Source organism: Marinobacter daepoensis DSM 16072 (assembly GCF_000421165.1).
Lineage (GTDB): Bacteria > Pseudomonadota > Gammaproteobacteria > Pseudomonadales > Oleiphilaceae > Marinobacter > Marinobacter daepoensis.
In genome coordinates, this window is record NZ_ATWI01000014.1 from 1 (window position 1) to 57,671 (window position 57,671).

At 54.5% G+C, this 57,671-nt stretch carries 53 protein-coding genes and 3 tRNA genes (1 of these 56 running past the window's edge); 12 read left to right on the forward strand and 44 right to left on the reverse strand.

The features are described 5' to 3' along the window. The 17 genes from K325_RS0116325 to K325_RS18140 form a co-directional block, all read right to left on the reverse strand. Positions 1 to 1,281: transposase (locus K325_RS0116325; protein WP_029655330.1), on the reverse strand; the 1,281-nt coding region annotated here is incomplete at its 3' end. Between the two features lie 166 nt (positions 1,282 to 1,447). Beyond that, the gene (locus K325_RS18135) at positions 1,448 to 1,732 is read right to left on the reverse strand and encodes a DUF7684 family protein (RefSeq protein WP_156836618.1); all 285 of its coding nucleotides are present in this window, start codon (positions 1,730 to 1,732) and stop codon (positions 1,448 to 1,450) included. A gap of 81 nt (positions 1,733 to 1,813) precedes the next feature. Beyond that, positions 1,814 to 2,137, reverse strand: a complete 324-nt coding sequence (locus K325_RS18480; protein WP_211218170.1) for a CPCC family cysteine-rich protein — start codon at positions 2,135 to 2,137, stop codon at positions 1,814 to 1,816. Positions 2,138 to 2,621: 484 nt separating this feature from the next. Next, positions 2,622 to 3,026 (reverse strand): DUF1801 domain-containing protein, encoded by a 405-nt coding sequence (locus tag K325_RS0116335; RefSeq protein WP_029655331.1) that lies wholly within the window; start codon positions 3,024 to 3,026, stop codon positions 2,622 to 2,624. A gap of 86 nt (positions 3,027 to 3,112) precedes the next feature. Beyond that, complete coding sequence (locus tag K325_RS0116340) at positions 3,113 to 4,246, reverse strand: hypothetical protein (protein WP_029655332.1); 1,134 nt, start codon at positions 4,244 to 4,246, stop codon at positions 3,113 to 3,115. A gap of 48 nt (positions 4,247 to 4,294) precedes the next feature. Continuing rightward, positions 4,295 to 5,152 carry an IS3 family transposase gene (locus K325_RS0116345; protein ID WP_029655333.1) on the reverse strand — a complete coding sequence of 286 codons (858 nt, stop codon included), beginning with the start codon at positions 5,150 to 5,152 and terminating at the stop codon, positions 4,295 to 4,297. Beyond that, positions 5,149 to 5,457: a transposase gene (locus K325_RS0116350; protein WP_029655334.1), complete on the reverse strand. Its 309-nt coding sequence runs from the start codon at positions 5,455 to 5,457 to the stop codon at positions 5,149 to 5,151. The genes K325_RS0116345 and K325_RS0116350 overlap by 4 nt, the downstream gene beginning before the upstream one ends. A 620-nt stretch (positions 5,458 to 6,077) precedes the next feature. Next, positions 6,078 to 6,623: a hypothetical protein gene (locus K325_RS0116355; RefSeq protein ID WP_029655335.1), complete on the reverse strand. Its 546-nt coding sequence runs from the start codon at positions 6,621 to 6,623 to the stop codon at positions 6,078 to 6,080. 81 nt (positions 6,624 to 6,704) lie between these two features. Further along, positions 6,705 to 7,124, reverse strand: a complete 420-nt coding sequence (locus tag K325_RS18940) for a GFA family protein (RefSeq protein WP_029655336.1) — start codon at positions 7,122 to 7,124, stop codon at positions 6,705 to 6,707. 105 nt (positions 7,125 to 7,229) lie between these two features. Next, the gene (locus K325_RS0116365; RefSeq protein ID WP_029655337.1) at positions 7,230 to 7,628 is read right to left on the reverse strand and encodes a GFA family protein; all 399 of its coding nucleotides are present in this window, start codon (positions 7,626 to 7,628) and stop codon (positions 7,230 to 7,232) included. 589 nt (positions 7,629 to 8,217) lie between these two features. Continuing rightward, complete coding sequence (locus K325_RS0116370; RefSeq protein ID WP_029655338.1) at positions 8,218 to 8,913, reverse strand: porin family protein; 696 nt, start codon at positions 8,911 to 8,913, stop codon at positions 8,218 to 8,220. Between the two features lie 105 nt (positions 8,914 to 9,018). Further along, positions 9,019 to 9,378: a hypothetical protein gene (locus K325_RS0116375; protein ID WP_029655339.1), complete on the reverse strand. Its 360-nt coding sequence runs from the start codon at positions 9,376 to 9,378 to the stop codon at positions 9,019 to 9,021. 125 nt (positions 9,379 to 9,503) lie between these two features. Beyond that, positions 9,504 to 9,935, reverse strand: coding sequence for an acetyltransferase (locus tag K325_RS0116380; RefSeq protein WP_029655340.1), 432 nt, complete (start codon positions 9,933 to 9,935; stop codon positions 9,504 to 9,506). A 1,055-nt stretch (positions 9,936 to 10,990) separates the two neighbouring features. Beyond that, positions 10,991 to 11,578, reverse strand: a complete 588-nt coding sequence (locus tag K325_RS0116390; protein WP_029655342.1) for a hypothetical protein — start codon at positions 11,576 to 11,578, stop codon at positions 10,991 to 10,993. 118 nt (positions 11,579 to 11,696) lie between these two features. Next, positions 11,697 to 12,710 carry a hypothetical protein gene (locus tag K325_RS0116395; RefSeq protein WP_420835453.1) on the reverse strand — a complete coding sequence of 338 codons (1,014 nt, stop codon included), beginning with the start codon at positions 12,708 to 12,710 and terminating at the stop codon, positions 11,697 to 11,699. Positions 12,711 to 12,814: 104 nt separating this feature from the next. After that, positions 12,815 to 13,132 (reverse strand): antibiotic biosynthesis monooxygenase family protein, encoded by a 318-nt coding sequence (locus K325_RS0116400; protein ID WP_029655344.1) that lies wholly within the window; start codon positions 13,130 to 13,132, stop codon positions 12,815 to 12,817. Between the two features lie 125 nt (positions 13,133 to 13,257). Beyond that, positions 13,258 to 13,713, reverse strand: coding sequence for a hypothetical protein (locus K325_RS18140; protein WP_156836620.1), 456 nt, complete (start codon positions 13,711 to 13,713; stop codon positions 13,258 to 13,260). A 167-nt stretch (positions 13,714 to 13,880) separates the two neighbouring features. Here K325_RS18140 and K325_RS0116410 point away from each other — a divergent pair, with 167 nt between their 5' ends. Next, positions 13,881 to 14,924, forward strand: coding sequence for an IS110 family RNA-guided transposase (locus K325_RS0116410; protein ID WP_029655346.1), 1,044 nt, complete (start codon positions 13,881 to 13,883; stop codon positions 14,922 to 14,924). A 463-nt stretch (positions 14,925 to 15,387) separates the two neighbouring features. On the opposite strand, the gene K325_RS0116415 is transcribed toward K325_RS0116410, so the two are convergent. From K325_RS0116415 to K325_RS0116445, 8 genes are all read right to left on the reverse strand, one after another. Beyond that, positions 15,388 to 15,858: a GNAT family N-acetyltransferase gene (locus K325_RS0116415; RefSeq protein ID WP_051146689.1), complete on the reverse strand. Its 471-nt coding sequence runs from the start codon at positions 15,856 to 15,858 to the stop codon at positions 15,388 to 15,390. 72 nt (positions 15,859 to 15,930) lie between these two features. Then, complete coding sequence (locus K325_RS0116420) at positions 15,931 to 16,809, reverse strand: hypothetical protein (RefSeq protein WP_029655348.1); 879 nt, start codon at positions 16,807 to 16,809, stop codon at positions 15,931 to 15,933. A 99-nt stretch (positions 16,810 to 16,908) separates the two neighbouring features. Next, on the reverse strand, positions 16,909 to 17,808 hold the full coding sequence (locus tag K325_RS18305; protein WP_169441823.1) for a TIR domain-containing protein: 900 nt from the start codon (positions 17,806 to 17,808) through the stop codon (positions 16,909 to 16,911). 61 nt (positions 17,809 to 17,869) lie between these two features. Then, positions 17,870 to 18,355 carry a GNAT family N-acetyltransferase gene (locus K325_RS0116430; protein WP_051146691.1) on the reverse strand — a complete coding sequence of 162 codons (486 nt, stop codon included), beginning with the start codon at positions 18,353 to 18,355 and terminating at the stop codon, positions 17,870 to 17,872. Between the two features lie 136 nt (positions 18,356 to 18,491). After that, entirely contained in the window at positions 18,492 to 18,875 is a 384-nt protein-coding gene (locus tag K325_RS18625; protein ID WP_156836621.1) for a Rap1a/Tai family immunity protein, read from the reverse strand. Positions 18,876 to 18,950: 75 nt separating this feature from the next. After that, the gene (locus K325_RS0116435) at positions 18,951 to 19,286 is read right to left on the reverse strand and encodes a hypothetical protein (RefSeq protein ID WP_029655351.1); all 336 of its coding nucleotides are present in this window, start codon (positions 19,284 to 19,286) and stop codon (positions 18,951 to 18,953) included. Positions 19,287 to 20,542: 1,256 nt separating this feature from the next. Continuing rightward, positions 20,543 to 21,043, reverse strand: coding sequence for a pyridoxamine 5'-phosphate oxidase family protein (locus K325_RS0116440; protein ID WP_029655352.1), 501 nt, complete (start codon positions 21,041 to 21,043; stop codon positions 20,543 to 20,545). A 534-nt stretch (positions 21,044 to 21,577) separates the two neighbouring features. Further along, a complete protein-coding gene (locus K325_RS0116445; protein ID WP_029655353.1) occupies positions 21,578 to 22,042 on the reverse strand; it encodes a hypothetical protein in 465 nt (154 codons plus the stop codon). A 368-nt stretch (positions 22,043 to 22,410) separates the two neighbouring features. Here K325_RS0116445 and K325_RS0116450 point away from each other — a divergent pair, with 368 nt between their 5' ends. Further along, positions 22,411 to 23,397: an integron integrase gene (locus tag K325_RS0116450; protein ID WP_029655354.1), complete on the forward strand. Its 987-nt coding sequence runs from the start codon at positions 22,411 to 22,413 to the stop codon at positions 23,395 to 23,397. Here the strand turns inward: K325_RS0116450 and K325_RS0116455 are convergent. After that, the gene (locus tag K325_RS0116455) at positions 23,394 to 23,729 is read right to left on the reverse strand and encodes a 4a-hydroxytetrahydrobiopterin dehydratase (RefSeq protein WP_029655355.1); all 336 of its coding nucleotides are present in this window, start codon (positions 23,727 to 23,729) and stop codon (positions 23,394 to 23,396) included. The two genes, K325_RS0116450 and K325_RS0116455, sit on opposite strands and share 4 nt — an antisense overlap. Before the next feature lie 122 nt (positions 23,730 to 23,851). On the opposite strand from K325_RS0116455, the gene imuA reads away from it, so the two are divergent. The 3 genes from imuA to K325_RS0116470 are packed head-to-tail and all read left to right on the forward strand — an operon-like array spanning position 23,852 to position 29,088. Then, positions 23,852 to 24,544, forward strand: coding sequence for a translesion DNA synthesis-associated protein ImuA (gene imuA, locus K325_RS0116460; protein WP_029655356.1), 693 nt, complete (start codon positions 23,852 to 23,854; stop codon positions 24,542 to 24,544). Between the two features lie 3 nt (positions 24,545 to 24,547). Continuing rightward, positions 24,548 to 25,969, forward strand: coding sequence for a Y-family DNA polymerase (locus tag K325_RS0116465; RefSeq protein ID WP_029655357.1), 1,422 nt, complete (start codon positions 24,548 to 24,550; stop codon positions 25,967 to 25,969). Then, positions 25,969 to 29,088, forward strand: a complete 3,120-nt coding sequence (locus K325_RS0116470; RefSeq protein WP_029655358.1) for an error-prone DNA polymerase — start codon at positions 25,969 to 25,971, stop codon at positions 29,086 to 29,088. The genes K325_RS0116465 and K325_RS0116470 overlap by 1 nt, the downstream gene beginning before the upstream one ends. 58 nt (positions 29,089 to 29,146) lie before the next feature. On the opposite strand, the gene K325_RS0116475 is transcribed toward K325_RS0116470, so the two are convergent. The 4 genes from K325_RS0116475 to dbpA all read right to left on the reverse strand — a co-directional run bounded on the left by K325_RS0116475 (position 29,147) and on the right by dbpA (position 34,175). After that, the gene (locus K325_RS0116475; RefSeq protein WP_029655359.1) at positions 29,147 to 30,481 is read right to left on the reverse strand and encodes a sodium ion-translocating decarboxylase subunit beta; all 1,335 of its coding nucleotides are present in this window, start codon (positions 30,479 to 30,481) and stop codon (positions 29,147 to 29,149) included. A 13-nt stretch (positions 30,482 to 30,494) separates the two neighbouring features. Continuing rightward, positions 30,495 to 32,282, reverse strand: a complete 1,788-nt coding sequence (oadA, locus tag K325_RS0116480; protein ID WP_029655360.1) for a sodium-extruding oxaloacetate decarboxylase subunit alpha — start codon at positions 32,280 to 32,282, stop codon at positions 30,495 to 30,497. A gap of 43 nt (positions 32,283 to 32,325) precedes the next feature. Then, positions 32,326 to 32,577, reverse strand: a complete 252-nt coding sequence (locus tag K325_RS0116485) for an OadG family protein (RefSeq protein ID WP_029655361.1) — start codon at positions 32,575 to 32,577, stop codon at positions 32,326 to 32,328. Between the two features lie 224 nt (positions 32,578 to 32,801). Next, a complete protein-coding gene (gene dbpA, locus K325_RS0116490; RefSeq protein WP_029655362.1) occupies positions 32,802 to 34,175 on the reverse strand; it encodes an ATP-dependent RNA helicase DbpA in 1,374 nt (457 codons plus the stop codon). Positions 34,176 to 34,279: 104 nt separating this feature from the next. Here dbpA and K325_RS0116495 point away from each other — a divergent pair, with 104 nt between their 5' ends. Further along, positions 34,280 to 34,816 carry a DUF2058 domain-containing protein gene (locus K325_RS0116495; protein WP_029655363.1) on the forward strand — a complete coding sequence of 179 codons (537 nt, stop codon included), beginning with the start codon at positions 34,280 to 34,282 and terminating at the stop codon, positions 34,814 to 34,816. Here the strand turns inward: K325_RS0116495 and K325_RS0116500 are convergent. From K325_RS0116500 to alaS, 9 genes are all read right to left on the reverse strand, one after another. Next, positions 34,806 to 37,907, reverse strand: coding sequence for a molybdopterin dinucleotide binding domain-containing protein (locus K325_RS0116500; RefSeq protein ID WP_029655364.1), 3,102 nt, complete (start codon positions 37,905 to 37,907; stop codon positions 34,806 to 34,808). The two genes, K325_RS0116495 and K325_RS0116500, sit on opposite strands and share 11 nt — an antisense overlap. A gap of 22 nt (positions 37,908 to 37,929) precedes the next feature. Continuing rightward, on the reverse strand, positions 37,930 to 39,039 hold the full coding sequence (nrfD, locus tag K325_RS0116505; protein WP_036193737.1) for an NrfD/PsrC family molybdoenzyme membrane anchor subunit: 1,110 nt from the start codon (positions 39,037 to 39,039) through the stop codon (positions 37,930 to 37,932). Beyond that, positions 39,020 to 39,799: a sulfate reduction electron transfer complex DsrMKJOP subunit DsrO gene (gene dsrO / locus K325_RS0116510; RefSeq protein ID WP_029655366.1), complete on the reverse strand. Its 780-nt coding sequence runs from the start codon at positions 39,797 to 39,799 to the stop codon at positions 39,020 to 39,022. Before dsrO ends, nrfD begins: the two co-directional genes overlap by 20 nt. A 221-nt stretch (positions 39,800 to 40,020) precedes the next feature. After that, positions 40,021 to 40,097 (reverse strand) — tRNA-Arg (locus tag K325_RS0116515). A 21-nt stretch (positions 40,098 to 40,118) separates the two neighbouring features. Continuing rightward, positions 40,119 to 40,195 (reverse strand) — tRNA-Arg (locus tag K325_RS0116520). 55 nt (positions 40,196 to 40,250) lie between these two features. Next, positions 40,251 to 40,340: transfer RNA gene (locus K325_RS0116525), tRNA-Ser, on the reverse strand. Between the two features lie 125 nt (positions 40,341 to 40,465). Then, positions 40,466 to 40,663 (reverse strand): carbon storage regulator CsrA, encoded by a 198-nt coding sequence (gene csrA / locus K325_RS0116530; protein ID WP_029655367.1) that lies wholly within the window; start codon positions 40,661 to 40,663, stop codon positions 40,466 to 40,468. Between the two features lie 173 nt (positions 40,664 to 40,836). After that, the gene (locus tag K325_RS0116535; protein WP_029655368.1) at positions 40,837 to 42,075 is read right to left on the reverse strand and encodes an aspartate kinase; all 1,239 of its coding nucleotides are present in this window, start codon (positions 42,073 to 42,075) and stop codon (positions 40,837 to 40,839) included. Positions 42,076 to 42,178: 103 nt separating this feature from the next. After that, positions 42,179 to 44,809, reverse strand: a complete 2,631-nt coding sequence (alaS, locus tag K325_RS0116540; RefSeq protein ID WP_029655369.1) for an alanine--tRNA ligase — start codon at positions 44,807 to 44,809, stop codon at positions 42,179 to 42,181. A gap of 159 nt (positions 44,810 to 44,968) precedes the next feature. On the opposite strand from alaS, the gene K325_RS0116545 reads away from it, so the two are divergent. Then, positions 44,969 to 45,505 (forward strand): RDD family protein, encoded by a 537-nt coding sequence (locus K325_RS0116545; RefSeq protein WP_029655370.1) that lies wholly within the window; start codon positions 44,969 to 44,971, stop codon positions 45,503 to 45,505. Between the two features lie 8 nt (positions 45,506 to 45,513). Here K325_RS0116545 and lptG read toward each other — a convergent pair whose 3' ends face one another. Both lptG and lptF read right to left on the reverse strand, forming a co-directional pair. Then, positions 45,514 to 46,575 carry an LPS export ABC transporter permease LptG gene (lptG, locus tag K325_RS0116550; RefSeq protein WP_029655371.1) on the reverse strand — a complete coding sequence of 354 codons (1,062 nt, stop codon included), beginning with the start codon at positions 46,573 to 46,575 and terminating at the stop codon, positions 45,514 to 45,516. After that, positions 46,568 to 47,671, reverse strand: coding sequence for an LPS export ABC transporter permease LptF (gene lptF / locus K325_RS0116555; RefSeq protein WP_029655372.1), 1,104 nt, complete (start codon positions 47,669 to 47,671; stop codon positions 46,568 to 46,570). Before lptF ends, lptG begins: the two co-directional genes overlap by 8 nt. A gap of 225 nt (positions 47,672 to 47,896) precedes the next feature. Here lptF and K325_RS0116560 point away from each other — a divergent pair, with 225 nt between their 5' ends. The 5 genes from K325_RS0116560 to K325_RS0116580 all read left to right on the forward strand — a co-directional run bounded on the left by K325_RS0116560 (position 47,897) and on the right by K325_RS0116580 (position 54,311). Further along, positions 47,897 to 49,387, forward strand: coding sequence for a leucyl aminopeptidase (locus K325_RS0116560; protein ID WP_029655373.1), 1,491 nt, complete (start codon positions 47,897 to 47,899; stop codon positions 49,385 to 49,387). Beyond that, the gene (locus tag K325_RS0116565; protein ID WP_029655374.1) at positions 49,377 to 49,877 is read left to right on the forward strand and encodes a DNA polymerase III subunit chi; all 501 of its coding nucleotides are present in this window, start codon (positions 49,377 to 49,379) and stop codon (positions 49,875 to 49,877) included. Before K325_RS0116560 ends, K325_RS0116565 begins: the two co-directional genes overlap by 11 nt. 97 nt (positions 49,878 to 49,974) lie before the next feature. After that, positions 49,975 to 52,839, forward strand: a complete 2,865-nt coding sequence (locus tag K325_RS0116570; RefSeq protein WP_029655375.1) for a valine--tRNA ligase — start codon at positions 49,975 to 49,977, stop codon at positions 52,837 to 52,839. A gap of 4 nt (positions 52,840 to 52,843) precedes the next feature. Beyond that, positions 52,844 to 53,797 carry a ketopantoate reductase family protein gene (locus K325_RS0116575; RefSeq protein WP_051146692.1) on the forward strand — a complete coding sequence of 318 codons (954 nt, stop codon included), beginning with the start codon at positions 52,844 to 52,846 and terminating at the stop codon, positions 53,795 to 53,797. Continuing rightward, complete coding sequence (locus tag K325_RS0116580) at positions 53,754 to 54,311, forward strand: cob(I)yrinic acid a,c-diamide adenosyltransferase (protein ID WP_029655377.1); 558 nt, start codon at positions 53,754 to 53,756, stop codon at positions 54,309 to 54,311. Before K325_RS0116575 ends, K325_RS0116580 begins: the two co-directional genes overlap by 44 nt. Before the next feature lie 28 nt (positions 54,312 to 54,339). Here K325_RS0116580 and K325_RS0116585 read toward each other — a convergent pair whose 3' ends face one another. The 3 genes from K325_RS0116585 to ampD all read right to left on the reverse strand — a co-directional run. Beyond that, complete coding sequence (locus K325_RS0116585) at positions 54,340 to 56,370, reverse strand: methyl-accepting chemotaxis protein (protein ID WP_029655378.1); 2,031 nt, start codon at positions 56,368 to 56,370, stop codon at positions 54,340 to 54,342. 113 nt (positions 56,371 to 56,483) lie between these two features. Continuing rightward, the gene (locus tag K325_RS0116590) at positions 56,484 to 57,371 is read right to left on the reverse strand and encodes a regulatory signaling modulator protein AmpE (protein ID WP_029655379.1); all 888 of its coding nucleotides are present in this window, start codon (positions 57,369 to 57,371) and stop codon (positions 56,484 to 56,486) included. A 10-nt stretch (positions 57,372 to 57,381) separates the two neighbouring features. Then, positions 57,382 to 57,671, reverse strand: the 3' portion of a protein-coding gene (ampD, locus tag K325_RS0116595; RefSeq protein ID WP_029655380.1) for a 1,6-anhydro-N-acetylmuramyl-L-alanine amidase AmpD. The gene runs 262 nt beyond the window's last position; 290 of the gene's 552 nt are visible here — the last part of the coding sequence; the start codon falls outside the window, past its right edge; the stop codon is at positions 57,382 to 57,384.

Consider the following 57,671-nt stretch of genomic DNA (forward strand, 5'->3'; position numbering starts at 1 on the left):
GTCTGGATTGTGCATGCACAGGTGCTTCTTCGGGCAGTGACGGCATTGCAGCAAACGACCCTGGAAGTAAGCTCGGCCCTGGCCGTTTTGGTCTGCCCGGGTGCCTTCGAATTTCAGGCTTTGGCCCGCTGGGCAGATACAGGTCAGTTTCACCGGATCGAACTGGAATTCACTGGCCGGAATGATCTCTTTCCAGCCCGTGCTGGTCTGGCTCTGATGGCGTTTGCCATACTTGTCTTTCTGGTTCTGGAACTTCGGGTCACGGCTGCGGAATTTGTTGTCCGGCACATAGCCATTAATCTGCCGTTCGTGCAGGTATTTCATGTTGGCTTCGTTGGCGAAGCCGGTGTCGGCCGTAACGATGGTACCTTGCTGGTAGATGTTGTCGGAGATACCCAGCTTCTTAAAGCGGGCTTCCACGTTCTCCAGCACCGGTTGCAGGGTGTGGTGTTCCTGGCCTTCGCCGAAGGCCTGGGCATCGATGATGATCTGATGTTTTTTGTCCACCGTGGCCACGCCGTTATAGCCTTGGATCGTGCCCTTGCTGGTGGTCATCTTGGCGCTTTCGTTATCGGTGATGTTGCTCTTCACTTCCTTGTTCCGTTTCCCCCGGCCCATCCTTGGGCGGTTCGTCTTTAGGAAGCGGTCGACTTTTTTTGCGGCCTCATCCAGGGACAAGATGGTTTTGGCTCGTCGGATATCCCGGTCCAGTTCGGCTTCGGTCTCCGCCTCGTCCCGTTCGTAATGAGCCTTGAGGTGATAGCGAACCAGGCGTCGCAGCTTGGCGCGCTTCTCTTCCAGTTCCTTGAAGGTACCGGACCATTCTTTGGCGGCGTTCGAGGACATCTTGCAGCCGTCGATGGCGAAGAGTTCGTTGCCCAAGAGGCCCTGCTCATGACACACCAGCAACACTTGCTCGAACAACTCTTCGATCTCATCCGAGTGACTACTGACGAACTTGGCCAAGGTGGTGAAGTGCGGAACCGTATCGCAGGACAGAGCCTTGAAGATGATGTTGGTCTCGCAGCACCACTGCATCTCTCGGCTGGAGGTGATGCCCTTGGAGTAAGCAAACAGGATGATCTTGAGCAGAATGGCCGGATCGTAGGCCTGCCGACCGGTGTCTTCGTTGCGGTACTTGGGGTGAAAGACCGACAGGTCCAGCTTATGCTCGATCAGATAGTGGACCGCGTGTTCAAAGGTGCCAGGCTGGAGCTGTTCCTGGTAGTTAATCACGACCATGGCATCCTGGTCGTAGTTATAATGCTTGAAGCGGGGCATCTGACCACTCCTTGTCCGTTTGCCTGATCCTATCAAAACTCCGAAAGATTTCGGGGTTTTTCTACAGCCTCAACGCCAAAATTCAGCGGCGGCCTTTACGTAGCGAAGCGAAGAAAAGGCCGTCCGGTGGAGGGCCTTCAGGCCCGGAACGAACTGGAATGACTTGTTAAATGCGTACAACGTGCACTCCCGAACTACCTGAGATGGCGAACATTTTTGCAAACTCAATTACTTCGTTCTCAGTTTCGCCCGGATGACTCGTTGTCGTGATATATCGTGGGTCACTGCCATCGCCGACGGCGACCTCATCCATGGCTTCTTCCCAGAGCTCGCAATCCACACCTACCACGCAAAACAGCTCGTACCCCTCATCCAGAACGGAGCGCAAAAGGTCATCATGTTCCTGGTGATAACCAGTGTCGGATACGAGTACGAGCTTTCTATTCTTCATGGCATTTAACGCTTGCAGCATGCGCGCCCAAGGAATGGAGCCGAAGGCGCAATGTAATGGGCGTCGCTGTGCCTGCATTGGTTATGCATCTTTCACATTCCCCCGAGGGTCAACGACGAAATTTACTTTGTCACGTTTCAGATGGCCGCTCTTGGTAGGGCGTTCAAGCAACTGCCAACTTTCATCTTTTAGGTAATCTTCACTTTCGGGTACTTCGGCTAAAAATGCATGCTGCGCCTCTCGCAAACTTGTGCCATTTGCACCGCCCACGTAGTCTGGATCTGAGCTCTGTACACCGTCATCTTCCCATCCGCATAACTCACAAATTTCGTAAGTGCCTCCAGACGGCTCCTCCAGAGTTTTGTAACCACAGCACCTGCACGTGTATTTCAATTGACCATCCATAGCGCATAACGCGAAGGTAACCGGCGCCGGAGCGCAGCGGAGGGAACCAAAAGCGATACGCTTTTGGCGTCCGGTTGACCGCCTGGTTAGTGGCCGGTCACCACCAAGGTCTCCCTCGGCACCCAACGCTGAATGCCCTCTCCCGAACAGCTTGCACCACCTCAACGGATGGCGAAAGGAACCAGAGCGCAAACCGCACCAACCCGCTTACCATTTGAACTGGACAGCCCCGAGACTGGGGCTCGCCGTGAATAACTATGCTGCGGGTGATGTTGGCAACCAACCCCGACAGCCACTTTTCCGGCCTTGGCCATCACCAACACAGGCGGCGTTGCAGCCAAGCCCGATGCCAAGGCCTTTGCACTGAGCCCGCCAAAAATGGAGACGGCCTGGGCCATTAACGCCCGCCATAAACGGCGCGAGTAACGAGCGTCCGGCGACCGCTGGGAGCGAATTTAATGGCTTTGTTACGTGGTGCTAGACCCTATGCTCCAAGCAGCGGTAGATGCTTCACGCTATGGTACTTCAAAGCCAACTGAATGCAGTGACTTAAAGGCCCACTCCCAACAGGAGTATTTAAAGGTATAACTATTGCCCTTTTCCCCTCAAACGCGAATTCTTCGGCGTATATCTCCCGAAAGGTTTCAACCAAGGTAGTCTGGCAATGAAAAAACACCTTTATAACGCCCGGATCTTTAGGCTTCCAGTCCATACGAATTGTGCTGCCACCACTAACAAGATAGCTGGCTTCGCCCCATTTAAGAGTTTCTTCTACCGCACCCAGTTCATTTTCCTTGGCCACCGAAAAGATGAGGCTACGAACGGCTTCCAGCTGCCTCTGGGCCTCTAACGGGTAGCTTGAAAATTTAGATTGAATTTCAGTCTGCACACAGCCTCCCTGACTTTGACACGTAACGCTGCGCTCACCGGTAAATTTGGAGCGAAGCGAGAAATTTATCCGTGTGAAGCGCTTTGTTAACCATTATCAATGCCTAAGACATCAAATAAAAAGGATTCTAGATTTTTGTTATAGCCATGGTATGGATCTCTAGATTTTTCTGGATCTAGACTTAGAAGCTGAACGCTAAGTATCGCTATATCTGCAAAATCTTGCATGATTTTCTCTGGATCTGGGTCACCATGCAGCGCGCTATTCATAGCTTCTATCAAGCGATCAGTCTCTTTGCCCAGTCTCAACAAATCATCACTATTTGTGACTGAGGCATCAATAAAGGCTATCAGTCTATTTTTGTACTCGGATTTACCAACCTTTCTTCCTTTAAATAGGTCTTTTTGTGGTGGAAAAAGAACGTTAGCCATTTTCTCAAAAAACCTACGTCCGGATAATCCCACATGAGCATAATCTTCTTCATTTACAGCTCTGTTAGCTGCACGAACAGCTGCGCCCAGTGTATCGAATAATTTGGGATTCAAATCTTCAAGGAGCATTGCCAGCTCTGAAGCTTCGTTCTCTTCCTCCTGAAGGTACGGGGATATGGCTTTCTTAAATTCAAATACTTGCTTGAAATGCTCTGGAGTATCGAAATCGTCGAATATAGTTTGTCTAGCCCCGTTATCTTCCCATTCGACCTCTTTAAACCCAAGGCTTTTTAAAGCATCGATTTCTGAGTGATCTTTTCCATCTTCTTCGTTCATCGTATAGAAGATTTTTGTAGAGTCGCCGAGCAGTCTATATTGAGAACCTATAAGATTTCGGTAGAACACCAAATGGAGAGGGAATGCTAACTCGACACCATGCATTCCTAGATAGGCACTATTAGTTTTCAAGGCTTCATGAAGTCGATTTGCAATAGAAGTGGTGATATTCTCAATTACCCACACAAATATTGTTTTCTGAAAATAGGTGTCACGAATTCTTTTCACATCTAATTTTTGAAATTTATGTGAAAAGTAAATTTTCTCTGAAAGCTCAACATAATGAGGCTTGTCATTAGCTTTTGAGAATGTCAGCACGTCACCTATGTACACTTTCATGTGGCGACCGCTTTCTTGCAGAACATTGGTTCCTAGTATTTCGTTCCGAATGGGTACTCCATAAAACCCATTGTATTTGGGATCATCTGAATCGAACAAGAATGCTACGTGCACAAAACTTTCCTTGTATGGTGGTCCTACCCACGAAAAATAGACACCCGGTTACGCGCATTTGCGCTCGTATTCCACCGGGCTGAGATAGCCCAAAGCGGAGTGTCTTCTCTTCCGGTTATAAAACACTTCGATGTACTCGAAGATAGCGGATTTGGCCGCAGTGATCGAATCGAAACACTCGGCGTAGATCAGCTCCACCTTCAGCCGACTGAAAAACGATTCCATCGGCGCGTTATCCCAACAGTTCCCCTTGCGGCTCATGCTCGGCACACAGTCCTTTGAGCGCAGGTAATCCTGGTAGCCGGTGGCGCGGTACTGCACTCCCCGATCCGAATGCACAATCAGCCCTGGAGTCACCTCTCGGCGGCCATAGGCCATGCTCAGGGCATCGGTGATCAACGTTTCGGTCATACTCATGTCCAGTGACCACCCGACGATGTAGCGAGAGTGCAGGTCCATCACGGTGGCCAGATACAGCCAGCGGTCTTTCACCCAGATATAGGTGATGTCGGTGGTCCACTTCTGGTTCGGCCGCTCAGCGGCGAACTGACGCCACAACAGGTTGTCTGCGACGTTGGTCATTGCCTCTGATGCGCCGCTGTATTTGAACGCCTTGCCATTACGCGCACGAATAGCCTTTTCGCGCATGATCCCAGCCACATAGTTCACCGAACAGGGTGTGCCACTTGCGGTTAACTCCTTGGCGATGCGTAGGGCACCGTATCGCGCCTTGAAGCTCTCGTAGGTCTCCATAATGGCCGCCTCCGTTTCAGCCCGGCGTTGCTCCCGGAGACTGACCGGCCGCTGTTTCCAGCGATAATAGCCACTGGCTGACACGCCCATCACCCGACACATCAGGCGCACTGCGTAGCACTGACAGAATTGCTCAATCAGCGCGTACTTCACTCTTGGGACTTCGCGAAGTACGCAGACACCTTTTTTAAAAATTCGTTTTCCTTCTTCAGGGTGTCGTTCTCACGCCGGAGTTTGCGCATGGCTTCGCTCTCGGCTTTGGAATAATCGACCCCGTCAACACTGTTGAACTGCTTGTCAGACAGGCGAGTGAACTGGCGCCGCCAGTTGTAGATCTGACCCGGATGGATGCCCAACTCACGGGCAACCGACGCAGCGGTATTACCAGGTTGATCGGATCTGCGAACGGCTTCCCGACGGAACTCTTCGGTATAGGCCTGGGTCTTCTTGCGGCTCATGGAGCACCTCCGTGCTAGGGGCTACCCTAACTATAGAAGGTGTCTACTGTTCGTGGGTAACTCGGCAACTTAACGCTTGCAGCATGCGCGCCTACGGAATGGAGCCGAAGGCGCAATGTAGGAGGCGTCGCCGTGCCTGCACTGGTTAGTTTTATTTCCCATGCCTCGGCATAACCTCAATGCTGCCCCACTGAAACTGCTTGTAGATTGTATAGGGTAGAACCAATGTATCTGCGACTGCACACGCCATCGAGTCAAGCACGTACCCACCAATTTCGAATGAATTATAGATGGATCCGTTCGACCGTGATGCAAACAGAGCAAAGCATGCGTTGTGTGCCAATCCGCTGTAGACACGAGGCAACGAGCTGCAATTTGTTTTGCTGTTCCAGTAGCCATCCGATATCGCGCCATTTTCTGTGACACTGACGGTCTTAGTGGTAGCGCACCCACTGCATGCTAAGACCAGCAGGATGATTACCGCTTTAACTTCCTTGATCAAAGGGGCCCCCTCCCTAGGTTGAGCCTGCGGCGTTGTAAAACCTAACGCTTTTGTTTAGCGGCGCCCCGATAGGGGCGTCCGGCGGAGGCCAGCGGCCGGAGCGTACTACAACAACTGGTTATGGTTCGTCCGCCCCCACCAAGCCTTCTACCATGTTGTCATGCTGAATATCTTTTACCTGCATACCGAAAAAAGCCGCCAGAGGCGCGACAACGATCAGAAGAGCCAAAGCTTGGGTGCCTTCCAAAAACCCCATTAAGATGATCGAAGTAAGAGCAATCACGGCCATGGCGTAGGCAAGCACCTTCATAAGAATCTTATTAACCTTACGCACCCATGCTTTCTCAAACATACCGTTGTATCTGAATCGCCCGTCTACGTGAGTTACTACTCCTGGCGTTTTTCTGAGTGCGTACACAATCTTGGAGCTCCTACTATCACCACAGATTGCCTCAATATCTTCAAAATTCATTCTCAATCCGTGTAGCAGATAAAATAGCTCCCCAGCTGAGTGCCTCTTGTTCTGCGCAATAGAGTCATCCAACTGAAGCAACAGATCAGCCCTAGCTTTCTTGCTCTGTGATATTTTGAATTGATAGACAGCTACAGCTCCCATAATTGAAGCAATACCTGCCAACACATTGAAGATGTTGAAACTTTCCAAATCTACTCCTTTATACCATAACGCTTTTGTTTAGCGGCGCCCCGACAGGGGCGTCCGGTGTAGGCCGTCGGCCGAAACGAACTACAACAACTTGTTAAGTGAGTCCAAGCTCGCAGGCCCACCATCAAGGCGAACACACTCGGTAGATGCTTGCTCCCAAGTGGCAGCGGATTTCGTATGGAGATGGACGGAAACCTTCGATGCGACCGGTTCATCAAGCAAACCGGCAGGAATCCAAACCATTCCGCTGTCTCTCAGGCTGTTGGGAACCGGACTCCCGCACTCTGAACAAAAATCGCTTCGGAAACCGCTGGGCTTTTTGTAAGACTTGATACCACTTTCACCTGACACCCAACGAAAGGCGGTGCCCTGCACAAAAGTCGCGGCATTAGCTGCCGCTCCAGTGGCTTTGCGGCACAACGTACAGTGACATTGATAGAGGTTGCGAATCTCCTCTTCAATTTCGAACCTCACGTTTCCGCAGAGACATTCACCTTTCATCGATCATTCCTTTGACACTTAACGCCGCCAGCATGCGCGGCTTTGTAGTGGAGGCGAAGCCGTAACGAAAAAGGCGTCGCCGTGCCTGGCCTTGTTATCACTGCCTCAGGCGTTCTCGGCAAACTGAGGCAAATCATCCGTAATCTCGAACCATGGCGCTTTGCTGCCTACGAATACATGGCGGTCCGCGCGTACGCCTGGATCAGTATCGAGCGTGCCCAATGGCATAGCATAGATTTCCGGTTTCAAATCAAACTTTGTGTAAATGCTTGAACCGCAGTTTGCGCAAAAGACCTTGAACTCTCCCGGCGAAGACTCGTAAGTTTTGAGCAAATCTTCACCTCTGACCGTCCGCCAGTCATCCACTCGGACCTTTGCACAGGTTCGGAATGCAGCTGCATGAAGCTTTCGGCACATAGAGCAGTGGCAGTTGTAAACGTCGCTAAGATTGCCAGCGACCTCGTATTGGACGCCGCCGCAAAGGCAGCTACCGGATTGAATCATTGACTCACCTCCCTGTGTGATAACGCCAATATTCAGCGGCGGCCTTTACGTAGCGAAGCGGAGAAAAGGCCGTCCGGTGGAGGCCCATTAGGGCCGTAACGAACTGGAATGGCTGGTTAGTTTTATTTCCCATGCCTCGGCATAACCTCAATGCTGCCCCACTGAAACTGCTTGTAAATTGTATAGGGTAGAACCAATGTATCTGCGACTGCACACGCCATCGAGTCAAGCACGTACCCGCCAATTTCGAATGAATTATAGATGGATCCGTTCGACCGTGATGCAAACAGAGCAAAGCATGCGTTGTGTGCCAATCCGCTGTAGACACGAGGCAACGAGCTGCAATTTGTTTTGCTGTTCCAGTAGCCATCCGATATCGCGCCATTTTCTGTGACACTGACTGTCTTAGTGGTAGCGCACCCACTGCATGCTAAGACCAGCAGGATGATTACCGCTTTAACTTCCTTGATCAAAGGGGCCCCTCCCTAGGTTGAGCCTGCGGCGTTGTAAAACCTAACGCAATGCGCAGCGGCCGGTTTGTGGAGCAGCAGCGGAACAAACCGGTCCAACTGACGCTACTGGTTATAAATCACCGAAACTCGCGGTCACGCACTTTTAGTGAAACCGTATTGCCAAAAAAATAGGCAAGTTTTAAAGATACCGTGTCATCACCTGGAGAGCGGGAGTAACTGAAACCCAAACTTGCGCTGTTATCAAGCCACGGGGGCTGGTACTCAATACTAGCGCCATATAGGTCGGCTGCGTCCATTCCTGATCCAGAGAGACCCATTCTTGTATTCTCAGAAAGGTAGCCCGCAATGCTGACAGTCCAGAGGTCGAAATTTTCTGTGTCGCCGGATCTATATGCTTGCCGAGAAACGCCTATATTAAATTCATTGATGTAGTATTGAGCGAAAGCTGAGTAAGCGTTTTGATTCAAGGAGTCGTTTTTAATAGGTACATCAAATCGACTGTGGGTTCGGGAATATCCTGCTCCCAATTTTCCTATATCAAAGCTGCGAACGAAAAGATCAATGCCTGCCGTCACTCGTTCTGAATCGACACGTGCTCCTTCACCATCGCTATACCCAAGTACAGCGGAAACGTCGGATGCTAAATAGTCGCCTAACTCAAACCTATAGCTCCCGTTCGCATCAAAAGCCTTGGAGCTATCGCTGTCACTGTAGCCAATTCCGGCTTCGAAATTAGAATCGCGAACACCTCCGACGTCACTGCCGTTTGCCAGGGCCGGCACAAGACAGAACAAAAATAACGACTTCCTCAATTTAAACTCCTTTTTGATTTATAACGCCGCAATAACCGAGCGGAGCATTGCGTGGTAAAGTGAGCGAAGCGAACCACGCAATGCGGAGTCCGGTTGATTGCTTTGTTAAATTTCATACGCCTGCAACTTTAGTTCGGTTTCTGATAGCACTAACGGAAAATTAGCCTTTGACTGTAAATAATCGTTTAACTCCGATATAGGCTGCTCAACTTTTGGTAATGGACGCTTTGGATCTTGGTGCAGACTGTCGCAATATTTTGATATGGAAACATACTCAATTATTTTATATTCGAGTGGCAGCCACCGGCCATCGGAAAAACGCTCCTCTAGCAGGTCATTCTCTTCAGGCAGACCAATCTTTTCAAAAATACGGTCATCGTCAATAAACTTCCAGTTTGACCTAATTATGTTGTAGTCGCTATTGCCCACGAAAGTAAAGAACTTACGCCACTTCGCATTACTCATGTTGCATGCGCTGATTCGGTCAATCCTTCTTTGAAGCCTATCTCGCATCTCGATTACTCAAAAATTTAACGCTATCCATCAGCCGCACCGCTTTGCAGTGTCGGCTGAATGGACTTGTTAAATTTTTATAGCACCATATGCAGCAACGGATAAGGCTTACCCTGCCCATCTATTGGTGATCGACCTGTCACTTTAAAGCCAATATGCTGGTAAAAACCTAGCGCCTGTTCATTCTGCTCGTTTACATCAACCTTTGATGCTCCCTGCTCTTTGATAGCATGGGCCGCTAACATGGCACCAATGCCTTTGCCACGTGCATCAGGTGAGATGAACAACATCTCAATATTACCGTCATGTACTCCGCAGAATCCCTGAATTTCACCGTTATCGTTTTTAACGCACCTTAAATCAACTGAGTCAAAATACTGTTCCAGAATTAACGGCTTTAACTCCTGTAGATCATCTTCAGACAGAAAATCATGCGTTGCTCTGACCGACGCTTCCCAGACTTCTATCAGCTGAAGGTGATCTGCTTTTTCTACGATCTCAATATTCATCACTAAACCCGATTGAAAATTTAACGCCAGCTAGCATGCGCGCCTGCGGAATGGAGGCGAAGCCGCAATGTAGTAGGCGTCGCGTGACTGGCCTTGTTATAACTCATGGTAATCAAGCCGAACTCTCAACAACTCGCTCACTCTTTGTAAATCGGTGAGTATCTGAATGGACCCTTGGAGTTTCCCTTGATGCTGTGATGTCTCTTTGACCATCTCATATGAGATGCCGTTTAGGATTCGACAACTTTCGATTATCGACGTTTGACTTGGCAAGCCGAGCACTTTGGCGAAAGCCGAGTAAAAAGGGATAGACTGGCTTTTCGATAAAATTGTCGAGATCAAAACCTTGAGTTCATTCTGGAGCTCAAGTGACGCGTTGGCTTTTGTGATTTTGGCTCTGTACCTCAGGCAAAATGCGGATAAATTACCTAGGCTTTCCTTAAAGGAGACTATCGGCTCAAGCACCAGCTTCAGAATAAACTGACCCAAGACGAAAACTGAAACACCGATCAGTATTGTGAAGAAAACTGAGTCTTGCAACGAACTCTCCTTGAGTTATAACGCTGAGCCCAGCGGCGGCCCGACAGGGGCGTCCGGCGGCCATCGGCCGCGTACTGCGGCGACTGGTTAGTGCGAGGTTTTGATAAGGCCTAATCCCTGGCACTGACCGTGACGGCCTACTGAGCGAAAATACACCGACACAAGCCGATGCACCTTGATATAAAACACCGCAAAACAAAGCGGCGAATGAACCAGAACTCAGCGGACAAAAATCCCGGATGAGTTCTCGGCGGACGGCCCCACAACGGAAATACCACCCGATACTACCAACGCCCGCATTCGCTGGGGCTGCCAAATACGAGACGACCTTTAACGGCCTTGGTGCTTAGCCAACCGCGCGGGCCTGGCACCCACTTACGCCACCAAGGCCTCGGCACAACGCAACCCCAAAATGACCGAGGCCCCGGCAATAACGCCAGCCAGCATGCGCGGTTTTGTAGTGGAGGCGAAGCCGCAACGAAAAAGACGTCGCCGTGCCTGGCCTTGTTAAAAAATCAGCGGCTACCGTTGTAGGCTACCGGTTCTTTATTGAGACCAATATCGGCCCTCATGGCATTGGTCAAACGCAGCGCAGAATTCCTGACTGTTTCCCAATTAGTTTGTTTACCGTCATAAATTAGGGCTAGCAAGAGGTCAACGAACGCATCGTTTGCATCCATCACAGACTGTGGCGCCAACATCGCAAGGTATCCGTAGATGCGCAGCCTGTCGTTTTCGAATACCTCTTTTTCTTCAGTAGACAGCTCGCCCCTCTCTCCGATAACTAAAAGCTCGATTTTTGCCAGAATGGGAACGATCGTATCGAGTGCAGCGCGATATATCGCGAGCTTATCGTTGTGTTCACGCAAATGGGTCTGCTTGAATATTTCAAATTCACTCGACATTTCAGTCAACTGCTTATCGTTCTGAGCTTTTAAAGAAGCTCGTAAAGCTTCTAAATCCCGCTCGTGCTTGTGGCGCTCGTTGTCCATCAGTCTGGTGGCCCAAACCTTTCCGAGCCAACTGGAAAGCCCAACAACGATCACACCTGCGCCACCAAGTGAGCCCAGAATTGCAGCTGATATTCCGAGGTACTGCTCCATTATTTCCTCTGATTTTTAACGCCCGGCACACCGGCCCAGATGCGGCGTGCCCATATGTGGTAAAAGCGCAGCGACCACATATTGGTGCGCCGTAGCTGGGTCCGCGTGCTGCCGATTGTTAAGAGGCATTTGTACGCTCCGCTTCCGCCAATTTTTTCAATGCAAAATTGCCCCTTTCAGACACAGGTTGACACTTATCCGAAGCGAACTTGACAGCAAATTCCATCGCTAGAGGGCCGAGATTGTCGAGTTCTCGTATCACGATCTCTGCCGAAACTCGTCTAACGATAGATGAGCGATCATCAGAGGATTTTCTAAGCAAGTTTAGCAGGTCGATATTGGTGACCAATTTTCTCTCAGCAACGATAGGCTTCAGCCTGCCTTCACAATATCGCTTATCGGTCCACTCCCACTTTCGACCTTCCATCCAAACAATACGGCCTTCAAACAAGCTACGATATGCTTTCGCTCGAACCGATGGCTGTACCGCAAGACTCGCGATCTTTTCAATGTTTCCGTCAAGAATCGGTGTACGACCAAGCTGTGAAAAAAGTGATGGCATAGGCCCAGAAGCCGAAGAAACTAGCTTATGAAGAAGCGAATCTGCTATTTTCTTTTCACATATTATTTGAAATAGAACTTCTTTATCCTTTTGCTCAATTCGCCCCCACGAGTTCCAACTGGAAAGCGCAATACATAGCGCTTCAACTACGAATTTAGGATCTGTCGTTTTTGCCACCTCAAGAAGCTTTTCTCTTGCTGCTTCCCGGACCTGCGGAACCCAATCATTAAGTCTTCTAACTGCAAGCGAAAAGAAGAATGTATTCGGCGCAGCCTCTGATAGAGCTCGAAGAGATTTCTCCCTCCTGTAACCATCCCAGCTAATAAGGTCGAGCCAAGTCATCATGTCCTTGGGTTTTGACCATACTTTCCAACTTGGAGGCGCGGACTCTCTCAGTGCTGAAGCGAACTCAGATCGTATAAAACGCTCCCAATAATCAAAACTACAAAGAGGCAGCTTATTCGTCACTTCGATTAAAGCAGACATATCAGCTACGACCTTACTCCCCGAATTTATCGAGTTAGCGAAGTCTCTTACTGCTGATGCTACTTTTTCGTCAATATTCTTCAACTGTGGCACCTGCTATTCGAGCCTCTTAACGCCAATGATAAGCGGCGCCCGACTAGGGCGTCCGGTGGACGGCCGCCAGGCCGGGAACGTACTTAATTGAATGGTTAAATGCCGTACTCACGCTCCACCTTCCCAATGCGAACCCGAAAGCTGGAGTACCATTTTTGGTGACCAAGTCTCTGAGCGTCTCGGTGCTCTGCGTTCTCTTTCCAATTGGTGATGGACTCCAGGCTCTCCCAGTAGGAAACAGTGATACCTAAATCCTCGCGCACCGACTCCATACCCAAGAAGCCCGGTTGGCTTGCAGCCAACTCGACCATGCGGTCTGCCATTGCCCCGTAGCCATTGTCGCCCTCGGTGCGATGGCTACTAAAAATGACCGCGTAATACGGCGGCTCAGGAGTTTTGGCTATCTCTGACATAGATCCCTCTAGCATTTAACGCCAATGTTCAGCGGCGGCCTTTGCGTAGCGAAGCGGAGAAAAGGCCGTCCGGTGGAGGCCCATTGGGGCCGTAACGAACTGCAACTAATTGTTATACATTCACTTTATTTGAACGTACAGCGATTTGGTAATTCATTTTTAATAGAGCCAGGGATGTCACTGTCAAAAACCAAGTAACCATTTCCTTTGGAAAAAACTTCAATTTTAATGTTTTTTCTACCGCCACCGATGTAGTACTCCCCCCAACTTGGCCATTTCTTGAAAACACGCCCTGTAAAGTATAATTTTTCTTCTTCTCCAAGAATTTCCATTGGGCTAGTAATTTTTTCTGACAATAAGAAACCATTGATACCATTTTCAACCAAGAAAGGAGTATCAGCGCTGTCATCATTGACACCGCCTATAGACCAAACATATGCTCGACTGTTATGCAATTCTTTAAAAAAATTCTTCACTTCTTGGTTGAAAGCTGGAAAGCAGTCTGCTTCTATTTCTTGGTCACTCAACATCGCAGAACAGCCTGCTAAAAATAATAGAGGTAGAACACTATATAGTTTCACCTTAAAGCCATCCCTGGATATCGCCCGGCTCACGCGCCGGTTTGGAGCCGCAAAGCGGCGGAAAATCGGTCGCCGTGCAGCCGATTGATACTGATTGAGCCTTCTCCCCAGCCCAGCGGTTGCCCGCTAAGCTGGAAGGCGACCAAGCACTACAAGGGAGAAGACTCATGAATTTTTACCATAGCACCCACCGCCATTATTGTGGAATCGATCTGCACGCCCGTAGCCTTTATGTCTGCATCCTCGACCAACAGGGCGAAGTGCTGCTACACAAGGAAATCAAGGCCCATCCGGAGCCCTTACTGGCCCTGCTCGAACCCTTTCGCGATGACCTCGTGGTGGGTGTTGAATGCATGCACTGCTGGTACTGGATCTCCGATCTGTGTGAAGAACACGGCATCAACTTTATCCTCGGGCATGCGCTGTACATGAAGGCCATCCACGGAGGCAAAACCAAGAACGACCGCATCGATTCATTCAAGATCGCCATGCTCATGCGCGGTGGCAATTTCCCATTGGCCTACGTCTATCCCAAGGAAATGCGGGCCACCCGCGACTTGCTGCGCCGACGCACCCGCATCGTCCAGCACGGGGCCATGCTCAAGGCCCACGCGGTGAACACTCTGGGCCAGTACAATCTTCCGCCCAGCAAAGCCAACCTCAATAACCCTAGCGGCCGGTCACAACTCACTGCTGCTTTTAGCGATCCAGACGTTCAACGCAACATTGATCTGGACCTGACCATCGTCGACTGTTATCAGCACGAACTCAAAAAGCTCGAATGGCATCTGGAACAACAAGCCAAACAGCATGACGCAGCGTCACTCCACGTACTCAAAACTATTCCCGGAGTGGGGCGCATTCTGGCGCTGACCATTCTGTACGAAATCGGTGACATTCAGCGGTTTGAGTCGGTTCAGAAGTTCGCTTCCTACGCTCGATTGGTGAAGTGCAAAGCCGAATCCGCTGGCAAGGTCTACGGCACCCAGGGCAACAAAATCGGCAACGCCCATCTGAAGTGGGCGTTCTCAGAAGCCGCCGTGCTGTTTATCCGCAACAACGACAGAGCCAAGCGCTACGTTGAAAAACTCCAGAAGCGGATGAACAAACCCAAGGCCCTCTCCGCCCTGGCGCACAAGCTGGGCCGGGCGGTGTACTTCATGCTCAAAGACAAAAGGGTGTTCGATGAACAACGGTTCCTGAAAGGTTAGTCACGCCATGGGCTGAGCAAGACGTCTAACTGGATCAGAAAGGATGACACCGAAGACTGCAAGTCCGCTGACTGGTACCCGATACCGAAGCGGTTTTCTGTCACCGTTGTTGAAGCCAGAGCGACTTGATTAGCCAGCCCGTGGGCGTGCCTTAATACCATGAGCCAGTGCGCTTACACCGGTCCTGAGCCTGAAACTAACTGGAGCCATGCAGCCCGTCGTTTGAATAGCGCCAGTGACCGGTTAACCGATGAATGTCTGGTGCCCCTGACCCACCGAAGGAACGACCGGTCAGGCTGTGGTCCAAAGCCGCGTAAGAGAGCCCCTATATGTGTTTGCTGTAAGTGCCTGACAGCTCGACGAGACTAGCGAAGAAGGCGTTCTCGCTCATGGGTTTAGGTTGGCCGCTGGCGCGGCCCAAAAAATGACTATTGCCTATTGATTCCGAGAAGGCTCATATGTGTTAGGAGATTTTATACTCCATGAATACGGCTTCCGGGTGTGGGTTGAATCGGTAAGGCTCAATTTCCTTAAAGCCGTAATCGCTGTAAAGCCGCAATGCCTTATCAAGCTCACGAATACTGTCTAGCCGCACCGACCCATAACCCAATTCCTTTGCTCGGCCAAGGAACGCTTCGGTCAGTGCCTTGCCCACACCCATGCCATGGTAGTCCGGAAGAACATACATCCGCTTCATCTCAGCAACGCCCGGCTCAAACTCTCTAAGACCGACGGCACCAACATGAATATCCCTCAGCTTGGCGAGCAAGAGTGCACCGTTGGGTGGACCGTACATCGTTGGCAGCGAAGCCAACTCGCTGGAAAAACCTTGGAACTCTAAATCCAGCCCCAGAAACTCAGCATACGCACAAATCAACCGGCCACCTGCATCAAACTGCTCAGTGGTCTCGGCCACCTCAATGTTTATAGACATCCCTATCTCCTAACGCCTGGGCTAAGCCGCCGGTTGGAGCGCCAGCGCAAACCGGTCGGCTTGAGCCCTTGGTTATCTGAAAATTTTTGCACCGAACCTCTGATAATCGTGCATTAAAGCTTTGAACTGCTTTGAATTTGCAGCTTTTTCCGGATGCTCTGCAATAAAATCTTCGAATTTTTTGAGATCTTTTTCAGGTATTTGCCGGTGCGCCAAAATCATTTCTTCGGCCTTTTCAAAAACATAACTATGAAAGCCGTCAGGCCAACGGTATGACCTAGGGATGAGCTTTCCTTCTTTGAGTGCGATTCTGCTGGCCCTCAACTTATTCAATTGTTTGGCCTTCACGACACCGAGAATGATAAAGGATGGGATTTTTGTATAAATGTACAAGTCGGTTGAATTACCAACGATATCCATCGCCATTCCCCTAAGGAAGTAACGATTGATTCCTGTAGGCAATTCATTGCTGTCCGTCGACTCTATTTCTTGGAGATGGAAAACATGCTGTTCGTATTGTTCTAGATTTTCGGTTTTCCCGAGAATAAATCTTCTCAGGTGGTCTTGGGCCGCGTCTAGTTGCTCGTAATACTCAACCGGTTTGTCTCGATCAGGGTTCTTATGGCGAATTAAGGTCAATGTCCGCCACGAGAGTGACGCGCAAAACTTCGCAAACCATGGGCCGTAAGAGGCGGTTGAATGTCCCTGATCCGCAAAGGGATAGAATATTTTATTGGCGAACTCCCTTTCCCAATTTGATAGAAGTCCTTCGCACTGCCCACATAGCCAATATTCCTTGGCTGTATCCTGTGCTCTTTTTTCTAGTTCATTGTGTTCTCTGAAATAACCGGTAATCGAAGTCTTTTTGAGCCATTTCCCAACAAACTTAGGAATGAAATGGCTCTCCTTCAATTTTTCCTGTTGCCCACATAGTCTGCACGTACCGATCATTCAGAACACTCACAGATAACGCCATTGTTTAGCGGCGCCCTGACAGGGGCGTCCGGTGGAGGCCGCAGGCCGGAACGAACTACAACAACTTGTTAGGGATCAATCGTATGACTCCGAGCCTTCTTGCAGCATCTCAATTGATGATTCCATAAACCATTCTGAATCTCCCCAGCCTCCGAGATTGCACCTGAAGGCCTTTGCCTTATAACCGTTATCCAACAACCACTGAACAAAGCTCTGCCCACGAGGTGTCAGAACGACTTGAAAGCTGAGATTCTGAGAAACGATGTCAGCTTCGAGTAATTTTTCGCACAGATCATTGACAGAAAACCGACCGTTGCCGATATGGCGGTTCGGAAACTCTATTGCGTACCAGTGCCTACCCATACGCAAGGAATGCCCTTTTTCTCGAATTAGAAACTTTCCAGACAGAGCTAACTGAATCAGGAAGTTGTCCGCGATAATGCCTAAAAGATCAGCGATGATCCGAAACTGAGTATGTTCATCGATCAGTCCGACTTGGCCTACCTTTGTTCTTATCCCAAGCTCTATGGCTTTTTTCTCGATCTGCGTTGATGCAGCACCGAGGGCGGCAGACAAGTTTCCGTCGGAATGTGGTTGATAAGTAGCGGGGGTAATTCCAGCCAGATCAGATGGCAGCTTCAGGCCAGCGGTTCGGTCGTAAACCAAGAAGCTTCGCTCGCGACCCAAAGTACCAATGCACATTCCAAGTTCAAGCAACACGTTATCTCTTGGGGCGGCTTGCTCACGATCACGCGAGACAATGAGATCATCGGGAGTTACAACTAGAATTGCGAAGTCGACTTGATCGAGTTTCTTGGACAAATCTTCGAGCGTACCCCCTCCCAGCCCGAACACTCCTTGATGCCAAATTGTCACTTCACAAGCGTGGTCCAAGTTGACCTGAAGGGCTTTCGCACAGGGCAACCCCTCGACCGACGAGCCAATAAAAATTGAAAGACGGTCAGATCTACTCATATTGATACCTAACGCTGAGCGAAGCGGCGGCCCGTCAGGGACGTCCGACTTACGCGGCTTGTTAAGCATTGCTCTCCAAAACATGGTTCTGAAGATCAAATGCATAGAATTTAGTGTCGGGCGTTGGGTTGAAAAAATATGGCTCAATTTCCCGGAAGCCCATTAGCTCGTACAGTTCTTGAGCTTTTTTCGTGGGAGGCACAGCATCTAGGACAACTCGGGTATAACCCAAACCTTTCAACTTAACCAATAAGTTGTCCATTAGCCGGCGCCCAAGCCCGTTACCCTGATATTGGCGCCGAACGTACAGGCGCTTCACCTCTGCGGTGTGCTCATCCAACTGCCGAAACCCAACCCCACCGGCCACCCGAGATTGCACAATGGCAAATGTATATTGGCCGTTTGGAAGCGAGAATAATGACTCGAGTGAAGCCATCTCTCCCTCAAAATCCTGATAAGAAAGATCGATACTCAGCCAATTCGCATACTCGAGAATGAGCGCTCTCAACTCTTCACTATCCGAGGGAAAGATCACATCCCTGATCATGACCATCTATTCCTTGTTTTCGATTACTGCTTAACGCCAGCGCACAACGGCACCCTTGGAATGGAGGCGCAAGCCGCAATGGAAAGGGTGTCCGGCGGCCATCGGCCGCGAATTGCTGCGCCTTGTTAAAAGCTTGTTACTTGCAAGGAAAAGCTTCACTGAATGCATTAATTGTGAGAATCACCCTGACTAAATGTAAATCGGCAGGATGACTATTTAGATAATGTACTAATACCCGAACTTTTTGCACAAGTGGAACGTTATCAGGGATACAAAAGAACCCCTCATTTTTTCCACCAGAAACAACTGCGTGGACAGTATTTAGATCGGATACTCCTGTGACATACCCGACACACGCTGCTCCAGCAAAACCGTCTGAAGCATCACCTTTTCCTTCCAACAGTTGAAGGTACTTTGAGCAACTACTCAAAAGAGCATTTCCATCTTCAAGAGCGCTACTGGCTTTAGCCGGTGCACAGAATGCGACAGTCAATATCAAAAACACCAGAAATCGATGCATTATTTTCCCTTTTAACGCCAGTGGTAATGGGCGCCAACGGAGCGGAGCGTAGTTGGCGTCCCGTTGACCACCTTGTTATGCCTCAGTCCGAATAAATTTTTCATAGCACTCGCAGCAGAGCCAAGTGCGACCTTCTATGGTATAGCCTTCACCAGACTCAGGATCATCTGCCTCGTGCAATGACCACCAACATATTTCGCAATGGTCGTGATTCCAACCATCCTCAACAAGCTTTGTATATTCAGGACGATAGCTTTGGCCGACGTACTCTGACGTTTTACCTTTGGATACGAGAGCGGCTCTTGGCAGCCACTTCCGCTTTACCCATACCTGCGCCCGAGCCCATTCTATTTGCTCGCCAATATCAGAGATTTTCCACTCATCACCATGGATGGATACATACTCTTCCATGTTTTCACCGGGCATAACGCCGAAGCACAGCGGCGACCTTGGAGTGACGACGAAGGAGCCACGTAAAGGGCGTCCGGCGGCCACCCGGCCGCGTACTGCTGCGCCTGGTTATGTGTTTAGTACTCTGTGTTAATAGTGACCACCACATTGGATGGTATGCTGAGTGAAGCCTTATAGCGTGACCGCTCCCACTCCGTTGGGATACAAGCCTCAGGATCGGATAGCTCTATCACGATGGGAAGCGCCTGATTTCTCAGAGAAACTATATTTCTGTTCGCGCCACCAAACTCTCCCCAAAAGACGACCATTCCCCCAGAAGAGGTCCGGCACTTCAACCAACAGGTTTCCTTCTCAGCAGACGAGCTATCTTCCACAATTTCAGTCAGCACTAATTCCATTTGGGCTCACCTATACATAACGCCAACAGCAGGGGCGCGACGAAAGGAGCGTCCCTTGCCTGTACTTGTTATGTATTTTGAAATTGCCGCCGCGATTCGCGACGGAATCGGTGAATACGAATTCGCCTTTTTAGACTTTGGTGATCGTAGTACATATTAGTTAACGGCACTCCATAACCAATTACCACTGTTGCTATTTTGACGTATGGCCAGGTGGTATTGGCAAAGAATAGGTCTATACCCCAAATTAACAACCAAACTACGCTGACTAATATTGCCAAGACAGTGAACAGGTTTTTCAACAACGTGGCTTTCCAGATTGCACCTGATCGGATCGAATCCTGAAATAGTCTACGCAGCAACTTGGTCATGGCTTCCTATGCATAACGCTGAGCCCAGCGGCGGCCCGATAGGGGCGTCCGGCGGCCACCGGCCGCGTACTGCGGCGACTGGTTAGTGCGAGGCTTTGAGAACGCCAAATCCCTGGCACTGACCATGACGGCCTACTGAGCAAAACACACCGACATACGCCGATGCACCTTGATAAAAAACACCGCAAAACAAAGCGGCCAATGAACCAGAACTCAGCGCCCAAAATCCCGGATGAGTTCCCGGCGGACGGCCCCACAACGGAAATACCATCCAATACTACCAACGCCCGCATTCGCTGGGGCTGCCAAATACGAGGCCACCTTTAACGGCCTTGGTGCTTAGCCAACCGCGCGGGCCTGGCACCCACTTACGCCACCAAGGCCTGGGCACAACGCAACCCCAAAATGACCGAGGCCCCGGCAATAACGCCGGTGGTAATGGGCGCCAACGGAGCGCAGCGTAGTTGGCGTCCCGTTGACCACTTGGTTATGCATGTTCCGGCCACATCCCATCCATCATCACTGGGTAGGTGATTGGCTTGTAGTGGGTAAATTCAATGTCTCGAACGTGGGTGAAGTCACTCCAGAGCAACCTCGCCCCTTTCATCCACTGTGATGGCTTAACCCGTTTTTCTATCTTCTCAATTTCTTCGGGCGTGGCTTCACGCATTCGTCCGACCTTGCCGTAAAGTCTCACGCCCGGCGGAGCAACGAAACGGCCTTTGAGCAGAGACCTTAGCCAAAAGAATCGACCGGCGTTGACTGCCATAATGCAAACATTCGGGTTCTGATCGATGTTTTTACCCAAAGCCTCGGCGTAGTGATCAAAAAAGTACCCGCTTTGATCATTACGAAGGAAAACAGTGCCAACTGGCGTGATGTGGGGTGTGCCGTCGGGGTTAACCGTTGCGATCGAGCAGTAAACCGTCGAAGCCTGACCTTGCTCTAAAACTGACTTTACCTTCTTCCAATCATCCTTGATGTTCATAGTTTCTCCATTTGTGCATAACGCTGAGCCCAGCGGCGGCCCGATAGGGGCGTCCGGCGGCCATCGGCCGCGTACTGCGGCGACTGGTTAGTGCGAGGTTTTGAGAACGCCAAATCCCTGGCACTGACCGTGACGGCCTACTGAGCAAAATACACCGACATACGCCGATGCACCTTGATAAAAACCACCGCAAAACGCAGCGGCGAATGAACCAGAACTCAGCGGCAAAATATCCCGAATGAGTTCCCGGCGGACGGTCCCATAACGGGGAAACCCACCAATACTACCAGCGCCAGCATTCGCTAGGGCTTCCAAATGCGAGGCAACCTTTAACGGCCTTGGTGCTTAGCCAACCGCGCGGGCCTGGCACCCACTTACGCCACCAAGGCCTGGGCACAACGCAACCCCAAAATGACCGAGGCCCCGGCAATAACGCAAAGCTTAGCGGCGCCCTTGTAATGGAGGCGAAGCCGCAATGAAAAGGGCGTCCGGCGGCCGCAGGCCGCGTACTACAGCGACTTGTTACATGTTGGGCTACAAAATACCAACAGCGCCGGCAATGCACCCGAAAATAAAACTGAAAAATGACAGATAGCCAAATACATACGGAACTTTCGAGTTACCGACCTTTTCTTCGTCGGCTTTAAGCAATTGCTGCCAATCAATACCGTCCTCGTAGTATGAATTGACAAGCCTTTTGTAATTTTCAAATAGCCCTTCGTGGTGGTGGACTATGTAGACGCGATAAAAACCTACGAATAAGAGTCCTGTGAAAAAGCAAATCAAGGCAACCTTCGCGGACCAAGGCGCGACTCCGTTCTGTGCGACAGAGCCAAGATACGCCAGTACCGCGACTGCACCGCCCGCATTAGTAGTGAAAAGGTAGCGTATCGCGGAGTCACCAGATTCTTTCGATAGGTGGTATAACTGAGACCAGCGACCTTCTATATGCTGACCTCTAATCCTCCGTAGCTGTCTCTCTGCTTCTTCCGGTGTCATGTCAACTCTTCACATGTAACAGCTAATTATACGAACGCGTTCGTATAACACCCATTCGTATAATTCCAAAAAATCCAACCCGGAAACTCATTAATTTAAACCAAAAATCAATAAGTTAACAAAACCACCACGGCTACCGCCGGAGTTATACGCCCTTGTTTGAGCTACTCCTGCCCGAAAACCCGGGCGTATAACTCCGCCCGGCTCTTTATCCCTTTTCAAACTTATCAGAACGTTAGCAATATTTCCGCCTGGTTTCCCGGAGTTTTGCGAACGCGTTCGTATAACTCCGCTTCCGCATGAAGAATTGACAACCACAAAAATCAGAATACTGTATACTTATACAGCCGCCAAAAAGGAGTCAGGATATGGATATCCGCAGCCCTATTTCCCCGCAATCCACACGTTTTCTTGACCAGCTCAAGAACTTCATCCGGTTACGAGGTCTCGCTTACAAAACTGAGAAAACCTATGTTTTCTGGATCAAGCGGTTTATCCGTTTTCACGGTCGAAAACATCCAAAATCCATGGGTACACCGGAAGTAGAAGCGTTTTTATCGCACCTGGTTTTGCAGGCCAATGTCAGTGTGGGTACGCAACGAGTGGCGCTAAACTCGCTGATTTTTCTGTATCGGGAGTTTCTTGGCACACCACTGGAGAACCTCGAATACGAAGCTGCCAGAAAGCCCAAGCGGCTTCCGGTGGTGTTCAGTCCAGACGAAGCCAAGCGAGTGCTTGAGAACATGAATGGCGAGTACCAACTGGTGGCCATGCTGCTTTACGGCGCGGGCCTCAGAATCAGCGAGGCGCTGCGATTGCGGGTCAAGGATATTGATTTCGCGATGCAGCAGCTGATTGTCCGCGAAGGCAAAGGCGGTAAAGACAGAATCACTCTGCTGCCGGATCGTCTGATAGAGCGTTTGCAAAGCCAGATTCAAACCACCCTTCTGCAACATCAGGTGGATTTGGCCAAAGGCCTCGGGTCGGTGTATATGCCAGCTGCCCTGGACAAGAAATACCCCAGTGCCAGCCAGGAGCCGGATTGGCAGTATATATTCCCAGCCCCGGACCTTTCGATTGATCCCCGCTCGGGTATACGAAGGCGACATCACCTGATGGATAGAACGGTTCAAAAGCACATTAAGGTCGCTGTTCGCGCGGCAGGTATTCAGAAACCTGCAGGTAGCCACACCTTCCGGCACAGTTTTGCCACCAGGCTTCTGGAAGCGGGCTACGATTTGCGCACCATTCAGAAATTACTCGGGCACTCAGATGTTCGTACCACCGAGATCTACACACATGTGGTTCGCAAAGGCGGCTTTGGGGTTCGCAGCCCGGTTGACGAAGCGTTTTAGTAAAGCTCGTCGGTTCTGGCCGCCATGATGAAATCGTTTTTGTGCAAACCACCAATCTTATGGGTCCACCAACGCACCGTGGCTTTGCCCCATTCCAGCAAAATGGCCGGATGATGCCCTTCAGCCTCAGCCAGGTCAGCGACTTTGTTCGTGAACGCCTGGGCCTGTACAAAATTTTTGAAAGTAAAGACCCGCTGCAGTTGCTCTTCACCATCCCGGACAACCAATTGCCAGTCAGGCACCTCCGGCATTAACTGTTGCTTTTCAGGCTCCGTGAGTTTCGGAGCCTCTGCACTGCAGGCGCGGCAGCGCTGCTGGCCAAGTTCCGACATAGCATCCTCCACATTTTGCGGGCCTCCTCCCATCCTGGGCGCCTGACGGCGGTTTATCAACCTGAAGTTGAAATCGTCACCTTTTCAGAATACTGTATACATAAACAGTATTCGGAGATTTCATGACCAAATCACTGAACCACCTGCTTCAGGATGCCCGCATCTGGCAGGGCCACAAACCCCGAAAACACACCTCTCCGGCGGAACACACAGGGTATCAGGTACTGGATAACCAGCTTGGTGGTCTCGGGTGGCCCAAGGGCGCGTTAAGTGAGTGCCTGCTGGATCACCACGGTATAGGCGAGCTGCATCTGGCTTTACCTCTCATGCGAAACCTTGCCCGGCAAGGAAAAACCATTTTCTGGCTGAATCCGCCCCATATGCCCTATGCTCCGGCCCTTGCAAGCGCTGGGGTCCCTACTGATCAACTGGTTCTCATACAGGCGAAGGATTCGGCCGATTTTCTGTGGACGTTGGAAAACTGCCTTCGCTCACCGGTTACCGGGCTCGTCATGGCCTGGCCAGGGCAACTCGCCAGCCGTGATATTCGGCGCCTGCAGCTGGCTTCGGAGGCGGGTAACAACGTCTGCATCCTGTTCCGGAAGCGCCAGCAGGCGGATCAGTCTTCTCCGGCGGCGCTGCGGATGGAGCTGGCTCCTGGTACGTGCCTGGATCTGAACGTCCACATTCTCAAGCGCCGTGGTAGCTGGCCAGGGCAACGTTGCACAATTGCACTGGCGCACAGAGCTGGCACCCAGGCGGCGGAGTCCACCCAGGTGGTTCAGGGGCCTTGGCCAAAAGGCGGGAGCACCTGACTCATGTTGTGGTTATATGTTCACTTTCCACACCTGCTGCTGGACCACATCCGCCGCAGTCAACAGACTGACGGTCCTCTGGCTGTCATTGATCTCACCGGGCAAACGGTTCTTCAGGTTTGCCCGGAGGCCAACAGCCTCGGGGTTCAACCGGGAATGCGCCTGAAAACAGCCCTTGGGCTTGCGCCAGAGCTGGGGATCCTGAATGCCGCACCGCAACAGGAAACGGCCCTGCTGGAAAATCAGGCCCGCTGGCTTTACCGCTTCGTCGCTCATATTACCCCTGCTCCCCCTGATGGCTTATGGGCAGAAGTCAGCAGTCTACAGCGGCTTTATGGCGGGCTCTCTGCTGTCTGGCAAACGGTAGAACAAGCTCTGTCAGAGCGGCAGCTCAATGCCTGGCTGGCGCTTGGTCACACGCCTCTGGCGGCTCAGATTCTTGCCCAATCCGGCCAGGGGGAATGCTCGGCAGACAAAGGTCATATTCTTGCTTCACTACAGAAACTCCCTCTCGTTGCGGCCCACTTTGATGATAAGGCCTGTGTACGCCTGCACCGGCTAGGCCTGAACACTCTGGGGGAAATCTTCACCCTGCCCGCTCAGGAACTGGCCCGCCGGCTATCACCGGAACTGCTCGCACAAGTACAAAGAATCCAGGGCACACGGCCAGACCCAAAATCTCCCTGGCAGCCGCCGCGCAGATTTCGCCAAAGGGCTGATTTTATTCATGAGGTGGAACATACCCAAGGCCTCGTGTTCGCTCTGCAACGAATGCTCGCTGAACTGGAAGAAGACCTCTGCTGGCATCAGCAAGACACCGACACCCTGAACCTGGAACTCCGGCACCGGCATGAAGAAACCACCCGGCTCGCCCTTCGCACAACGGGCCCCGAGCATCGAGCCGACCACTTTCTGAATCTGCTGCGTTTACAACTGGATCAGCACGCTCTGCGAGCCCCGGTGATCAGCCTGATCTTGTCCGTGAAACGATTTCTGGGCCGCGGAGTGCCTACAGGGCAGGATCTTCTGGGCGATGGTCAGGATCTGAACGAAGCCTGGCACACGCTGGTCAGCCGCTTGCAGGCCCGCCTGGGAGAGAATGCTCTTCGCCAGCTTTCCCCCCGGGCAGATCACCGCCCGGAGTTTGCCTGGACAACCTCAGCCCTCAAGCCGGCCAACGCACGCAGTACACCTTCCGGTCTGGGCACGTTGCCCGCACGCCCCCTCTGGCTGCTGCCAACCCCATCTCCTCTGCCAGAGACCCCTGCCACATGGTTTGCCGGGCCAGAGCGCATCAGCTCGGGCTGGTGGGACGGTCAGCGGGTTCATCGCGATTACTACATAGCCCGGTTGCACAGCGGTCAATTGGCCTGGGTCTTCCGCGATGTTCAGGACGGCTGGTATATCCATGGATGGTTCGGCTGATGGCCCCGGATTACGCCGAACTGTTCTGTTTCAGCAACTTCACGTTTCTGACTGGCGCCTCCCACCCCCATGAGCTGGCGGAACAGGCAGCAGAACTGGGCTATCAGGCCATCGCTATCACAGATGCCTGTTCTGTGGCCGGTATTCCAAGGGCCTGGGCCGCACTCCGGGAAAGCACCGTAAAACTGATTACCGGAAGCTGGTTTGAACTGGATGACGCCCCAGCAGGCGCACAGGCTCCCCCCGGCTTTGTGTTGCTGGCACAAACCCGAAAAGGCTATGGTCAGCTTTGTCAGTTGATTACCACCGGGCGCCGCCGGACAAACAAAGGTCAGTATCAACTGTTCACCCAAGACATCGAAAACCATTCACTGGACCACTGCCTCTGCCTGTGGCTACCGCCGGCGGAGGCACAGGCCGATAACGCACAAACTCTGGCGGCGGGTGAGTGGTTGCAGCGGGTGTTCGAACACCGCTTATGGCTTGCCGCCACACGCACACTGGAAGCCGGCAACGAACAGCATATCGCTCGCGTGCAATGGCTGGAAGATCAGTTACGGTGCCCTGTGGTAGCCACCGGTCAGGTGCATATGCATCGGAGGGAACGGCAACCCTTGCAGGATGTACTGACGGCCCTGCGCCATCACACCACACTGGACCACGCTGGCCACTGTCTGTTTCAGAATGCCGAGCGCTACTTGCGCCCGAGGCCCGTTATCCAACGCCTGTTTCCTGCCTCCTGGGTACGGGAAACCCTGGCGATTGCCGAATCCTGCACGTTTGACCCCGGCAGCCTTCGCTATGAATACCCTCCCGACCTGGTCCCTCAGCAGGAAACACCCAGCGCATTTCTGGCACGGCTCACCCGTGAAGGCGCACAACGCCGTTACCCTTCCGGCACCCCCTTGAAAGTGCAGGCGCTGATCCGAAAAGAGCTGGATCTGATTGCCGGGCTACAGTACGAGCACTATTTCCTCACCATTCACGACATTGTCTCCTTTGCCCGCCAACAAGGCATTCTCTGCCAGGGGCGGGGATCGGCGGCCAATTCAGCGGTCTGCTATTGCCTGGGCATTACCGAAGTGAACCCGGCAAAAGTGGAATTGCTGTTTGAGCGGTTTATCTCCAAAGACCGGGATGAACCACCCGACATTGATGTCGATTTCGAACACGAACGGCGTGAAGAAGTGATTCAGTACATTTACCGCCGCTATGGCCGTGAACGGGCTGCCCTGGCCGCCACGGTCATTCGTTATCGCCCCCGGAGCGCCATCCGGGATGTTGGCAAGGCCTTGGGCTTTGAGCTTCCCCTGGTGGAAAAGCTGCTGGACGGCATCGACTGGCGTGACAAGGCAACCGACTGGCGCCAGCAGATTCTGGACAAAGGCCTGACCCGAAACCCAAAAGTGGCTGATCAGTTCTTCACGCTGGTAAACATCTTGCTGGGTTTTCCACGCCACCTGTCTCAGCATGTGGGCGGGTTTGTGATCAGTGCAGGCCCCTTGTCGGAACTGGTGCCGGTTGAGAATGCCGCCATGGAGGGGCGAACCGTTATCCAGTGGGACAAAGACGACCTGGAGAGCCTTGGCCTGATGAAAGTCGACGTACTGGCTCTGGGTATGCTCACCGCCATTCGCAAGGCACTGGCCCTGATCAGCGATGAAAAAGGCCATCCCTTCACCCTTCAGGATATTCCACAGGAGGACCAGGATACCTACACCATGCTCCAGAAGGGTGACAGTATTGGCGTGTTTCAGGTGGAGTCTCGTGCCCAGATCAACATGCTCCCCCGCCTGCGCCCGGAAACCTGGTACGACCTGGTCATCGAAGTCGCCATCGTACGCCCCGGCCCTATTCAGGGGGATATGGTGCACCCCTATTTACGCCGGAAGCATGGCCTGGAGCCCGTTGACTTCCCGAACGATGCCATCCGTCAGGTCCTGGGGCGCACCCTGGGCGTGCCGATTTTTCAGGAACAAGTCATCAAGCTGGCCATGGTTGCTGCGGGCTTCAGCGCCGGAGAAGCCGACCGACTGCGCCGGGCCATGGCAGCCTGGAAATCCCATGGCGACCTCACTCCGTTCCGGGATAAGCTGATCCAGGGCATGCTGGCGCGGGGCCACGAGGCCGGGTTTGCTGAGCGCCTGTACAAGCAGATCTGTGGTTTCGGCGGCTACGGCTTTCCGGAATCCCACGCAGCCAGCTTTGCCTTGCTGGTGTACGTATCCGCCTGGATCAAACGCCACCACCCCGCGGCTTTCTACTGTGCCCTGCTAAACAGCCAGCCCATGGGCTTCTATTCACCCAGCCAACTGGTGCAGGATGCCCGGCGCCATCAGGTTATTGTTTTACCCCCCGATGTGAATGCCAGTGCCCGGCAACATTCACTGGAAGGTCCTGGGAAGCAGCTTCGCCTCGGCCTTTGCATCATCCAGGGACTTTCCGCCAGCGGCGCCGAACGGATTGAGCAGCGCCGTCCGGAAAACGGTTACCAGTCCGCATCAGACCTGAGGGCCCGTGCCGACCTGAACCAGCGCGACATGGAACTGCTGGCCGGTGCCAACGCCATGCCGGGCTTTACCCGCAACCGGCACCAGGCCTATTGGCAGTTGCTGGAGCATGAAGAGCCCGCGGCCCTGTTTGTTCAGGACAGCCACGAGGAGTACCAACCCGAGCCATGCCCCCACCTGCCGGAGCCCACAGAAGGGCAGAATATTCTTGCTGATTACAGCAGTCAGGGCCTGACACTGCAGCGCCACCCCCTCGCCTTATTACGGGAGCAAGGGCACCTCCGGCATTGCCTGACGGCGGAACAGCTCAGGCTCACCCGGCCTGGCATACCGGTTCAGGTCGCAGGGCTGGTTACCGGCCGTCAACGACCCGGCACCGCCAGTGGCGTGACTTTCGTAACTCTGGAAGATGAAACCGGTAACGTGAACGTGGTGGTCTGGCTGGACACAGCCCGCCGACAGCGCAAGCCTCTGATTACAGCCCGGCTGCTGCATGTAAAGGGTGTGATTGAAAAAGAAGGAGACATCGTGCATGTCATGGCCGGCAAACTGGCAGACTTAAGCCACTTGATCCACTCCCTGCCGGTCAGCTCCAGAGATTTCCACTGATCAGAATAAGAAAACCCCGCCAACAGCGGGGTTTTCTCAGTGCCGTTATCGGAGAAGATCAGCCAAGCAGCTTGATCATCACCCCGGCCGCAACCGCAGAGCCGATAACACCTGCCACGTTCGGGCCCATAGCGTGCATCAGCAGGAAGTTCTGCGGGTTGGCTTCCAGGCCCACCTTGTTAGACACCCGGGCCGCCATCGGTACGGCGGAGACACCCGCAGAGCCAATCAGCGGGTTGATGGGTTCCTTGGTGAACCGGTTCATCGCCTTCGCCATCAGAACACCCGACGCAGTACCCACACCAAAGGCCACAATGCCCAGGCCCAGAATACCCAGTGTCTGGCCATCCAGGAACTTGTCAGCCATCAGCTTGGAGCCAACCGACAGCCCCAGGAAAATGGTGACAATGTTGATCAGTGCATTCTGCGCAGTATCGCTCAAGCGCTCAACCACACCACACTCACGCATCAGGTTACCGAAGCAGAACATACCAAGCAGCGGAGCCGCATCTGGCAGGAACAGAACCACCGCAATCAGAACCACCAGCGGGAAGATAATCTTCTCTCTCTTGCTCACAGGGCGCAGCTGGGACATCTTGATGGCCCGCTCTTTTTCACTGGTGAGCGCTTTCATGATCGGCGGCTGAATCATCGGTACCAAAGCCATGTAGGCATAGGCCGACACCGCAATCGCACCAAGAAGATGCGGCGCCAGTACGCTGGACACGTAGATAGACGTCGGACCGTCGGCACCACCAATGATACCGATGGCTGCGGCTTCAAGAATGTTGAACTCCAACACGCCCGTCCAGTCCAGCAAGGCAGCACCCAGAACCGTACCAAAAATACCGAACTGAGCGGCCGCACCAAGCAGCAATGTCTTCGGGTTTGCCAGCAGCGGACCGAAATCGGTCATTGCACCAACCCCCATGAAGATCAGAAGAGGCCCGACGGTACTGCCGATAACCACAGAATAGAAGTTATACAGCATGCCGTTGCCATAGCCGAAATCCTGGGCAACCGAATTGGCCATCGCCATTTCGGAGTAACTGGCTTCTTTAATGCCTTCCTTGAACGCTTCTTTCAGCTCCGGCGTTACCGCCTGCCCGGCCTGATAGGCAACGTCCAGCGGTGCAGCAAGCGCCGCCAGCACTTCACCCGAGCCGTTCTTCAGAGCAAAGTGAATGGCATTTTCTGCCGCAGTCAGGGCAAGCCCTGCCTCCGGAATGTTCGCCAGAATGCCCCCGAACCCAATGGGCACCAGCAGCAGCGGCTCAAATTTCTTGTTGATCGCAAGATAGAGAAGCAACAGGCCAATGGCGATCATGATCACCTGACCGAGCTCAATGTTGAACAGGCCACTGCCTGTCCAAAGTGTCATTAACTTTTCCATGGAATGCTGGCCCTTATGCGATTGTCAGCATTTCATCATCAGGGGAGACGGCATCACCGACCTTGATGAAGACTTCGCCGATGGTACCGGCTTTCGGTGCGCGAACCTCTGTTTCCATCTTCATGGCTTCGAGGATAATCAGCACGTCACCTTCCTCAACGGCATCGCCCGGAGAGACCAGAACCTTAAAGATGTTACCGCCCAGCGGTGCCACCAGAGGCTCACCCTCGCCTGCGGCCGGAGCCGGCGCAGCAGCGGTTGCCGGTGCAGAAGCCGCAGCGCCATCGCCCTGAATCTGGGTAATCTCGCCACCTTCTGACACGGCCACGACAAACTTCTTACCGTTTACCTCAACGGTGTACGTTTCCGGGCCAGCCGCTTTCTTGGCCGGTGCCGCATCTTCCGCCGTTGGAACCGGCTCAAAGGCATCCGGATTGCCGCGGTTTTCCAGGAATTTCAGGCCAATCTGCGGGAACAGCGCGTAAGTAAGAACATCGTCGACGTCCTGCTCGGCCAGTTTGATACCTTTTTCTTTCGCAAGCTCTTTCAGTTCAGCCGTCAACTTATCCATTTCCGGCTCAATATTGTCAGCCGGACGACAGGTAATGGCTTCTTTGCCATCCAGAACCCGCTCTTGCAGCTCCTTATTAAAAGGTGCTGGCGCAGAGCCATACTCGCCTTTCAGGATGGCTGAGGTTTCCTTGGAGATGGACTTGTAACGCTCTCCGGTCAGGATGTTCAGCACCGCCTGGGTACCCACAATCTGTGAGGTTGGCGTAACCAGCGGGATAAAACCCAGGTCTTCACGCACCTTGGGAATCTCGGCCAGAACCTGGTCGAACTTATCACTGGCGTTCTGCTCACGGAGCTGGCTTTCCATGTTGGTCAGCATGCCACCCGGTACCTGAGCGGTCAGGATGCGGGAATCCACACCACGCAGGCTGCCTTCAAACTTCGCGTATTTCTTACGGACTTCCCGGAAATAGCTGGCAATTTCTTCCAGCAGGTTCAGGTCCAGGCCGGTATCCCGGTCGGTGCCTTCCAGAATCGCGACCACAGCCTCGGTGGGTGAGTGACCGTAGGTCATACTCATGGAAGAAATCGCGGTATCAACGTTATCGATTCCCGCTTCCGCTGCCTTGATGGCTGTCGCGGTAGACATGCCAGTCGTGGCGTGGCACTGCATGTGGATCGGAATATCCAGCTCTTTTTTCAGACGGGTGACCAGATCAAACGCCACATAAGGCTTGAGCAAACCAGCCATATCCTTGATGGCGATGGAATCTGCCCCCATGCTGGCCACTTCTTTCGCCAGTTCTACCCAGTTTTCAATCGTATGGACCGGGCTGGTGGTATAGGAAATGGTGCCCTGCGCATGCTTGCCGGTTTTGCGGACAGCCTTGATGGCGGTGTCCAGGTTACGCGGATCGTTCATTGCATCGAAAATACGGAAAACATCCACGCCGTTTTCAGCGGCACGGTCAACAAACCGCTCTACCACATCATCCGCATAGTGACGATAGCCCAGAAGGTTCTGGCCTCGCAGCAACATCTGCTGGGGCGTATTGGGCATGGCTTTTTTCAGTTCGCGGATGCGCTCCCAGGGATCTTCGCCCAGATAGCGGATACAGGAGTCAAAGGTAGCACCACCCCAGGATTCCAGAGACCAGAAACCCACTTTATCGAGTTTCTCGGCAATGGGCAGCATGTCATCAAGACGCATGCGGGTGGCAAGCAGGGATTGGTGGGCGTCACGTAGAATTACGTCCGTAATCCCCAGCGGTTTTTTCGTGTCAGTCATCGTGTCAGCCTTCTGTTAAAAGGTTCTAATCGTTTACCTGAAGTCACTTCTTGTGGCGTGACCGGTATTGTGCAATCGCCTTCTTAATGGCCTCGGCGGTGTCAGGGTCAACCGACGCGGGCGCCTTCGGCTTGGCACGTGGCGTTCTTGCCGGGGTTGCCGGCTCTGGCGGCGCAAACCGCAGGATGATTTTGGACATCAGGCCGGTCGCGAACACCAGAATAATCAGGAACACGAACACGAAGCCCATGCCGGCAATCATCAAGTCTACGGCTTGTGACATCAGCTCATTCATATTGAACAGCTACCTGTATTGGTTGTGTGATTTCCCCGTACTGCCCGGCAGGCCTGACTAAAACCAAAGTCTAATGACCGACCAAAACAATTCGGGAGGCAAAATCCTGCGTAATTTACCGTTTTCATTGGTCAGGAGCAACCTGAAGCACACATTTCTATAGGGACTTTCCGAGCGTCCCGGCCTGAAATGACAGCCAATAACCTCGCCCTCCGGGTCGGCAATCAGGCATACCGGACACGCACTTTTCGCCCCTTCACTTTACCCTTCTCCAGCCTGGCCAGAGCCTGATGCGCCCACTGGGTCTGAACCGCCACAAAACACTGAAAATCAAACAAATCAATTTTGCCAACCGCAGTGCCAGGAATGCCGGCATCCCCGGTCAGAGCCCCCATCACATCACCCGGCCGGATCTTGTCTTTACGGCCGCCGGCCAGACAAAGCGTCTTCATACCAGGTTCCACCGGTCGCAACGGCTCCGCCAGCAAAGCACCCGTCTCGCCCCAGGAAACCGGCTCACCACGTTCGGTCTCCAGCCGGGAAATCTTGTGCCCCTGGCGAGGCGTGCACAGCGTCACCGCATGCCCCTGCTCCCCGGCACGGCCCGTGCGCCCTACCCTGTGGGTATGCACTTCCGGGTCCCGGGCGGGCTCGGCATTAATCACCAGAGGCAAACCTTTAATATCCAGGCCCCGGGCGGCGACATCCGTCGCCACCAGCACCGTGCAGCTCTGGTTGGCGAATCTCACCAGAGCGCTGTCCCGCTCCCGCTGATCCAGATCGCCGTGCAGAGACAAGGCAGAGAAACCAAGGCGAGCCAGCGCCCCGGCAAGATCATCACAGTCCCGCTTTGTCGTGCAGAAAACCAGCGATGACACCGGCTGATACTTCGACAGCAACGCCGCCACGGCGGGTACTTGCTGTTCCGGCTGAATTTCATAGAAAGTTTCTTCGATCGTGGCCGCCGCGATCTCTGCGTCTACTCGCACATCCTCCGGCTCATTCTGAAAACGCTCGCTGAGCTTGCGGATTGCCGGCGGCCAGGTTGCGGAAAACAAAAGGGTTTGTCGCCGCTCGGGCGTTTGCGACAAGATGTTGCTGACCACTTCCTCAAAACCCATATCCAGCATTCGGTCGGCCTCGTCCAGCACCAGCATCCGGAGCTGGTCGAGCGATAGGGTTCCTTTGCGCAGATGGTCCTCCACCCGGCCAGGCGTTCCAACCACAAGATGCGCACCATGACTGAGCGAGCCGATTTGCGGCCCAATGGGCACTCCGCCGCACAGTGTCAGCACCTTCACATTGTCCCTTGCCCGCGCCAGCTCTCGGAGCGCCTTGGCAACCTGATCAGCCAGCTCCCTGGTTGGGCATAACACCAGTCCCTGCACGGAAAATCGCCGGGGCTGCAGGGCTTCAACGAGCGGAATGCCAAACGCCGCGGTTTTACCACTGCCGGTTTGCGCCATGGCGATCACGTCCTTGCCCGCAAGCGCCCGTGGTATCGCCTGTTCCTGAACCGGTGTTGGCTCCGCATAACCTAAACGGGCAAGGTTGGCCTGCATGGCCGGAGAAAGGCCAAGCTCTTTAAAAGATGACATAGAAAAATCCGTGAAGGTGGCTTGTCGCGGGTGAATGAGAGCGCACTGACGGCGTATACTTGCACACTGATCCCGAAGCTTACCACGAAATCACGGAGTTACTGATGGCTTCACTGCAGGAACAACTGTTGAAAGCCGGGCTGGCCGATGAAAAAAAGGCCCGGGCGGTTAAAAACGAGAAACGAAAACAACGGAAGCAACAACCTAAAGGCGCGGTAGTTGTCAACGAAACCGAAGAGCGCGCCCGGCAGGCCAGGCAGAAAAAGGCAGAACGGGACCGCCAGCTGAATCTTGAGCGGAAACAGGAAGCCGAAAAGAAAGCCATTCAGGCCCAGATTCGGCAACTGATTGAAACCAACCGCCTGGACCGAAGCCGGGGCGAGACATCGTATCAGTTTGTTGATGGCAAAAAGATCAAGAAGATACCGGTGGATGACACCATGGTGGACCAGCTTTCCCGGGGCCGACTCGCGGTTGTTCGGCAAGGAGAGAACTACGATATCGTTCCCGAGAAAGTGGCCCGTAAAATCATGGAGCGGGATGCTGCGGCCGTGATCGTGCTGCACGACCGCAAACAGGACGACGCCGGGGAAGACGACCCTTACGCCGGGTACGAAATCCCCGACGACCTCATGTGGTAAGCCCTTCAACCACCTGGATGCGCACCGGCAGCCCCTGGCGAACAGAGGCGCCGGACACATTTTCCAGCCAGGTGGCGGTACCATCTTTGCGGGTTGGGTCCGAGAACCCCAGATCGTTGATGTTGACCCCGGCCCCCAGGTAAGGATTGCCGGGGCGCTCTTCACCATCAATGACATGGCTGGCGGCACCCAACTCACGATGCCCGTACCCATGCTCGATGCCAATGGCTCCTTCGTGCACGTTATCGCCTACCAGAGCAAGCGCCAGCACGCTGCCCCCCGGGCTTTCGATGCGGATGGTATCGCCGTGATCAACCCCATATCGTTCGGCGTCCCTGTAGTGAAGCAGTACCGGATTATAAGGCTTGATCATGCGCAACCGCTCAAGACCAATGGCGTAAGAGTTCATAAGGTTCGATTTGAACGAAAACGCCAGCAATGGCCAGTCACTGGCCGGATAATGCTCCCGAAGCGTTGAACCATCCCAAAACCTCGGTTCATGATGCATTGGTGTGCCGGTCAGCCGTTTACCACTGTAGCTGTCGATGGTGGTTCCCACCTGCTCGTTGTATACGCAAAGCGGGCGCGTCCAGGCGTTGCCCAGCTTGTCCCCGGCATAAGCCTTTTCCATACTTTCAAAGCGACCACCCCGGGAATAGAGGTGAGCCACGGGCCCTACTTCATCGGGGGCCAGAGTGCCCTTGATCCGCCCCATCAGCGGTTCAACACCTGCAGCGACAATATCCTCCTCTGTCGCGTCAGGCAGCGGCTGCCCCGTCATGGCAATATTGGCCGCCGCCCGAAGATAGAAATCCTCGGCTCGCATGAGCGGGTGCATCCGGCCATCCTTACCTTCAATGGCACCTTCTCCAAATCCGGGCAGGTCCAGCTTGCGGGCCAGCTCAATGAAAAAGTTATCCATACACACCGGTTCACCCGCGGCCGTTTTCGCCTGCCGCGGCTCCACCACTGGCCAGCACGCCGTTGTCATCTTGGTCAGGGTGCCGCTCCAGGCGCCCGTGAAGCCCCAGACTTCATACATCACAGAATCCGGCACGATGTAATCAGCAAACCGGTTGGTTTCGTTGATGAATCCGTCCACCGCAACGAACAGGCCAATATTGGCAGGGTCTTTCAGCTTCTCTTCAAGCAGGCTGGTCAGCCCCGCCTGGCCATACATGGGGTTTGCCATCACACCGATCATGGCTTTGATCCGGTATGGATAGCCATCCAGTCCCGACAGCAGATGCTCGGTCAGGATGGGCGGAGCAATCGCCCGCCAGGGCGCTTTGGCAGGGTAAGGAGATTCCCCGGCCTCTACCCGTCGACGATACTCACTGGTCTTTTCGTAAGGGAAACGGCTCCGGGACAGAAACACCCCCTTCGGGCCAACCTTACCGGGGAAATCCGCAAGATCGTATCGCGGCCCCTTTCCTACGCCATTGAAGCTACCACCACCCTTTGCGGAGCCACCTTTCATATTAAAGTTGCCGGCCAGCAGGTTCAGCATGTTAATGCTGTACGACGCGTAGAATCCGGCCCCAGACATCATTCCGCCATGCGTATCGGCGACCGCTGCCCGGCCGAAGCTGGCAAAGCGTTTGGCCAGACGCCGCATGGTTCCCGCGTCAACTCCACATATTTCGGCATACTCCTCAATGGTGAGGCGCATGGATTCCTGCCTCAGCTTAAACAGAGAACTGCGGACCATAACCTCACCAGCAGTTGTCTCTACCTTCCGCTCCACGAACAACCGGGCGCCATCAACCGCCTCCGAGCTCACCAACTCCCCGTCAGCGGACACCACGACCGGATGATCCTCCGCCCCCTCGGCCACCAGACCAAGATCACTCATTCTCAGGAAGTGCCCCGCCCGGGGGTGATGATCCTCATCAATCACCAGATGCGTCGCGTTGCTGTAACCCAGCTCGCCGGCTTTTTGGGCAGCCTGATGCCCCGGAAGGGACAGGTAGTCTTTGGCATAGCCCTCATTGGTCAGCAACCAGCGGATCAGGGCCATGGCAAACGCGGTGTCCGTGCCGGGCAGAATCGGCACCCATCGGTTCCGCTCTCCGGCAGAATGGGAGGTTGCCGCAGTTAACGCCGGGTCGACCACGACATACTCCAGCTCACCCGTTGTGCGCGCCCGGGCCAACAAACGACCCTGACGCTTGAAGGGGTTACCAGCCTGGCTGGGTGCAGTGCCGATAAACAAGGCGAACCGGGCATGGGTATAATCCGGCTTTACATGGGCATTTTTAGCCAGATCATTCATCAACGCTCCCGAGCCCATCCGGAAGGCCAACCCGCAATAGGCGCCGTGGTGACCGTAGTTTCGGGTTCCAAAAGCGTTGAACGCAAATCGCTTGAGCAGGGCGGAGCGGCCGTAATCCGTGGCCTCCATCATCAACAACTGATTAGCTTTAGGGCCGTATTCGGGGTTTTCCGGGTCCAGAGGCGTTTTCAGATCCCGAATCGCCCGCAGGCCTTCCACCTCGCCTTCACCAAACAGGTCACCACCTTCGACTATCTCGTCCAGAAGCTGTTCGAAGGAAATACTCTGCCACTGGTTACTGCCTCGCGGGCCGGTTCGCTTCAGGCACGTCATGACCCGCTGGTCGCTGGTCAGCTGAGCCATGGCCGCGTTGCCCCGCGCACAGGCCGTTGACCGGTTCAACTGGCCCTGATCTTTGAAGCTACTCATGCGACGGAAGGCATCCAGTACCGGCGTCTGCTCATCCAGATGCTCATCGGAAGACAGCGGATGGTAAGGGTTGCCTGCAACCCTTAAGACCTTATCTTCGTTTTTGTCAATCCGAACTCTCACGCCACACTTGGTGGTGCACCCGTAACACACGGTAAAGGCCATTCGCTGGTCCGGATTCAGCGTCACCTCCCCGGTAGCCGGGTCAATAGTGTACTCGGGAGCAAGACTATTACCGTGCAAACGATCCGACGTTGGTTTTCCGGAGGTCCCGTTCACCAGGCCTTTGCCCATTTTCTCCAGCGGGCCGTAATAACCTGCCACGAAAGTCGCCGCGCCACCGGCTGCGGCAGCCCCTTTCAGAAAGTTACGACGATTCTTATCCATAATTGCCGCTCCAACGCGTAAATCAGTGGGTGCCCGCCTGGAAGTCGCGCTTCCAGGGCACCAGAATATCGATGATCAACAAGGCCGCCAGCCACAGGCCGAAGGTTCCCAGAATCCCGAGCAAACCACTGGAGCCCATCTCCAGAACATACTGATAATACCCAGCGGTGTTCTTGGCCACAGTTTGCACTTCCATCAGGACCATCCAGCGGAATGTCCAGCCAATATGAACCGCCAGCAAGCCCGCTATCCAGGCGTGCCGGAGATACCGATGCTGGCGCAGCATAAGTACCACCGTGAGCGTCAACACCACGCCGACCAGCAAACCGTAGATCGCCACGGCCCGCCATTCCGGATTGCCCTGCAATGAGGCGAATGCCTGCTCTACCGACGCACTGAACCCGGTAAGCCCCTCAGCCACCCAGAGCGCAGCCACAAGAGCAGCGAGAACCATCGTGCTGAACACCACTTTCAGGCTCTGGGCGTTCACCTCTTCGTCATTGCCGGTCATCAAACGGTTAATAACCATCACCAGGCCAGCCGCCGCCACGATTCCCGTCAGAACAAACATTACCGGCAACCAATAGGTGTTCCAGAGGGGGCGGGCCTTCACGATGGCGACTTCCGCACCGGTGTACAACATGATGCCGAACGACATCAGCAGCGCGCCCAATCCGCACATCACCAGCATCCACCGGGGCGCCTGCCATGCCCCCAGAGAGATCCAGCCAGAGAGCCGGGCAATCCAGCCATCTCCTTGCGCCTGCAACTGCATGGCCGGGCGCCATGCCAGCCACGCGTAGGCAACGACAAGAATCAGGTAAAGCGGCAATAGCAAACTGCCCAGCCACATCCAGGACCAGGGGGTCAGATTGGCGTAAAAGTGCCAGAATCTGAGCGGTTGATGCAGGTCTGCCAGCAAAGCCACCGGCCCCACCAGGGTACAACTGACGGTAACCAGCAAGGCAACCCGGGCCAACGCCTGGTATTGTCGCTTGCCCATCAATAAGCCCGGAACGGTCAGCAAAAGAGCCGAATAGGAAATGGCTATCATGAAGAAATACTGTACCGCCCACGGATACCAGGCGATGCCGTAACGTGGCGTGAGAATCTCAATGACTTCCGAACTCATAACCCACCTCCTCACCCTTCTGGTCGCGTACATCCCAGATTGCCGGCCGGGCATCCGGACGCGACACAAAACGTTCATCCATACCCAGATAGAACACATGGGGGGCCGTCCCCATCTCGGGCTTGAGCACCATTAACTCCTGACGATGCTCATCTATCATGCGGCTGATCTGGCTGTTCGGGTCGCGCAGGTCACCAATGATTCTCGCCCCACCCACACAGGACTCAACGCAGGCTGGCAACAACCCGACATCCAGACGATGGGCGCAAAAAGTGCACTTGTCGGCGGTCTGGGTCTGCTCGTTGATAAACCGTGCATCGTATGGGCACGCCTGCACACAGTACGCGCACCCGACACAGGCTTCGTTGTTAACCACCACAATCCCGTCTTCACGCTGGAACGTCGCCTGAACCGGGCAAACCGGCACACAAGGAGGGTTGTCGCAGTGGTTACACAATCGGGGCAGCATGAATGTGGCAACATCACCGGTGTCTTCGTGCGCCACTTCGTACTGGGAAACAATGGTACGAAAACTTCCAAGGGGCGCTTCGTTTTCAATATGGCAGGAGACCGTACAGGCCTGGCAGCCGATGCAGGCCCTGAGATCAATGAGCATGCCGTACCGCTTTTCCGGATCGCCTTCCCGTCGGGGTGGCTGATCATTCATGCCTGCCGACGCAACGCTGCTCAAAGGCACAAGCGCCGCTCCGGCCGTGAGTTTGGCTATCTGCCCCAATAAGGCCCGGCGGATGGTATCCATAGTGTCTCCAGCCAATATCGCTGACGTTAATTAGTTAGGTGGCGACATTGATTCTAGAGAGGCCAGCACGCCGGGACTTGACGATGATCAATAAACTCGAGGAGCAATGGTGAGGGTATGTACGGACAGCCAGGGCGATTTCGGGAACTTCCGTACCGGCTTCGTAAACATCGGAGCTAAAAACAAAAAACCCCGCACGGGGCGAGGTTTTTTGTTTGATATGGCGCGGCTGGGAGGATTCGAACCTCCGACCGCCTGGTTCGTAGCCAGGTACTCTATCCAGCTGAGCTACAGCCGCTTAAAACTTGGTTTGCGATAATGGCGCGGCTGGGAGGATTCGAACCTCCGACCGCCTGGTTCGTAGCCAGGTACTCTATCCAGCTGAGCTACAGCCGCGCATCGCAATGTTGAGTGCTACCTCAACGGTTCCCGCTTTTCTCCTTGAAGAAAATGGCGGAGAGGGAGGGATTCGAACCCTCGGTACGATTGCTCGTACGGTTCCTTAGCAGGGAACTGGTTTCAGCCACTCACCCACCTCTCCTTGAGAACGGGGCGTATACTACCATAATTTTTCTGTTTTCATAGGGTTGACACAAATTTTTTCTAATCGATTTTCCCTTATATGAAAAAAGCCGCCCGGGTCACCCTCGAACGGCTTTTTATTGATCAACGATTGCCCGGTTCCGGCTCATCCGAGTCTTTTTCAGACTGGATTCGTTGATAGATTTCTTCCCGGTGAACCGCCACATCTTTTGGCGCGTTTACACCGATGCGTACCTGATTCCCCTTTACCCCCAGAACGGTGACGGTGATCTCGTCTCCGATCATCAGGGTTTCGCCAACACGGCGAGTCAAAATTAACATATCCCTTACTCCCTATAGCAGAGCTACCTGTTCCGACGGACACTAAAGTGTACTTATTGCTTTTATAATGAGATCACTTCAGACACTAAAGACGCAGAAACACTTACACAGACCAGCATCCTGATAGTTATCTTTAATGATCTTAATCAGGGAGCACGCTGAGACTTCCAGCCTCAGGCGCCCTCCTCCACCCCGGCGTTGTCCAGCTCAAACACACTGTGCAGTGCACGAACGGCCAACTCGAGATACTTCTCATCGATCACCACGGAAATCTTGATTTCAGACGTGGAGATCATCTGAATATTGATACCCTCATTAGACAGCGCTTCAAACATTTTGGTTGCAACGCCCGCGTGAGAACGCATCCCAACACCAACGATACTGACTTTGGCAATTTTGGAGTCGCCTCCGACTTTGCCCGCCCCCAAATCAGCCGCGATGCCCAGAAGAACATCCTGCGCCCGCTTGAAATCGTTGCGATGCACGGTAAACGTGAAGGCGGTTTTGTTGTCCTCACCCACGTTCTGCACAATCATATCTACTTCAATATTAGCATCGCTCACCGGTTTGAGGATCCGCAGGGCGTTACCCGGCGTGTCAGGCACGCCAGAGATCGTCAGTTTGGCTTCGTCGCGATTAAAAGCAATGCCGGAAACAACCGGTTGTTCCATGGCGTTCTCATCCTCAAAAGTAATCAGAGTGCCCTCACCTTCCTGAAAGCTGGACAGCACCCTTAAGGGAACGTTGTATTTACCTGCAAATTCAACGGCGCGAATCTGAAGCACTTTAGAACCCAGACTGGCCATTTCGAGCATTTCTTCAAACGTAATACGCTGCAACCTGCGGGCACTGTCTACCACCCGAGGATCCGTTGTATAAACACCATCAACATCGGTGTAGATCTGGCATTCATCTGCTTTCAAAGCCGCCGCCAGCGCTACTGCCGTTGTGTCGGAACCACCACGACCCAGCGTCGTGATATTGCCCTTGTCATCCATTCCCTGAAAGCCAGCGACAACCACAACGCGCCCTGCATCCAGGTCTTCCCGCATGCGCTGCTCGTCAATCTGCCTGATCCGGGCTTTGGTGTGGCTGCTGTCTGTCAGAATTCTGACCTGGGAGCCTGTATAGGAACGGGCATCACAACCCCGTTTCTGAAGTGCCATGGACAACAGAGCGATTGTGACCTGCTCACCCGTGGACACCAGCACATCCATTTCCCGGGGTACAGGCTCATCCATAATGTCGTTGGCCAGGGCGATCAGACGGTTCGTCTCTCCGCTCATCGCAGAGACCACAACCACCACTTCGTGCCCATCCTCCCGGAACCGACAAACCTTGTCGGCCACCGCCTCTATCCGCTCGGTTGTACCGACGGACGTACCACCAAATTTCTGAACCAGCAGAGCCATGTTTTCCCAAACTCCGAAACGGGGTGTCGCGACGGGGAAACCCCGCCATCAAAAACAAAACGGGCGGGATTATAAACCTCCGCCCGCAACAGAAAACAGCTGTTTACCCGAGATTTTGCCCCACCCAGGCAGGTACCCCTGCAAGAGCATCAGCCAACCTCGACGGATCATTACCACCGCCCTGCGCCATATCAGGGCGACCACCGCCCTTACCATCAACCTGAGCGGCGAGGTGCTTCATCAAGTCGCCGGCCTTGATCCGGCTGGTCGCGGATTTGGTCACACCAGCCACAAGAACCACTTTTCCATCTTCCACAGTCGCCAGCACTACCACACCTTCACCCAACTTGTTCTTGAGTTGGTCGGCGGTTTCCATCAGCGCTTTTTTGTCCGCACCTTCCAGTTCGGCAGCAACCACTTTCAAACCGGCAACGTCAACAGCTGAGCCGGCAAGATCAGTGCCAGCAGAACTGGCAAGCTTTGCCTTTAATACATCGACGTCTTTTTCGAGCTGACGGTTCCGTTCCAGAGCCTGTTTTACTTTCTCGACCACAGAATCCCGTGAGCCTTTGACCAGCTTCGCCGTCTCACGCAATGTGCGCTCAGTGTCATCCACCCACTCCAGGGCCCCAAAACCGGTCACAGCCTCAATCCGGCGAACCCCGGAAGAAATGCCACTTTCAGAGGTGATTCGGAACAGCCCTATATCACCGGTGCGAGCCACATGCGTACCACCGCAAAGTTCAACGGAGTAGCGGTCTGTTCCCATACTGAGTACGCGAACAACATCGCCGTACTTTTCACCGAACAGCGCCATGGCCCCTTTTTCTTTGGCCGTCTCCATATCCGTGACATCAACCGATACCGGAGTATTTTCCAGAATCTGCCCATTTACCTGACGCTCAATTTCCTTCAACTGTTCCGCCGTGACAGCCTCAAAATGCGAGAAATCGAAACGCAGTTTGTCCGGATCAACGAGCGACCCTTTCTGGGTAACATGCTCACCCAGGATGTTGCGCAGGGCAGCGTGCAGCAAATGGGTAGCCGAATGGTTGCGTTTGGTGCGCTCGCGGCGGGCATGATCGATGCGGGCATCCACTTCCAGCCCCGGGAACAGTTCCCCCTCAATCAGCGTACCAACATGCAGATGGTTATCGCCTTCCTTACGGGTGTCCGTCACCTGAAAGCGGCCACCACTCCAGGTCAGCAGACCCGTATCACCAACCTGGCCACCGGATTCGGCATAAAAGGGAGTACGCTCAAGAACCACCACACATTCATCGCCGGCTTCCGCCTGACGCTCTTCGCCATCAACCAGAACCGTGCGAATCCGCTCATGGCCATCGATGTGGTCGTAACCGGTAAACTCGGTTTTGCCCTCAATCGTGATGCCTGCCGCGTTGTAGTCGATACCAAACTTGCTGGCCGCTCGGGCCCGGTCACGCTGGGCTTCCATGGCTTTTTCATAGCCAGCGTAATCGAGCGTCAGGCCACGCTCGCGAGCAATGTCATTGGTCAGGTCAACCGGGAATCCGTAGGTATCATAGAGCGTAAAGACCGTTTTGCCCGGAATCTCAGTGCCCTCCAGCCCGTCAATATCCTGCTCAAGCAGGCGCAGCCCCTTATCCAGAGTTTTGGCGAACTGTTCTTCTTCCTGAAGAAGCACTTTCTCAATTTGCTTGCGGCTACTCACCAACTGAGGGTAAGCATCCCCCATCAGAGCCACAAGAGCCCCGGTCAGCTTGTAGAAAAACGGTTCTGAGGCACCCAGCTTGTTACCGTGGCGCGCCGCCCGACGAACGATGCGGCGAAGCACAAAACCGCGTCCCTCATTCGAAGGCATAACACCATCAGCAATCAGGAATGCACAGGACCGGATATGATCCGCTACTACACGCAGAGACGCCTCAGTGGTTTCTACACCACCCAGAATGTCCGACGCGGCTTTCAGCAAATCCTGAAACAGGTCGATCTCGTAGTTACTGTGAACACCCTGCAAAACCGCTGCAATACGCTCCAGCCCCATCCCGGTGTCTACCGACGGTTTGGGCAGTTTGAGCATTTCGCCATCGGCGGTGCGGTTATACTGCATGAACACCACGTTCCAGATCTCGATGTAGCGGTCGCCGTCTTCATCCGGGCTGCCCGGAGGCCCGCCCGCGACGTCCGGGCCATGGTCATAGAAAATTTCGGTGCAGGGACCACAGGGCCCCGTGTCCCCCATCTGCCAGAAGTTATCAGAGGCGTAGCGGCCGCCTTTGTTATCGCCGATACGAACAATCCGATCCGCCGGGACGCCGATTTCCTGGTTCCAGATAGCGAACGCCTCGTCGTCTTCCGCATAAATGGTTACCCAGAGTTTGTCCTTGGGCAGATTCAGCCAGTCATCGCCGGTCAGGAACGTCCAGGCAAAATTGATGGCCTCACGCTTGAAGTAATCACCAAAACTGAAGTTCCCCAGCATTTCGAAGAACGTATGGTGGCGGGCGGTGTAACCCACGTTTTCGAGGTCGTTATGCTTACCGCCAGCCCGCACGCATTTCTGGGAAGAGGTGGCTCGTGTATAGTCCCGTTCCTCACGCCCCAGAAAGACATCCTTGAACTGGTTCATCCCTGCGTTGGTAAACAGCAGAGTGGGGTCATCGTGGGGTACCAGTGAACTGCTGGGCACAATGGCGTGGCCCTGCTTCTGGAAATATTCGAGGAACGCTTGTCGCAACTCTGCGGTTTTCATAGACCTTTGATACCTTATCGACCTTGTACACCTTGCCAGAAACCCGCCAACAGAAGCGCCGGGCCTGCGGTTTAATGCGGTTACTTACTTGTGTGTGCAAATCCGCTACTCTAGCACACGCCGAGAACATGAAAAACGTGAAAACTCACAGGAGATGCCATGCCCCGTCGCTTTCATGACGCCGAGGAACTGCTTCCACCCGCCACGGCCCTGAAACGTGCCCTGGCCATCATTTACGATGGACTGATCAGTATTGCCGTCCTGCTCGTCGCCAGCTGGATCTACACCATGATTGCCGGCTGGATGACTGGCTGGGACCAATACGAACAGATGGCCGAAGCGGGCGAGCTCTCAGGAGACCCGGGATTAACCTTCGTCCTGTTCCTCGTGCTTTACCTGTTCTTTGCTTACTTCTGGACCCGCATTGGACAAACGCTGGGGATGCAGGTGTGGCGTGTACGCATTGAAAACCTGGACGGCACCTCCGTCAGCTGGACCCAGGCCCTGATCCGGTACGCAACGGCCGCCACCGTAGTCTTCCTGAGCATCCTCGGAGGCTATTACCTCGGCGCTCTGACAATGCTGCTCAGCATTCCGGCCATCCTGGCTCTGTTTTACCCGATCAACGGCCTGTCCCTGACCGACAGAGCTTCAAACAGCGTGGTGGTACAGGTCGCAAAGCCTGAAAAGAAATAACCCCGGCGCTATCCTGCCCGGCGCATCAGCATGGCTCCGACCAGCCCGTTAACAACAATCGGAGCCAACACTGCAATCAGCGGGTTGAAACCGTACACCATACTCATGGGGCCCAGCAGGTCCTGCATGTACTTAAACAACAGGCCAACCAGCAGCCCGGTAAATACCCGAAACCCCATGGTAACGGATCTGAGCGGGCCGAACACAAACGATATAGCCACCAGAACCATCACTGCCGTTCCCAATGGCATCAGCGCCTTCTTCCAGAACGCCAGCCAGTACTGAGCCGCACTCAGCCCCTGCTCACCCAGATAGGCTGCATAGGTATAGAGCCCGGTCATGGACAGATTCTCGGGCTTAACGATCAGCACACTCAGCACACTGGGTGACAACCCGGTCTCCCATCGTAACGACGCACTTATATCCCGGCTCGTTCGATCGGCACCGATACGGGTAGAGGTCACATTCTCAAGCAGCCAGTAATCACCCTGATAGATTGCGCGCTCCGCAAAACTGGCGACCTGCAGTTGCCTTGCATCGTCGAACCGGAACAGGGAAACGCCATGGAGCACACCATTGGGCTGAACCGCGTTGAGGTGCATAAAGGTGTTGCCCTCCCGGTGCCAGACCCCTTCAGCCGAGGCGACGCTGCTCCCGGCTCCCAAGGCTACCGCCTTGTCACTCTGAGCAATGCGCTCAGTCGTCGGCGCCACATATTCACCAATGGCCACCCCCAGCAACACCACAACCAGTGCTGGCTTCATGGCAGACCAGACAATACGCCGGAGAGAAACCCCCGCGGCCCGGATAACCGTCAGCTCCGAGGAACTGGCCATCGACCCAAGCCCCACCAGACACCCCATAAAAGCCCCCAGGGGCAGGTAATCATAGATGCGCCGGGGTAGCGTCAGGGCCACATACCAGAGCGCCTGCAGGGTCTGGTAATTGTTCCGGGTATCCTCCAGCTCAGCGATGAACGCAAAGATCACGTCCAGGGACAACACCACCACCATCACAAGGAACATGGCGCCGCCAACGGTTCTCATGACATAGCCGTCGATCTTATGCATGCTGCTGCCCCTCTCTCTCCAGGCGACGCCGGTTCAGCCAGGCCGGACCAAACTGCAACCAGAGTCCCAGCGCCAGAAACAGAGCATGAACCCAAAGCATGCCAACCCACTCGGGGACTTTCTCATCCGCCAACGCATCCCGGGCAACAATCAGCAGCCCCAGATACGTGATGTAAACCAGCATGGCAGGGAGAAGGTGAAAAAACCGGCCTTGCCGCGGATTTACCCGGCTGAGCCGCACCGCCAGCAGCGTCACAATCGGCACGATCAGGGGCAGAGAAATCCGCCAGTGCAACAGCGCACGATCTTCCGGATCCTCCGAATGCCAGAGCGCCAGCGTGCTTACCCCTTCCTCGAGTTCCTTACTGCCCTCCTGGCCACCCACAATTTTCAGACCATAGGCTTCAAAGCGGGTCACGTTGTAATCCAGCCGGCCTGGCGCCCCCTGAAATCGACCGCCCTCCTCAAGAACCAGAAACCGGCTACCGGTTTCTTCATCAATCAGTTGTGACCCGGATTCAGCGGTAATCAGAGTCACCCCCTGCCCGTCTTTGTCGTATTCTGCGATAAACACACCCTGTAACTCGCGTTTATCGTCACTCAGGGCCTCGGTGTAGGTCACCCGGTCACCGGAGGTAAAATCCTGAAACCGGCCCGGAGCAAGCATTTCAAACTCCGTGGCCTTTCGTTGCTCGTTAAAAATGTGTTCAACCTGTTTCATGCCCCAGGGCGACACATAGAGACTCATGGCGCCAACCACCAACATAACCGGCAAGGCCCCCAGCAACGTTTTCCCCAGCAACTGACGCTCGCTCACACCACAGGCATAAAGCACCGTCATTTCGCTTTCAAGGTACATGCGGCCGTAGGCCAGCAGAATGCCGATGAACAACCCAAGCGGTAGAATGAGTTCAAGAAACCCCGGGAACCGGTAGCCCATGATGGAAAACAGAACACCCGCCGCGATCTCTCCTTCCGCAGCGTCTGCCAGGTACTTGATAAAGCGCCCGCTCATGAACACCAGCAGCAGAATGCCGGATACCGCAAGCATGCTGACCATGATCTGGCGAATGAGGTAACGGAAGATAATGCTCAAATCAGCCTCTCCGGCGGCGCCGTCGTTGGAGATGGAGGTTAACGGGAACAGCGCGTATTCTATGTAACCTCGCCGACGAATGACAGTACGGAGCCCTCACGATAAAACCATCGTAACGAAGGGAGCCCCCGGCTTGATAAATAGACGCTTTGCCCCAATCCTAAAGGGCACAGCCAAAATGCTTCGATTTGATCGAGTAAAGCACAATCTGACAACGGAGTTGCCATGAATTTCAGCCTGAGCAGCAAAGCCATCAACGCCACTAAAGCCGACTGCCTGATCATCGGCCTGCCCGACAAAGGCGAGTGGCCTGAATCCACCAAAGCGGCGGACGACGCTCTGGGAGGGCTGATCAAGCAGCTCGAAAAAGCCGGGGACCTTACCGGCAAGAACGGCTCGGTGAATACCCTGCCGCTGGCCGACCAGCCCTGGCAGCGGGTAATCGTTGTCGGCACGGGCAAAGACAAAGAGCGGACCGCCGCCTCCTACCGGAAAGCACTCACTGCCATGGTCGGCGCCCTCAGGGACAGCCCGTCCAAAAGCGCGGTGATTGCAATTGCAGACACCAGCTACGACGGCGAGCCTGCCACCGGGTCAGAAGCCGCCCGCCTGAACCTGATCGGCCGGATACTTGAAGACCAGCTCTACAGCTTTACCCAGTTCAAGAGTGAGAAGCCGGCCGCCCGAAAGCTGAAAAAAGTAGTAGTTCAGGCCTCTGGAGCCGGAAAAGCGCTCAAAGATGCCTTTAACCTTGGCCTCGCCACCGGTCGCGGCATGAACTACACCAAAGATCTGGGCAACACCCCGCCGAACATCTGCCATCCGGTCTGGCTGGCCGAGCAAGCCAAAGCCATGGCCAAAGAGTACGACACCATCCAGACCGAAGTGCTGGATGAAAAGCAGATGGAAAAACTGGGCATGAACACCATCCTGGCCGTGGGCAAAGGCTCCAAACAGCCTCCGCGCCTGATTGTCATGGAATACCGGGGCGGCAAAGCCAAAGACAAGCCCTACGTACTGGTGGGTAAAGGCATTACCTTCGATACCGGCGGCATCAGCCTCAAGCCCGGCGAAGGCATGGATGAAATGAAATACGACATGGGCGGCTCCGCCAGCGTTTTTGGCACCATGAAAGTGTTAGCCGAAACCAAGCCCGGAATCAATGTCGTTGCCGTGATTGCGGCGGCCGAGAATATGCCGGACGGCGGCGCCTCGCGCCCTGGTGACATTGTAAAAACCCTGAGCGGCATGACCGTTGAGATCCTCAACACCGACGCGGAAGGTCGCCTGGTCCTGTGCGACGCTCTCACCTACGTAAAGAAGTTCGATCCGGCCGCCGTGGTCGATATGGCTACCCTCACCGGCGCCTGCATCATTGCCCTGGGCAACCACGCTACCGGCCTGCTGTCCAACAACGACGAACTGGCCAATGAACTGCTGGCCGCTGGTGAACGCACCGGCGACCGCGCCTGGCGCCTGCCGCTTTGGGATGAATACCAGAGCCAGCTCGACAGCAACTTTGCCGACATGGCCAACATCGGCGGCCGCCCGGCCGGCACCATAACCGCGGCCTGCTTCCTGAGCCGTTTTGCCAAAGACTACCGCTGGGCTCACCTGGATATCGCCGGTACCGCCTGGAATTCCGGCAAGGCCAAAGGTGCCACCGGCCGCCCCGTTCCGCTGCTGGTCGACTACCTGATGACCCATGCAGGGTAATCCCCCTACCTCCCCGGAGCCCGGCAGCGCTGCTGCCGGTGCCTCTGGCCAGAGCCAGCGTTACTGGTTCCACATCCTTTCCCTGAACACGCCCACTGCCCGCAATCTTCACACGGCAAAACTTGTGGACAAGGCCTGGCAGCAGGGTGACCGGGTGTGCATTGTCTGCGACACGGAAGAGCACGCTAACGAACTTGATGACCTTCTATGGAACGTAACTCCAGAAGCATTCATCCCCCACAGCATCGATCGGGATCCGGCCACCCCCTGCTCCGACCCGGTTGGCATTCTGCTTTACCCGCCCGTCGCCGAAGACTGGGATACCGTGATCATCCTGTCCGCGACGCTTCCCGCGGATGCCAGCCAATACCGCCGGCTGGCACTGGTGGCCCACAATGACCCAGATATACTCAATCAGGCCCGGGGGCACTACCGCCAACTGCGAAAACTGGGAATCACGGCAAAAGTGCACGACATGAGAAAGCGCTAGCGCCCAGCGAGGTTCGCCGCAACCAGAGCGACCATGTATAATCGGTCAATTCAAAATCCCCTATGTGAATCAACCAAAACGGTCACTGCAAAATTCCATGGAAAAAACCTACCAGCCAGAAAACATTGAGCGCCAGTGGTACGAAAACTGGGAAAACAAAGGCTATTTCCGCCCTCGTTCTGAAACGGCAGAAGGAAGCGATTCTTACAGCATCGCCATCCCGCCACCCAACGTGACCGGCAGCCTGCACATGGGCCACGCGTTCCAGCACACCATCATGGACACCCTGACCCGGTTCAAACGGATGCAAGGTCGCAATGCACTCTGGACCGTTGGCACCGACCATGCCGGCATCGCCACTCAGATGGTGGTTGAGCGCAAACTGGCGGCTGAAGAAGACAAAACCCGCCACGACCTGGGCCGGGATGAATTTATCAAGCGTATCTGGGACTGGAAAGAGCACTCCGGTGGCACGATTACCCGCCAGATGCGCCGCCTTGGGAACTCTGTGGACTGGAGCAACGAACGCTTCACCATGGATGACGGATTTTATAAGGCCGTTCAGGAAGTTTTTATCCGACTGTACGAAGATGGCCTGGTGTATCGCGGCAAGCGGCTGGTGAACTGGGACCCGAAACTGCACACCGCCATTTCCGATCTGGAAGTGGAAAACAAAGAAGAGAAGGGTTTTTTCTGGCACCTGCGCTACCCGCTGGCCGACGGCCAGAAAACCCAGGACAGCAAAGACTATCTGGTGGTCGCCACCACCCGCCCGGAAACGCTGCTGGGGGATACCGCCGTGGCCGTACACCCGGACGACGAGCGCTACCAGCACCTTATCGGCCAGCATGTTCTGCTGCCGCTGGTAAACCGCCGCATTCCCATCGTGGCCGACCACCACGCCGATCCGGAGAAAGGCTCCGGCTGCGTGAAGATCACCCCCGCCCACGATTTCAATGACTACGCCGTGGGCAAACGCAATCACCTGCCCATGATCAACGTCATGACCGAGGATGCCAACATCCGGACCGTAGCCGAAGTCTTTAACGCCGACGGCACCGAGAACGGCGAGATTGATGGCACCCTGCCTGCGGCCTATGCCGGCCTGACCCGGGAAGCCGCCCGCAAACAGGTGGTCGCGGACATGGAGGCCGGAGGCCTGGTCGAGAAAATCGAGGATCATGTCCTGAACGTTCCCCGGGGTGACCGCTCCGGACTGATCATCGAGCCGATGCTCACCGATCAGTGGTTCGCTGATGCCAAAACCCTTGCCAAACCCGCAATTGAAGCGGTTGAGGATGGGCGTATCCAGTTCGTACCCAAACAGTACGAAAATATGTATTTCGCCTGGATGCGCGACATTCAGGATTGGTGTATCTCCCGCCAACTCTGGTGGGGGCACCGGATTCCGGCCTGGTACGACTCGGAAGGCAACATCTACGTTGGCCGCACTGAAGAAGAAGTACGCCAGAAGCACAACCTGGCAGACGATCTGTCACTGAAACAGGACGACGACGTACTGGACACCTGGTTCAGCTCAGCCCTGTGGACCTTCGGCACTCTGGGCTGGCCGGAAATCACCGAACGCCTGAAAACGTTCCACCCCACCGACGTGCTGGTGACCGGTTTCGACATCATCTTCTTCTGGGTAGCCCGGATGATCATGATGACCATGCACTTCGTGAAAAACGAAGACGGCACCCCACAGGTCCCCTTCCATACTGTGTATGTAACCGGCCTGATCCGGGACGAACACGGCGACAAGATGTCCAAATCCAAGGGCAACGTCATCGACCCGCTGGACATGATCGACGGCATCAGCCTGCCGGACCTGCTGGAAAAACGTACCGGCAACCTGATGCAGCCGAAGCTGGCCGAAAAGATCGGCAAACGCACCGAGAAAGAATTCCCGGAAGGCATTGCAGCCCACGGCACCGACGCTCTGCGCTTCACCCTGGCGGCCATGGCGACCACTGGTCGCGATATCAACTGGGACATGAGGCGCCTGGAAGGCTACCGCAATTTCTGCAACAAACTGTGGAATGCGGCTCGCTATGTCCTGATGAATACCGAAGGCGAAGATTGCGGCGTGAACGACGAGCCCGTAGCGCTGTCTCTGGCCGATCGCTGGATCGTCAGCGAACTTCAGCACTGTGAACAGGAAGTGATCCGCCATCTGGACCAGTATCGCTTTGATCTGGCCGCACACGCCCTCTATGAGTTCATCTGGAACGAATACTGCGACTGGTACCTGGAACTGTCCAAGCCCGCGCTGAATGACGATCATGCCAGCGCAGAGGCCAAGCGAGGCACCCGCCGCACGCTCGTTCGCGTTCTGGAAGCAGTCCTGCGCCTGGCGCACCCGATCATGCCGTTTATCACGGAAGAGATCTGGCAGCGTATCGCGCCGCTGGCTGGCAAGCAGGGCGAGAGCATCATGCTTCAGCCCTACCCGCAGCCGGATGTAAGCAAGCAGGATGCTGCCGTAGCCGCAGATATCGAATGGCTGAAGGGCGTTATCATTGCCGTGCGTAATATCCGGGGTGAAATGAATATTTCCCCGGCCAAACAGGTACCTGTTCTGCTGAAAGGTGGTCATGCCGAGGATCAGCGACGTCTGAACGACAATCGCCAGTTCCTGATTTCCCTGGCCAAGCTTGAGAAACTGGAATGGTTTGACGGCGATAAAGCCCCCATGAGCGCCACCCAGCTGGTTGGCGAAATGGAAGTGCTGGTACCGATGGCCGGCCTGATCGACAAGGAGGCCGAACTCAAGCGCCTGGATAAAGAGCTGGAGCGCCTGAACAAGGAAATCGGTCGCCTCGAAGGCAAACTGAATAACGAGAAGTTTACCGCCAAGGCCCCGGCCGACGTGGTTGAGAAAGAGAAAGAGAAACTGAAGGACGCCCAGGGCAGCCTGCAGCGACTCAGCTCACAACGGGCAGAAATCGAGGCCATGTAAGGCCATGATTGCCATCCTTGGCGCCGGCTCCCTTGGCCGGCTCTGGGCAGCAACGCTACCTGCCGGGCAGGTAGCGTTTGTGCCCCGCCCCCAAACATCTGCCGAATCGCCCTGTTATCGCTTTCATCCGGTGAACGGCGAGCCTGTTCCCACAAGCGTTCCCTGGCTCACGCCCTGCCAGTCCCCTGATCTGCTTCTGGTCACGACAAAAGCCGGCGATACGCTCTCAGCCCTGCAGGCCACCTTGCCATCCATTCCGGAATCCACTCCCATTGTCCTGTTTCAGAACGGCATGGGAAGCCAGCAGGCAGTTTCAGAACACTGGCCAGAGCGCTCCGTACTCGCAGCATCGACCACAGAAGGCGCAAATCGCCCGTCTCCGGACAGGCTGATCCACGCAGGCCGTGGCCAGACCTGGGTTGGCGCACTCTCCGGAAATGCAGAATGTCACCTGGAGACCGTGGTCGAACGGCTGGCCCGGAGTGGTCTGGCGATCGCTCCGGAGGCCGATATTCTCGCCCGGTTGTGGCATAAGCTGGTGATCAACGCCGGAATAAATCCATTCACGGCCATTCTGGACTGCGCCAACGGCGACCTTCTCAGTCAGCCGTTCTATCAGCGATGGATTGCCCCTCTGTGTCGGGAGATCAGCAATATTTCTCAAATCAGCGGGCAGCCCGCGGAAGCTCCTGAGGCCATCCGCCACCGGATTGAGGCTGTCGCTCGCAGCACCTCGGCAAACACCTCATCCATGCGGGCCGACGTGATTGCCGGCCGTCCAACTGAAATCGACTACATGAATGGCTACCTGTCGGACCTGGGCCAACGCCTTGGCGTAAAGACACCAGTGAACCAAATGCTCACCGAACAGGTAAAACAACTGACCAGACCTTACCAACAGCAGGAGTCATGTGATGGGCAACCGCCTCTCAAAGATCTACACCCGAACCGGCGATGACGGCTCTACCGGCCTGGCGGATGGCAACCGGATTGCCAAGAATGCTCAGCGCGTCGAGGCCATGGGAATGGCTGACGAACTGAACTGCCACATCGGATTACTGCTCGAAACCCTGCCAGACCAGGACACCCTGACGGACACCTTTCGCCGCGTTCAGCATCACCTCTTTGATCTGGGCGGCGAATTCGCCATCCCCGGGAGCCAGGTGATCGGCGAGGACCATATTCAATGGCTGGAAGAGACACTGGATCAGCACAACAACGATCTCCCGCCTCTCAAGAACTTTATCCTTCCGGGCGGCTCCATGGCTGCTGCCCAGTGTCATCTGGCCCGAGCAGTGTGCCGGAGAGCGGAACGGGTCGTTGTTGCCCTGGGCCATGAGGACTCCATTAACACTGCATCCCGGCACTACCTTAACCGCCTGTCCGACCTGCTGTTCGTTGTCGCACGCGTACTGGCCCGCCGGGAAGGTGCCCGGGAAATTCTGTGGGAACAAAAAAAATCCGGCCTCTAAGGCCGGATGTTCACAAACGGGAGCCTGGTCAGACTTTAAAGGCCTCCACCAATCGCTGCAGGGATGCGGTCAAGTCAGACATCTGACGTGACGACGCCAGGGTTTCTTCAGCGTTACTTGCCGTACTGTGGCCAAGCTCGCCAATCCGCTCGGCGTTCACGTTCACGTTCTTCGCTACCGCAGACTGCTCTTCTGCCGCCTGGGCAATCTGATGGCTCATGTCCACGATTTCTGAAATCCCCCTTGCGATCCGATCCAGCGCTTCCGTGACCTCCCCGGACTTACGGACCGTCTGCTCGGTGGCATCGTGACTGCTGGTCATGGCCGATACCGCTTCTTTTACTCCGCCCTGCAGGCGTGAAATCATCCCTTCAATTTCTTCCGTGGACTTGTGGGTACGCTGAGCGAGCGAACGCACCTCATCCGCCACCACAGCAAAGCCCCGCCCCTGCTCACCCGCCCGGGCAGCTTCAATGGCGGCGTTAAGTGCCAGCAGATTAGTCTGTTCAGCAATGGCCTTAATCTCAACCAAAACCTGACTGATGTTGTCACTGTCGGCACTGACCCGGTTAATCACCTCCACGGCACCGGCGATTTCCGTCGCAAGACGATTAATCGTAGCCACGGTATCGGCAACAACACCCCGCCCTTTCTCGGTATCACTCTCCGCATTACCTGCACTGTCGGCCACCCGATGTGCGCTTTCGGTCACTTCATTGACGGCATCCACCATCTGCCCCATGGCTTCATTGATCTGCCCCGTTTCTTCCATCTGCCGAGCAACAGCCTGGCTGTTGGCAGACGCGGTTTCATTAACGCGCACCGCCTGCTGATCAACATCTGCCGTGGTGGAGCTGACCGAGCGTATAAGCTCGGCAATACGGTCCGTCATGTTATTGAATTCTGAGGTTAACTCACCCAGTTCATCCCGATTGTTCAACTGAATGTGGGTGGTCATGTCACCCGCCGCCACGTTGCGAGCCGCCTGACTGAACCGGTTAATGGCGATCCGCACCGACATAAAGAAGCCAACGTACAGATAGACCACGACCAGCATGACCACTATGAGCGCCGCAAGAATCAGCGTTCTCTGCGCGGTCTGGCGATCCAGCCGTTCTTCAAGATTACCTGCCACAACCTCAAAGATTCGGTCACTGAGCGTGTCGTAGTACCCCATCTGCGCTGACGCGGAGGAATCAAAGTCCTGCCAGGGCAACTCCAGGCGCATGGGGGTTATCACACTGACATCCAGTTCGTCCCGAACCGCCAGGAGACTTTCCTCGACGCGCTTCAGCTCGCCCCCCGCAGCTTCGGAGAACCAGGGAGATGCCTCTGCCGCAACCATCAGTGCCGGGGAGAGCAAAGAGCTTCGATTGGTCAGTTGATCGTAAATTTCATTCAGCGTCTCACTCAATGCATACCCGACCTGCCCCTCAACCAGGGCAAAAACACCATAAGATCGGGCGCGACCGATAGCGGTGCGGGCTTCAGGAAGCGCGGAACGAACCAGACCAAGCAACAACAGATTCTCTCGCGACGCATCCTGCCCCAGCCCCGAGATTTCAATGGTAGCTGGCAGCAAGGCCATCACCTTCTGGACAAACTCCTGATAGTACTTGAACTGGGGATCGATATTACCCTGATAGGTATCGTTGGCCCTCATCGTATTCCAGTCTTCCCGAACCTGCTGAACCTGCTCCTGCCACGAACCCGAAGAGTCAAAAGAGCGGCGAGGCTCAGCCAGTCCGGCCAGTAATACTTCGACGCGGTTTGCGGCATCACCACTTTTATGAAGGAGAGGCTGTTCATCTTTGAGGAGTCCCGGCGCCTGATAATCCCGGTAATCCATGGCTGCAACCAACAAGCGTTCCACTTTCCGGAGCTCTGCCAGGCCTTCAATTCCCCGGGTCATGGTCTGGACAGACTGATTAAGGCTGGAGATCACCAACCAGGAAAGGACAATGATCGGGGCCAGAAAAAGAATACTGATGAGGCTGAACTTGTAGACCATTGGCAGCCGGTTCATCAGCGCCACGGCCGGATTGATTAGGTAGTTCACGGAGCCCTCTCTGCTAACAACTGAATCTTTGTTCTTTTGTTTGATTATCGCCCGTTGTCAGAGAAACTTAATCACTATTTAGTGTTATTCTGTAATCTTCTACCCTCGGCTCGTCACAGGATGCCTGCAATGACAAGCAGTGCAAACGCGCAGATCCAGACCAGCATACTCCTGTTCAGCAAATCCCTGATCGCACTCAGGCTACGGCCACCGAACGCAGGCCATTCCTCCGGATGCAGCTCAGCGAAACGCGCCGGATCAAGGGCGTAGCCGGTCAACGAGCCATTAGCAGAAATCATAAGAACATCCGGGGTAGCTTTACCAACCCCAGGAAAAACGCTACGGATTTCCCGCCCCCAGCCTGCCAGGTCTCCGGCAATCCCGAAGGTACAAGACAGCAAACGAGCAGGCACCCATTCCACCACCTGAGCCAGCTTGCGAAAGCGCGCCCTCGCCGCCATCTGTGGCCATTGGCCAGCCAGAGCAACCAGCCCTCGCGCCAGAAAGGCCAGTGCAATACCACCAACGGCATACCAGAACACTACCAGGAAAAAGCGCTCAAACACGGAGATCATCAGAGCCCTGGAAACGGACAAGTGCATGGATTCCGGAGAGAGCGCGGCGCCCCGCTCGGCTGCCGGCAGTCGCTCCTGAATGTGATGCCAGGCAGCCTGCATATCACCACGCTGCCAGGCATCGGAATAGGTACGCAAAACCGCTCGCCATCCCGGAGCACCCAATAACATCAACAACAGCAAAAGTTCCAAAGGGTAAAGCGCCCAACGCATTCCCTCACCTACCGTGAAAACCTCCACTCCCGCCAACACCAGCGCGGGTAAACCGATCACCAGAAGCCCTGGCCAGAGGCTCGCTTCCCGGCCAGCGGCAACACGACCCCAGCGATGGAACCAGCTACGCCAGAAGGCATCCCCACACCAGTGATCATTCCGATCCAGTCGGCGACGGAGTACATAGGCAATCAGAAACACCACCAATGACATTCAGACCACCTTAATCAGGCAACAACGACTTGAAGTAACCCCAGTTAAAGGCAGGACCAGGATCGGTTTTCCGGCCCGGAGCAATATCACTGTGACCGGCCACCCTATCGCCGGTCACATCGGGCCACGCAGCCATCACCAGCGTCGCGAGCCTGGAAAGCGCCCGGTACTGAGCGTCGGTATATGGCTGGTCATCAGTACCCTCCAACTCGATACCGATGGAGTAATCATTGCACTCGTCCCGCCCCTGAAAACTCGAACGCCCGGCATGCCAGGCCCGATCCAGACAACTGACAAACT

Excerpts from the sequence above, each read along its gene's own strand:
- K325_RS0116575 (WP_051146692.1), top strand. The coding sequence starts at position 52,844 with ATGATTGCCATCCTTGGCGCCGGCTCCCTTGGCCGGCTCTGGGCAGCA.
- K325_RS0116560 (WP_029655373.1), top strand. The coding sequence starts at position 47,897 with ATGAATTTCAGCCTGAGCAGCAAAGCCATCAACGCCACTAAAGCCGAC.
- K325_RS0116580 (WP_029655377.1), top strand. The coding sequence starts at position 53,754 with ATGGGCAACCGCCTCTCAAAGATCTACACCCGAACCGGCGATGACGGC.
- K325_RS0116495 (WP_029655363.1), top strand. The coding sequence starts at position 34,280 with ATGGCTTCACTGCAGGAACAACTGTTGAAAGCCGGGCTGGCCGATGAA.
- K325_RS0116440 (WP_029655352.1), bottom strand. The coding sequence starts at position 21,043 with ATGAACATCAAGGATGATTGGAAGAAGGTAAAGTCAGTTTTAGAGCAA.
- K325_RS0116475 (WP_029655359.1), bottom strand. The coding sequence starts at position 30,481 with ATGGAAAAGTTAATGACACTTTGGACAGGCAGTGGCCTGTTCAACATT.
- K325_RS0116485 (WP_029655361.1), bottom strand. The coding sequence starts at position 32,577 with ATGAATGAGCTGATGTCACAAGCCGTAGACTTGATGATTGCCGGCATG.
- K325_RS18135 (WP_156836618.1), bottom strand. The coding sequence starts at position 1,732 with ATGAAGAATAGAAAGCTCGTACTCGTATCCGACACTGGTTATCACCAG.
- K325_RS0116500 (WP_029655364.1), bottom strand. The coding sequence starts at position 37,907 with ATGGATAAGAATCGTCGTAACTTTCTGAAAGGGGCTGCCGCAGCCGGT.
- K325_RS18940 (WP_029655336.1), bottom strand. The coding sequence starts at position 7,124 with ATGAAAGGTGAATGTCTCTGCGGAAACGTGAGGTTCGAAATTGAAGAG.
- K325_RS0116415 (WP_051146689.1), bottom strand. The coding sequence starts at position 15,858 with ATGTCTATAAACATTGAGGTGGCCGAGACCACTGAGCAGTTTGATGCA.
- K325_RS0116570 (WP_029655375.1), top strand. The coding sequence starts at position 49,975 with ATGGAAAAAACCTACCAGCCAGAAAACATTGAGCGCCAGTGGTACGAA.
- K325_RS18625 (WP_156836621.1), bottom strand. The coding sequence starts at position 18,875 with ATGCATCGATTTCTGGTGTTTTTGATATTGACTGTCGCATTCTGTGCA.
- K325_RS0116430 (WP_051146691.1), bottom strand. The coding sequence starts at position 18,355 with ATGATCAGGGATGTGATCTTTCCCTCGGATAGTGAAGAGTTGAGAGCG.
- K325_RS18480 (WP_211218170.1), bottom strand. The coding sequence starts at position 2,137 with ATGGATGGTCAATTGAAATACACGTGCAGGTGCTGTGGTTACAAAACT.
- nrfD (WP_036193737.1), bottom strand. The coding sequence starts at position 39,039 with ATGAGTTCGGAAGTCATTGAGATTCTCACGCCACGTTACGGCATCGCC.
- K325_RS0116470 (WP_029655358.1), top strand. The coding sequence starts at position 25,969 with ATGGCCCCGGATTACGCCGAACTGTTCTGTTTCAGCAACTTCACGTTT.
- dbpA (WP_029655362.1), bottom strand. The coding sequence starts at position 34,175 with ATGTCATCTTTTAAAGAGCTTGGCCTTTCTCCGGCCATGCAGGCCAAC.
- csrA (WP_029655367.1), bottom strand. The coding sequence starts at position 40,663 with ATGTTAATTTTGACTCGCCGTGTTGGCGAAACCCTGATGATCGGAGAC.
- K325_RS0116420 (WP_029655348.1), bottom strand. The coding sequence starts at position 16,809 with ATGATCGGTACGTGCAGACTATGTGGGCAACAGGAAAAATTGAAGGAG.
- oadA (WP_029655360.1), bottom strand. The coding sequence starts at position 32,282 with ATGACTGACACGAAAAAACCGCTGGGGATTACGGACGTAATTCTACGT.
- K325_RS0116365 (WP_029655337.1), bottom strand. The coding sequence starts at position 7,628 with ATGATTCAATCCGGTAGCTGCCTTTGCGGCGGCGTCCAATACGAGGTC.
- K325_RS0116445 (WP_029655353.1), bottom strand. The coding sequence starts at position 22,042 with ATGACACCGGAAGAAGCAGAGAGACAGCTACGGAGGATTAGAGGTCAG.
- K325_RS0116390 (WP_029655342.1), bottom strand. The coding sequence starts at position 11,578 with ATGGAGCAGTACCTCGGAATATCAGCTGCAATTCTGGGCTCACTTGGT.
- K325_RS0116590 (WP_029655379.1), bottom strand. The coding sequence starts at position 57,371 with ATGTCATTGGTGGTGTTTCTGATTGCCTATGTACTCCGTCGCCGACTG.
- lptG (WP_029655371.1), bottom strand. The coding sequence starts at position 46,575 with ATGCATAAGATCGACGGCTATGTCATGAGAACCGTTGGCGGCGCCATG.
- dsrO (WP_029655366.1), bottom strand. The coding sequence starts at position 39,799 with ATGGATACCATCCGCCGGGCCTTATTGGGGCAGATAGCCAAACTCACG.
- K325_RS0116375 (WP_029655339.1), bottom strand. The coding sequence starts at position 9,378 with ATGAGTAATGCGAAGTGGCGTAAGTTCTTTACTTTCGTGGGCAATAGC.
- K325_RS0116435 (WP_029655351.1), bottom strand. The coding sequence starts at position 19,286 with ATGGAAGAGTATGTATCCATCCATGGTGATGAGTGGAAAATCTCTGAT.
- K325_RS0116450 (WP_029655354.1), top strand. The coding sequence starts at position 22,411 with ATGGATATCCGCAGCCCTATTTCCCCGCAATCCACACGTTTTCTTGAC.
- K325_RS0116410 (WP_029655346.1), top strand. The coding sequence starts at position 13,881 with ATGAATTTTTACCATAGCACCCACCGCCATTATTGTGGAATCGATCTG.
- K325_RS0116465 (WP_029655357.1), top strand. The coding sequence starts at position 24,548 with ATGTTGTGGTTATATGTTCACTTTCCACACCTGCTGCTGGACCACATC.
- K325_RS0116535 (WP_029655368.1), bottom strand. The coding sequence starts at position 42,075 with ATGGCTCTGCTGGTTCAGAAATTTGGTGGTACGTCCGTCGGTACAACC.
- imuA (WP_029655356.1), top strand. The coding sequence starts at position 23,852 with ATGACCAAATCACTGAACCACCTGCTTCAGGATGCCCGCATCTGGCAG.
- K325_RS0116350 (WP_029655334.1), bottom strand. The coding sequence starts at position 5,457 with ATGAGCCGCAAGAAGACCCAGGCCTATACCGAAGAGTTCCGTCGGGAA.
- K325_RS0116400 (WP_029655344.1), bottom strand. The coding sequence starts at position 13,132 with ATGTCAGAGATAGCCAAAACTCCTGAGCCGCCGTATTACGCGGTCATT.
- K325_RS0116545 (WP_029655370.1), top strand. The coding sequence starts at position 44,969 with ATGCCCCGTCGCTTTCATGACGCCGAGGAACTGCTTCCACCCGCCACG.
- alaS (WP_029655369.1), bottom strand. The coding sequence starts at position 44,809 with ATGAAAACCGCAGAGTTGCGACAAGCGTTCCTCGAATATTTCCAGAAG.
- K325_RS0116565 (WP_029655374.1), top strand. The coding sequence starts at position 49,377 with ATGCAGGGTAATCCCCCTACCTCCCCGGAGCCCGGCAGCGCTGCTGCC.
- K325_RS18305 (WP_169441823.1), bottom strand. The coding sequence starts at position 17,808 with ATGAGTAGATCTGACCGTCTTTCAATTTTTATTGGCTCGTCGGTCGAG.
- K325_RS0116455 (WP_029655355.1), bottom strand. The coding sequence starts at position 23,729 with ATGTCGGAACTTGGCCAGCAGCGCTGCCGCGCCTGCAGTGCAGAGGCT.
- K325_RS0116380 (WP_029655340.1), bottom strand. The coding sequence starts at position 9,935 with ATGAATATTGAGATCGTAGAAAAAGCAGATCACCTTCAGCTGATAGAA.